The following is a 55,573-nucleotide window of genomic DNA, read 5'->3' as shown; positions in this document are numbered from 1 at the left end:
GGCGGCGGTGAGCCGTGCCCCCGGCCATCCGGCGAGGTCGTCGAGGCGGGCCGAGGCCCAGCCGTAGCGGCGGTACCGGGGTGACTTGTGCCCGACCATGGCGTCCAGGGTGTTGACGGCGCGGAAGCCGACGAGTCCCGGCACTCCGGCGGCGGCGCCCCACACCAGCGCGCCCACCACCGCGTCGGAGGTGTTCTCGGCGACGGACTCGACGACGGCCCGGGCGATCCCGTCGGCGTCCAGCGCCTGCGGATCGCGCCCGCACAGATGCGGCAGCCGCGCCCGGGCGCCCTCGACGTCCCCGGCTTCCAGCGCGCGCCCGATCTGCCGCGCCTCCCGGGCGAGGGAGGTGCCGCCGACGACGGCCCAGGTGGCGGCGGCGGTCAGCGCGACGGACGCGGTACGGGAGGAACGCACGGCCCGCGCCGCCAGCGCGGCCGACGACACGGCACCGCCCACGCACACGGCGGTGTGCAGGGCGCCCCGGCCGCGGTGGTCCCGCCACAGCGCGCGTTCCACGGCGCCCGCGGCCCGTCCGAACACGGCGACGGGGTGTCCGCGGCGCGGGTCGCCGAGGAGCAGGTCACCGAGGAGGCCGGCGGTGGCGCCGTACGCGAAGACGCGATCGGCACCCATCGGGTCAGCCGGTCGTGCGGTCGGTCGGTGAGCCGCTGGTGTACCTCGGTCGGCAGCCGCGCATGGCGAAATGTCCTCACTCAGGGTGTCCACGCCCTGGTTCGACGAGACCGGCGGTGAGAGTTCCTGACTCCCGGGGATGTTCATCCCCGGTCACAGTGGCGGGACCGCGCCGGATTCGCACCGGACTTCCTCTCCTGCCGCCGTACTTGGCCCCGGAAGTCCACCACGCTCCGCGAACACCCGTCAACCTGCTGTTGACCTGCGCAGGCGTACTGAGATGAGGCCCACACCACGGGGCGCACGGGACGGCGAAACCCGCCCATCCCAGGCCGTCGCGGGGACGGTCAGGGATGGGCGGGTGAAGGTGTCGGGTTCCGGGCCGGGCTAGGCCACGATCAGGTAGATGCCGTAGGCCACGGCGGCGGCGCACGCGGCGAAGCAGGCGTAGGCGCCGGTGACCGCGAGGGCCCCGCCGCCGTCGCCCTGGGCCACGGCCCGCTCGCGGCGGGAGAGTCCGGCGATGCCGAGGGTGAACAGGGCCACGAGGCCCACCGTGACGCCGAGGCTGACGCCGAAGACGGAGCCGAGGGCCGCCCAGTCGATGTTCATGCTGCTTCTCTTCCTTCTGCCGGGTCGCCGGCTCAGACGGCGGCGGTCGGCGGCGTCACGACGGGCGCGGGGTCGGCGGCAGGAGCGGAGGCCGGGGCGGGGATCGTGGCCGTGAGGCCCTCGGCCGCCGGGGAGGCCGGGGGCGGGGTGACGGCGGCGATGGCCTGGGTGATCACGCCGGCCGGCTCCTCGGAGCCGTTGACGTTGGTGTGGTCGACGACCTCGCGGCGGGAGATCTTCCAGATCGCGGCGCTGGAGGCCACCAGGAACGCGGCGACGAGCCAGGTGCCCCAGTCGCCGAGACGCGTCACGGCCTCCGCGCCGGCCGCGACCAGGGCCGCGGCGGGCAGCGTGAGGGCCCAGGCGACGGCCATGCGGGTCGCGGTGGACCAGCGGACAACGCCGCCCTTGCGGCCCAGACCCGCGCCCATCACCGAACCGGAGACGACGTGCGTGGTGGACAGGGAGAAGCCGAGGTGGGAGGAGGCCAGGATGGCGGCGGCCGCGCTGGTCTGGGCGGCGAAGCCCTGCTGCGGCTGAAGGTCGGTCAGGCCCTTGCCCATGGTGCGGATGATGCGCCAGCCGCCGATGTAGGTGCCGAGCGCGATGGCGAGGCCCGCGGAGAGGATGACCCAGGTGGGAGGGTTGGAGCCGGGGGCGAGGGCGCCGCCGGCGACCAGGGCGAGGGTGATGACGCCCATCGTCTTCTGCGCGTCGTTGGTGCCGTGGGCCAGTGAGACCAGGCCGGCGGAGGCGATCTGTCCGGCGCGGTGGCCCTTCTCGGCCGCCTTTCCGTCGGACTTCCTGCCGATGCCGTAGGACAGCCGGGTCGAGACCAGCGCGGCCAGACCGGCGACGACCGGGGCGGCGACCGCGGGGATCAGGACCTTGGTGACCAGGGCGCCGCCGTGCACGGCGCCGAAGCCGGCCGAGGCGACGGTGGCGCCGATCAGACCGCCCATGAGGGCGTGGGAGGAGCTGGAGGGGAGCCCGACCAGCCAGGTCAGCAGATTCCAGAGGATCGCGCCCACCAGGGCGGCGAAGATGACTTCGGGACGGATGCCGTTCTCGTCGACGAGACCCTTGGAGATCGTGTTGGCGACCTCCACGGACAGGAAGGCGCCCACCAGGTTCAGCGCGGCGGACATGGCCACCGCGACCTTGGGCTTGAGTGCACCGGTCGAGATGGTCGTGGCCATCGCGTTCGCGGTGTCGTGGAAACCGTTCGTGAAATCGAACGCGAGTGCGGTGATCACCACCATCGCGAGGATCAGCGAGAAGCTTTCCATTTACCCAGGCAATCGTTCGAGCGTCATTGGCGCGTTGAACGTAGGTAACCTGAGTGAACAGAAGATGAACTGAGTCGGTCATCGCGGTGTCCGTTCCTGTGGTGCCGTGGGAAGGAACGGTCGCTCGCGGCAGGCGTCCTGGCAGGATCGGCACATGACCGAACCCGGGGAGACGGAACGCGCCTGGCGGGCGCTGATCGCGGCGGCCCGCCGCACGGTGGCGGACGGACTGGTCGTCGGCACCTCCGGCAACGTGTCCGTGCGCGTGGGCGACACCATCCTGGTCACCCCCTCGGGCGTCCCCTACGACCGGCTCACGGACGACGACGTCACCGGCGTCGGCCTGGACGGCCGGCAGGTGGTCGGCACCCTGGTGCCGACCAGCGAGCTGCCCATGCACCTCGCGGTCTACCGCGGCACCGACGCGGGCGCCGTCGTCCACACCCACGCCGTGCACGCGACGGCCGTCTCGACCCTCGTCACCGAACTCCCGCCGATCCACTACATGGCCGGCGCGCTCGGCGGTCCCGTCCGCGTGGCCCCGTACGCCACGTACGGCACCGAGGAGCTGGCCGGGAACATGCTCCGCGCACTCGCCGGCCGCACCGGCTGCCTGCTGCGCAACCACGGCACCGTCACCTACGGCGCCACCCTCGACCAGGCCTACGACCGCACGGCCCAGTTGGAGTGGATGTGCCGGGTGTGGCTGGCGGCCTCCGGCGTCCCCGGCCTGACACCGGCTCTGCTGACGCCTGAGCAACTGGCGGAGGCGGGGGAGCGGCTGCGGGGGTACGGACAGCAGGGGCAGGGGCAGGGGCAGGGGCAGGGGCAGGGGCAGGCGTAGGGCGCGTGCGGGCGGTGCGGGCCGGGTGCGCCGTGCGGGAATGAACGCCGCTGTTCATGGAACCCGCGCGGACATGTCACCCCGACCCTCCGTCCCACTGGCCGGTGACCGGGTGCGCCAGGACACTGGAGCCGTGCCCACAGTCAAAGCGACGGCCGCGGCCGTCACCGCTGCCCTGGCGGCCGGCGCGGCGAGCGTCGCCGCGGGCCGGCTGGCCAGCGACGCCGCGCTCAAGGCGCCCCCGGGCCGGCCCCTGCCCACCGAACCCCGGCTCACCGTGCACGCCACGGCCGCCGGGCAGATCACCCTCACCCGTGACCTGGCCTCCCTGCGCCCGGGCACCTACGGCCTGGCAGGCAACGGCTCCCACGCGGTCGTCGGCCCCGTCCTGCCCACCGCCCCGCACCGGCCCGACACCGTCGTACGCCGGCTGGAGCGCGTCACCCACGGCACCCTGCACCGCGGCGACAAGGTGTGGCTCACCCCGAACCTGCATGTCGGCAACCCGCGCACCGCCCTCGGCATCGAGCACGCCGACATCGACGTACCGGGCGAACTCGGCCCCCTGCCCGCGTGGTTCGTGCCCGGGGTGCGCGAGACCTGGGTGATCGCGGCGCACGGCCTGGGCAGCACCCGCGAACTCCCCATGAACATCCTGGGGTTCCTGCACCGACGGCACTTCCCGGTGCTGGCCCTCGCCTACCGCGGCGACCTCGGTGCGCCCCGTCCGCCGGACGGCCTGAACCACCTCGGCGAGACCGAGTGGCGGGACCTGGACGCGGCGATCCGCTACGCCGTGCGGTACGGGGCCGAGCGGATCGTTCTGCACGGCTGGTCCACCGGCGCGACGATGGCGCTGCGCGCCGCCACCCGCTCGGCGTTGCGCGACCGGATCACCGGGCTGGTCCTCGACTCCCCGGTGCTCGACTGGGAGGTGACACTGCGGGCGCTGGCCCGGGCCCGGCACACCCCGGGCCCGCTGCTGCCGCTGGCGGTGCGCGCCGCGCAGGGGCGCACCGGTCTGTACGGCGACCGCCTGGCCGGGGCGACGGACCCGGCGGCGCTCACGATGCCGACGCTGATCTTCCACGGCCCGGGCGACCACGTGGCCCCCTGGCAGCTCTCCCGCCGCCTCGCCGACCGCCGCCCCAACCTGGTCGCGCTGCACACGGTGCCGAGCGCTCCGCACGGCGCGATGTGGAACGCCGATCCGGAGGGCTACGAGGAGGCGCTGCGGCGCTTCCTCACGCCGCTGATGTGAGGCGTCGGCACGGTTCCGTTTCGCCCCGTGTCACCCGCTACGGGACCGGTGTACGCCCAGGTCCCGGGAACCCTTGCGGGACCGGCCGGAAGGTGCCCCCCGGCCGTCCTCGCGGCCCTCCCTTGGCCTTCTCCATCGCCCGCCGTGACATTCCGTTTGGGTTTTCGGACCGTCAACCGGAAGACTGCACCCGTGACGTCCCGTATCCCGCGCGACTCCAGGCTTCGCATCGTCCGCCCACGACCCCTGGCCGCCGCACCCAGAGCCGTGAACCAGCGGCAACCGCGCCGCCCCGCTCCGCGCCCCCCGGAGGGCACTCCGGCACCCGCGGAGCTGGCCAGAACGGCGCGCTCCCTCCTGGCCGGGGCGGCCCGCGTCGCCCGCTGGGCGGACGCCGCCCTCGGGCCCGGACGCGGGGGGCCGACCGCCGGCGACAAGGCCACCCTCTCCGACGCGACCACCGAAAGGGCGGCCGCCGATCTGGGCCTGACCGCCGCTCAGGTCCGCGCCGACTGGGACACCGCCCGGCTCTCCGGCCTCATCGAGGTGCACGGCGACAACGCCCGCCCCGGCTGGCGGCTGCGCGCCTGGCACCGCGACGACAGTGCCGTCCTGCGCGGCTGGGTGGCCCTCTTCGACGCCTGGTCGCTCGCCTGCCCGGAACCGGAGGACCACGAGGCGGCCGCCGTCGCCGAGGTGGTGTCGGCCATGCCGCAGGTCCTGTCCTTCCTCCAGCTCTCCGCCGGTCCCGTCCCGGTCGACCAGCTCCTCGACCTCCTCCGCCAGCGGGTCACGGAACTGCGCACCGACCGCTGCGAGGTCTCCTACACCCCGGACCCCGGAGCCACGGCCCGGGCGCCGGGCGCCGCCCCCGACCCGCAGACCGCCCTCCGAGCGGCCCCGGCGCCGGAGGACACCCCGCTCGGGGACACCGGGCCCGCCACCGTCCCCGTCCCGGAGCCCGGCCTTCGGGTGGCCCCGGCCGCCGGGCCGAGCGTCGTCTCCGATCTCGTTGGTGCGGCCGTGTCCGAGTCCTCCGCCGCCTCGGACTCGGCCGCCGAGCCCGGCGCCGAGGCCGGCCTTCGGGTGGCCCCGGCCGCCGGGCCGAGCGTCGTCTCCGGCCTCGACGGTGCTGCGGTGTCCGAGGCCTCCGCGGGCCCGGACACGGTCGCCGAGGCCGGCCTTCGGGTGGCCCCTGCCACTGGGGCGAGCGTCGTCTCCGACCTCGGCGGTGCTGCCGCGCCCGGGATCTCCGCCGCCCCGGCCACTGCCGCCGAGTCCGCCGCCGAGGCCGTCCTGCGCGTGGCCCCCGCCACCGCGCCCGTCGCCGGGGCCGACGCCGACGGTGCGGTGGTCGCGGCCGTCGCGCCCGAGTCCGACCAGTCGGTGTCCGACGGTGATGCCCTCGCTGGATCGTCCGGGACGCAGGTCCCGGTGCCCGGCGTCGCGGGAGACCCGCTTGCGCCGCTGCTCGGGTGGGCCCTGCGGGCGCTCGCCGCGGTGGGGGCGCTGACCGTCGGGGACGGGCAGGCCACGCTCACCCCGCTCGGGAGCTGGGCGGTGTGGGTGAAGCTGGAGCAGATCTGCGTGGCCGCGCAGAGCCCCGCCGGGAACATCGAGCAGTCGGCCGAGGACATGCTCCGCGGCTGCGCCCAGCTGCGGCCCAACGCGGCCCGGGCCGAATACCGCGCCTGGCTCGCCGCCCGGCCCGTCGGCAGCGCCGTCACCGAGCTGCTCGGCGCCGCCCGCGGTGAGGACGCCCTGCTGCGCGGGCTCGCCTTCGAGGCGCTGCGGGTCGTCGGCGCGCCCGCCGAGCCCGACGTACGGGCCGTGCTCGACGAGCCGGCGCTCAGGCCGTACGCCCTGCTGTGGCTCGCCGAGCACGACGGCGTCGACGCGGAGGACGCCCACGAACTGCTCACCCGCGACGAGGCCACCTGGCTGTGGGTCGACACCGCCGCCGCGGTCACCGACCACGGCGAGGCCTCGATGCTCGTACGGCACCTGGAGGCCGCGGTGCAGCCCACCGTCCCGATGCTGCTCGACGAGGTGCGTACCGTGGGCCACCCCCGCACCGTGCAGGTGCTGGTCGCGCTCGCCGCCGCACACCCCGACCCGGCGCTCGCCAAGGCCCTGCGCCGGGCGGCCTTCCAGGTCCACACCGGGGGCAACTGAGGCCGGAGCCGCGGAGCGGTCAGCCCTCGACGCGGGGCGCGTACGTGCCGAAGCTCCAGATGTTGCCCTCGGCGTCCCGGGCCATGTAGTCGCGGGAACCGTAGTCCTGGTCGGTCGGGGGCATCAGGATCTCCGCGCCGTGGTCCGCCGCGTGCCGGTGGTGGGCGTCCACGTCGTCCACCACGACGTACACCCCCGCGGGCCCCGCGCCGCGCATCGCCTCGTCGAAGCGGCCGCCGCGGCCCTTCGAGCCCAGCATCACCGCGCCGTTGCCCTGCACCAGCTCGGCGTGGTGCACGAGGCCGTCCTCGCCCTCGTACACCGCCAGTTCCGTGAAGCCGAAAGCCTCCGTGAGCTGCTTGACGGCCGCCCTGGCGTCCGCGTACAGCAGCGTCGGGTAGATGCTCGGGCGCTCTCCGGCCGTGTCCGCCATGCCGATCACTTCCCTGTGAGTCGCTTCGCACCGAGGAGTCCGGCGCGCCGCCCAGTCTGGCACCGGCCACTGACAGCGCCCCGGCGCGAACACACCCCGGAAAAGCGCTTGCCCACCCCCGTTAGAATGTCCCCCATGGCCATTCTCCTCGTGCATTAGACCGCGGGTACGTCCTCAGCCGCCCACCCGCCTCCGTCCCCCGAGCTCCGCGAGCAGGGGGCACCCCAGCCCTGGAGTCTGTCCGTGATCTCCGCCTCCGGCATCGAGCTGCGCGCCGGCGCCCGCGTCCTCATCGAGTCCGCCACCTTCCGCGTCGCCAAGGGCGACCGCATCGGCCTGGTCGGCCGCAACGGCGCCGGCAAGACCACCCTCACCAAGGTCCTGGCCGGCGACGGCATCCCCGCCGCCGGCACCGTCACCCGCTCCGGTGAGGTCGGCTACCTCCCGCAGGACCCCCGCACCGGCGACCTCGACGTGCTCGCCCGCGACCGCGTCCTCTCCGCCCGCGGCCTGGACACGCTGATCCGCAAGATGCGCGACAACGAGCAGCGCATCGCCACCGGCAAGGGCTCCACCCGCGAGAAGGCGCTGAAGCAGTACGAGCGCCAGGAGACCGAGTTCCTCACCAAGGGCGGGTACGCCGCCGAGGCCGAGGCCGCCACCATCGCCGCCGCGCTCAACCTGCCCGACCGGGTGCTCGGCCAGCCCCTGCACACCCTCTCCGGCGGTCAGCGCCGCCGGATCGAGCTGGCCCGGATCCTGTTCTCCGACGCCGACACCCTGCTCCTCGACGAGCCCACCAACCACCTCGACGCCGACTCGATCGTCTGGCTGCGCGACTACCTGAAGACCTACCGCGGCGGCTTCATCGTCATCTCCCACGACGTCGACCTGGTCGAGACGGTCGTCAACAAGGTGTTCTACCTGGACGCCAACCGCGCCCAGATCGACGTCTACAACATGGGCTGGAAGCTCTACCAGCAGCAGCGCGAGGCCGACGAGAAGCGCCGCAAGCGCGAGCGCGCCAACGCCGAGAAGAAGGCCGCCGCGCTGCACTCGCAGGCCGACAAGATGCGCGCCAAGGCCACCAAGACGGTCGCCGCGCAGAACATGGCCCGCCGCGCGGACAAGCTGCTCAGCGGCCTGGAGGCGGTCCGCCAGTCCGACAAGGTGGCCAAGCTCCGCTTCCCGGAGCCGGCGCCCTGCGGCAGGACGCCGCTGACCGCCGAGGGCCTGTCGAAGTCGTACGGCTCCCTGGAGATCTTCACCGACGTCGACCTGGCCATCGACAAGGGGTCGAGGGTGGTCATCCTCGGACTCAACGGCGCGGGCAAGACCACTCTGCTGCGGCTGCTCGGCGGCGTCGAGCAGCCCGACACCGGCGAGGTGCTCGAGGGCCACGGCCTCAAGCTCGGCTACTACGCCCAGGAGCACGAGACCCTGGACCCGGACCGCACGGTGCTGGAGAACATGCGCTCGGCCGCTCCCGACATGGACCTCGTGGAGGTCCGCAAGGTGCTGGGCTCGTTCCTGTTCTCCGGCGACGACGTCGACAAGCCGGCCGGGGTCCTCTCCGGCGGCGAGAAGACCCGCCTGGCACTGGCGACCCTGGTCGTCTCCTCCGCCAACGTCCTGCTGCTGGACGAGCCCACCAACAACCTCGACCCGGCCAGCCGCGAGGAGATCCTCGGCGCGCTGCGCACCTACAAGGGCGCCGTCGTCCTCGTCACGCACGACGAGGGCGCGGTCGAGGCGCTGCAACCGGAGCGGATCATCCTGCTGCCGGACGGCGTCGAGGACCTGTGGGGCGCGGACTACGCGGACCTCGTCGCCCTCGCCTGACGAACAGGCGATCAACGGCGTATGGATCATTCGGCCCATTGGTGATCCATCATCTGTGTGAGATCTCCTCGTATCGAGGTGTGTCCTCCATCGATTTCCCGGCCGAGCCCTTATGTGCCAAGGGCTCGGCCGTCGCGCGTCCCTGACCAGGTACTTCACGGAAGAACCCGATCGGCGGTACGGACGCCGAGGCGCGGAATGAGCGATTCCGCTTGTGGGGATGTGCTCCTGTCGTCACGGGTGGGTCTCACGGACCTTGCCGAATGGGTGGCCATCGGGCCCCGGAGGGGTGATCATGAGGGGACCAGAGCGCACTTCCCATGAGGAGGCACGGGTGGCCGAGACTCTGAAGAAGGGCAGCCGGGTGACCGGCGCCGCGCGCGACAAGCTCGCGGCAGACCTGAAGAAGAAGTACGACGCCGGTGCGAGCATTCGGGCGTTGGCCGAGGAGACCGGCCGCTCGTATGGCTTCGTCCACCGGATGCTCAGCGAGTCGGGTGTCACGCTCCGTGGGCGTGGCGGGGCGACGCGGGGCAAAAAGGCCCCGTCGGCCTGAAACCGCGGGCGGCCCATCGACTTTCGATGGTGACCACCCGGTCGGTTCACCGATCGGCCGGGTGGTTACTGTGCAGTCACTTACGTTGCCCGCGAGGGCATCCACGATGACCGCACCCGTCGGAGGCGCACCATGGTTCCGCCCGAGCACGACCTCGACCCGGTTCTCGACAAGGACGGCGTACGGCTCACCGTCGACAACTCGATCGCCACGGTGACGCTGACCAACCCGGCCAAGCGCAACGCGCAGAGCCCCGCTCTGTGGCGGGCGCTGACCGAGGCCGGTCGGCTGCTGCCGGGCTCCGTCCGCGTCGTGCTGCTGCGCGGTGAGGGCAAGTCCTTCTCCGCGGGGCTCGACCGGCAGGCGTTCACGCCCGAGGGGTTCGACGGCGAGCCGTCGTTCCTCGATCTCGCGCGTGCTTCCGACACCGAGCTGGACGCGACCATCGCCGAGTACCAGGAGGCGTTCACCTGGTGGCGGCGCAACGACATCGTGTCCGTCGCCGCGGTCCAGGGGCACGCCATCGGGGCGGGCTTCCAGCTCGCGCTGGCCTGTGATCTGCGCGTCGTCGCGGACGACGTGCAGTTCGCCATGCGCGAGACCAGTCTCGGGCTGGTCCCGGACCTCACCGGCACGCATCCGCTGGTGGGCCTGGTCGGCCAGGCCCGCGCGCTGGAGATCTGCCTCACCGGCCGGTACGTGGGCGCCGACGAGGCGGTGAACACCGGGCTCGCGAACCTCGCCGTGCCCGCGGACCAGCTCGACGCGACCGTACGGGACCTGGCCGCCGCGCTCCTCGCGGCGCCCCGCGACGCCGTGGTCGAGACCAAGGCGCTGCTGTGCGGTGCCCGGGACCGGTCCTACGACGAGCAGCGCGCCGCCGAACGCGAGGCGCAGGCCCGGCGGCTGCGGGACCTCGCCGGCGCCGGCGACTGACGGCGCCGCACCGGGCGCGCGATCGTGTCCGTCCGCCTACCGTGGTCCGGGACGGCGACCGAGAGGACGTACGGCGATGGCCATGGAACAGGACCGGACGAGGACTCCCGAGGGCGAGCGGGAGGTACCGGAGAGCACCGCGATCCGCAGGGCACAGGCGACCCGGCGCGGCCTGGGAGATCCCGCGACCCGGGGACGGACCACCATCGCCGACGGGGTCGTGGAGAAGATCGCCGGGATGGCCGCGCGCGACGTGGTCGGGGTGAGCGCCATGGGCAGCGGGTTCGCGCGGACCTTCGGGGCCGTGCGCGACCGTGTCCCGGGCGGCGCCAAGTCCGTGACCCGCGGTGTGAAGGCCGAGGTCGGCGAGGTGCAGACCGCGCTCGACCTGGAGATCGTCGTCGACTACGGCGTGTCGATCATCGACGTGGCGCGGGCGGTCCGGGAGAACGTGATCGCGTCGGTGGAGCGGATGACCGGTCTCGAGGTCGTCGAGGTCAACATCGCCGTCAGCGATGTGCAGCTGCCGGAGGAAGTGGAGGAGGAGATCGAGCCGCGCATCCAGTGACCCACCGGTCACCACGGCGGCGAAGGACCGATGACGAGGGGCGACCGGACGACGGCCCGGCGACGGCCGAGGAGTTGAGGAGCGCGCGATGAGCATGGCCGTGGCCGGCATGATCGCCGGTATGGCGCTGGGCTTCGCCGGGTATTTCGGCGGCTTCGGCGCCTTCCTGCTGGTGGCGGCCCTGGGCGCCGTCGGCTTCGTCGTCGGCAGGTTCCTGGAGGGGGACCTGGAACTCGGCGACTTCTTCCGCCCCCGTGACCGCCGGAGGTGATCCGCGGTGAACGGTGGGAACGGCGAGCCGGACTCCGGCCCGGCCGAGCTGCCGCCCGGCGAGCGCGGCGCGACGACGATCGCCGACCGGGTCGTCGCCAAGATCGCCGCCCGTGCGGCCCGTGAGGCGCTCGGTGCGCTGCCCCCGGACGTCGCGCCCCCGGACGCGACGGTGGTGGTGCGCCACGACGGCGCCCGCGTCCGGATCGTCCTCGACCTCCCCTACCCGAGCGACATCGGCGCGTGCTGCGCTGCGGTGCGTCGCCGGGTGGCCGAGCGGGTAGGCGCGTTGGTGGGAATGCGGGTGCCGGAGGTCACGGTCCGGGTGGAGCGGCTGCACCTGGCACCCGCGTACGGCACGGCACAGGGGAGGACGCGATGAGCGAGCCCCAGGGCTCCGAGGGCACCACGCAACGCCTGCCGGTCATCGAGAAGGACGACACCCTCGGGTGGCCGGCCGACCCGGACACCGACGGCCCCCCGCCCGTCCAGGACGGCGGGGACGGCCGCGGCGGCCGGTTCTGGTCGGTGCGGCGGGTCCCCGCGGGCATCGTGGCCCTGCTGCTCCTGATCGCGGCGGGCGCCTTCCTCTACGACATCGCGGCCGTCCGCGCCGGCCGGCCAGGACTGTACTGGCGCCGGGAGCTGGCCCGGCAACTGGCCGCGCGGCCGCTGGACGACACCTGGGTGCTCGTCGGCGCGGGCGTCACCGCGGTCCTCGGCCTGTGGCTGCTGGTGCTGGCGGCCACTCCGGGGCTGCGTCATCTGCTGCCCATGCGGCGCGCCCATCCCGACGTGCGGGCCGGGCTGCACCGGGACGCCGCCGCGCTGGTGCTGCGTGACCGGGCCATGGAGATCGCCGGTGTGCGGGCGGCGCGCGTACGGCTGCGCCGCCGCAGGGCCGACGTACGCGTGGTCTCGCACTTCCGGACACCGGAGGACGTACGCGCCGACCTGGACACCGTGCTCACCGAGGCGGTCAGGGGACTGGGCCTGACCCGGCCGCACGCCCTGACGGTGCGCGTCACGCGGCTCGGCCGGAAGGGGTGAGGGCGTGGCCAGGATCGTCCACAGGGTACTGACCGGGCTCGTCGGACTTGTGCTGCTGGTGGTGGGCGGATCGGTGTTCGTCATGGGGATGGGCGTACGGCCGCCCGCGTGGTGGATCCACCGCGGTCGGCACGACGTCCTGCTGAGCGCCGCCGAGCGGACGCGGTGGCGGGAGGCCGGCTGGTTCTGGCCCGCCGTTCTCGGCGCCCTGGCCGTCCTGGTGCTGCTGGCCCTGTGGTGGCTGGCCGCGACGGTGCGCAGGCGGCGGCTCCACGAGGTGATCGTCGACACCGGGGACGGCGGGACGGCCCTGTTGCGGGGCCGGGCCCTGGAGGACGTCCTGGCCGCGGACGCCGAGCAGCCCGACGGCGTCGCCCGCGCCCAGGTCCGCCTGACCGGCCGCCGCGGCGCGCCCAGGGCCCATGTGCGGCTCCTCCTGGAACCTCATGTGGACCCCGGGGCGGTCCTCGGCCACCTCACCGGCCGGGCCCTCGCCCACGCCCGGGACTCCGCCCGTCTCGCGGCGCTTCCGGTGGAGGTGCGGTTGACGGCGGTGGGGCATCGTGCGGAAAGGGTGAGCTGACCCGGCCCCGGCGTGCCGCCGTCCTCAGAACCCGTGCCGGGCCCCGCCGTCCACCGGCACCATCACACCGGTGACGTAGGAGGCGGCGGGCGACAGCAGGAACGCGGCCGTACGGCCGAACTCCTCCGGCGTGCCGTACCGGCGCAGCGGCACCCGGGACTCGGCGGCCGTCCGGGTCGCCTGCGGGTCCGCGGACAGCGCGTCCAGCTCGCGCACGCGGTCCGTGTCGATGCGGCCCGGCAGCACCCCCACGACCCGGATGCCCCGCGGCCCCAGCTCGTCGGCGAGCGACTTGGCGAACCCGGCCAGGCCGGGCCGGAGCCCGTTGGAGATGGTCAGCCCCCCGATCGGCTCGTACACGGACCCGGAGAGCACGAACCCGACGACCCCGCCCGGTTCCAGCTCGGCCGCCGCCGCACGGGCGAGCCGCACCGCGCCGAGGAACACCGACTCGAACGCGGCCTGCCACTGCTCGTCGGTGTTGTCGGCGACGAACCCGGCCGGCGGTCCGCCGACGCTCACGAGCATGCCGTGGAAGCCGCCGAAGTGCTCCCGCGCCGCCGCGATCAGCCGCGCCGGCGCGTCGGCGTCCGCGTTGTCCACGGCCACCCCGACGGCGTTCGGCCCCAGCTCGGCCGCCGCCGCGGCGACCCGCTCGCCGTCCCGCCCGGTGATGACCACCTTCGCGCCGTCGGCGACGAGCTCGCGCGCGGTGGCGTTGCCCAGGCCGCGCGTGGAGCCGGTGACGACGTACACCCGGTCCTTCAGTCCAAGATCCATGGCCCCTATCCTGCCCGGTCGCTCCGACAGGGGGCGAGGCCGACGGGGACGTCCCTCCACTACACGGCGGCGGGTTCCGCCTCCGGCGCCGCTTCCTTCGCCGCCTGCGCGCGCTCACGTGCCTCGCGGCGCAGCAGCACCACCCAGCCGACCGGGACGCCCGCCGTGAACAGCCACCACTGGATGGCGTACGCCAGGTGCGGGCCGATGTCGCCGTGCTCCGGGTCGGGCAGGAGCTGCGGGCTGCCGCCCTGCGGCGCGGGCGAGGTCAGCTGGACGTAGCCGCCGAGGACCTGCTTCCCGAGCCGCTCGGCCTGCTGCGCACTGCTGATCAGCATCACCTGGCGGTCGGGCAGGCCCTTGACGTCCTTGATGCCGCTCGCCGCGGTCGTCTCGTCGGGCATCAGCCGGCCGGTGACGGTGATCTCTCCGCGCGGGGGCGCCGGGATCTTCGGGAACTCCGTCTGCGAGGCGTCCGTGGGGACCCAGCCCCGGTTGACCAGGAGGACCCGGCCGTCGTCCAGGACGAAGGGGGTCAGCACGTGGTAGCCGATGTCGCCGTTGTCGTTGGTGCGGCGGCGCACGACCTCCTCGTCCGCGGTGTCGAAGTGCCCCTCGGCGGTGACCCTGTGGTACAGGTCGGCGTGCTTCACCGTGGCGCCGGGCGAGGTCAGCGACTCGGCCGGCACCGGCCGCGCGGCCAGCGACTCGGCGATCACCTTGTTCAGCGCGACCTTGTGCTCATGGCGGTGCAACTGCCAGAAACCCAGCCGGATCATCGTCGGGATCAGCGCGATCGCGATGACGGTGAGGATCACCCACTGGCGGGTCAACAGGAACCGGTACACCCCACGACGGTACATCCGCGGCCGTGGGGTGTTTTCGGCAGGGGTGTCCTCAAACGCGGTCGACGATTCCGACCCTCCCCTCGGCGCGGGCGCAGTGCGCGCCGCAGTACCAGTGCCCCTCGACCTCGACGCCCTGACCGATGATCTGGACACGACAGTGCTCGCAGATCGGTGCCATGCGGTGGATCGCGCAGGCGAAGCAGTCGAAGACGTGCACCGATCCCTGGGCGTGCACCTCGAAGGTCATTCCATAGTCATTGCCGCATACTTCACATCTCGCCATGCGCCACAGGGTGGGCCGTGCCCGCGGCGCGGGCGAGCGGACCGTGGGCGAGTCGCCCGGCAATCACCCGTACGCCCGTCAGCGGCTCTCCGCCGGTTCCACGTCCCTGAGCAGCTGACCGAACGCCGCTTCGTCCACCACCGGAGTGCCGTACTGGCGTGCCTTGACCACTTTCGACGTGCCCGAGTCCGGGTCGTTCGTCACCAGCAGGCTGGTCAGCCGGGACAGGCTGGTGGCCACGTGCAGCCCGGCCTCGGTGGCCCGGTCCTCCAGCAGTTCGCGGTCGGTGGAGGTGTCCCCGGAGAAGGCCACCCGCATGCCCTGCTTGAGGCGCTTGCCGTCCTCGTAGCGACCCGGGTTGGGGTACGGGCACGCGGGCCGCTTGCGCGGGGCGCGCCAACTGGCCGCGCGGTAGCCGCCGTAGCCGCCCGACTGCTGCCGGGGCACCGGCCGGTCCGACCACTCCGTCAGCGGCCGGCACTCCAGCAGCGGCAGCCGCACCCCGCCCGCCGCCGCGGCCCGCAGGCTCGGCCGGAACGCCTCGGCCAGCACGCGCGCGTCGTCCAGCGCGTGGTGTGCCCGCTGCTGCACGACGCCGAAGTGCGCCGCCAGCGTCTCCAGCTTGTGGTTGGGCAGGGGCAGGGCCAGCTCCTTGGCGAGCGCGATGGTGCACAGCCGCTGCCGCACCGGAGCCTCGCGCTCCGCGCGCGCGTACTCCCGCGCGATCATCTGCCAGTCGAACACCGCGTTGTGCGCGACGAGCACCCGGTCCGCCAGCCGCGCGGCGAACTCCTCGGCGATCTCCGCGAACAGCGGAGCGCCCTCCAGGGCCTCGCTCGTCAGCCCGTGGATCCACACCGGGCCCGGGTCCCGCTCGGGGTTGACCGTCGTGTACCAGTGGTCCTCGACCTCGCCGCGGGCGTCCAGCCGGTAGACCGCCGCGGAGATGATGCGGTCGTCGCGGGCCAGGCCGGTGGTCTCCACGTCAACGACCGCGTATCCCTTCGGATACGCGGCCGGCCACGGTGTGGGGGGCAACCCTGCGAGCGTGCGGTCTTCGAGCATGGTCACTGAGGATACGGGCCGCGACTGACAGCCTCGCCCACCGGGCGCCCGGCGGAGCCGGCGAACGGCCTCCCGGAGGACCGGGGGTGTGCCTTACGGGACATCAGGAACCGTGCGGGGACACGACGGACGAACCGTGCGATCCTCCGTCCTGTGACGGAACCAACGCATGACGAGCCGCACGGCGGCGCGCTCGGCGCGCGGCTCAACTGGCTGCGGGCTGCCGTGCTCGGCGCCAACGACGGCATCGTGTCCACCGCGGGACTCGTCGTCGGAGTGGCCGGTGCGACGGACTCCCGTCCGGCCCTGCTCACCGCGGGGCTCGCCGGTCTGCTCGCCGGATCCATGTCGATGGCGGCGGGGGAGTACGTGTCGGTGTCGACCCAGCGGGACTCGGAGATGGCCGCGCTGGCCCTGGAGCGACGGGAGCTGCGCGAGCAGCCCGAGGCGGAGCTGCGGGAGCTGACCGACCTGCTCCAGGCGCGGGGACTCTCGCGTGAGGTGGCCAGGGAGGCGGCGGAGCAGCTCACCGAACGGGACGCGCTGCGGGCACACGCGAGCGTGGAGCTCGGCATCAACCCCGACGAGCTGACCAACCCGTGGCACGCGGCCGGGGCGAGCTTCCTGGCGTTCACGGTCGGCGCGCTGCTCCCCCTGCTGGCGATCGTGCTGCCCCCGGCGGCCTGGCGGTTGGGCGTCACCGTGGTGTCCGTGCTGGCCGCCCTCGTCCTCACCGGCTGGAGCAGCGCCCGCTTGGGAGCGGCCGTGCCCGGCCGTGCGGTGCTGCGGAACGTGGCCGGCGGGGCGCTGGCCATGGCGGTGACCTATGTGGCCGGAACCCTGCTGGGCGCGGTGGGCGCCTGACGCCCCTTCGTCCGACGGGCCGGACCCGCTCACCAGCGGATCGGCAGCGGCAGCGCCGTCAGCAGCCCCGACACCGCGACGACCGCGCCGAGGACGGTGACTTCGGCGCGCGCGGGGGCGTACGCGGTCAGCGGGTCGGGTGCCCGCCGCAGCCGGATCCGGGCCCACAGGGCGAGCAGGGCGACACCGGCCACGAGGACCACCTTGGCGAGCAGGGTGCGGCCGTAGGCCGTCGCCGTCAGCTGGTGCAGCACCGTGTCCGCCGGCATCCGGCGCAGTGTGCTGCACACACCCGTCGCGGTCACCCCGGCGAGCGCGGCCGCCGCCACGCGCGCGTAGCGGCCCAGCAGGGCGGCACCCGCCGAGGCCCCGCGCCACAGCCGCAGGGTGCGCAGCGCGTGCAGCAGGCCGCCCACCCACAGGGCGCCGCAGACCAGGTGCACGACGGTCAGCGAGGAGCCGAGGAGCGGGGTGCTCTCGGTCCCGGGATGCGCGCGCAGCGCCTCGGCCACGACCACCGCGGCGAGCGGCCACAACTGCGTCGCCGGACGCCGGGAGAGCGCGCACAGACCGGTGACGAGGAACGCGTTGACCTCCAGCAGGGCCAGTGCCCCGTCGCGGGTCCGGTGCAGGCCGCCCACGTCGATCTGGGCGGGGCTGTGCGGGACCAGGTTGCCGGTGGCCACCACGGAGGCGAGGCCCAGGGCGGCGAGGAAACCGGCGGCGGCGGCACAGAGGGCCCAACTGCGCGGGCGTTCCATCGGGGATCCGGGTACGCGGCCGGCCAGCCGGTTCACGAGCGACTCGCCCACGGGGACGCAGAGGGCCGCGAACAGCACCGTCCGCAGCACCGCTATGCCGGCGACTCCGGGTGCCGCCGCCTCCCCGGTGCCGTGCAGGGCGGCTGACGGACCGAGCAGGGGTATGAGGGCGGCGAGCGCCACCAGGACGAGGACGGCTGCGGCCCGGACCGTCGCTCCGCGCCGCCCGGTCTCTCGCGCGTCCTCCGTCCCGGCGGCCGGTCGTATGAGCGTCACCCAAGGATCTTCACCAACCACCCCGAAAGGGGCAAGCGCGCACGACCAAGTGGGGGAGCCCGGTTCCGCCCCTACCGCCGTGGCGCGCTCCGCTCCGGGCGGCTCCCGGGGCATGTGCCGTCACATGCCCCGAGCCCGTGAGCCGCCCGCTCCGGTCAGGTCCAGACGGGTGCGTCCGTGCCCCAGGGCCCCGGTGGGCGGGGCCAGTTCGCCGGGGCGCCGGTGAAGGCGACGGGTGGACGGGCGTGGCGCAGGTGGCCGAGCCGGCTGGTCGTTTCGTCCAGCCAGGGGTCGGGGCTGTCGTAGGCCGGGCCCCGCACGGTGTACGTCGCGGAGGCCGGCCCGGTGGCGGGCCGCGTCAGCCAGGATGCCGTGCGGGCCAGGGCCAGTCGTACGACCCTGGTGCCGCCCTCCCGTGTCCGCTCGGTCAGGGCGCGCAGCACCGCCGCCGCCAGCAGATAGCCCGTGCCGTGGTCCAGGGCCTGCGCGGGCAGGGCGCCGGGCCGCTCCGGCGAACCCTCGACCGCGGCGATGCCGGTGGCGGCCTGCACGAGGCTGTCGAAGCCCCGGCGTTCGCCCCAGGGCCCGTAACGGCCCCACGCCGACAACTGCGCCACGACCAGTCCGGGCCGCCGTTCGGCCAGCGCCTCGGGGGAGAGGCCGAACCGGTCCAGGGCGCCGGGCCGGTATCCGGTGACCACGACGTCCGCCTCGGCGAGAAGTTTCTCGAAGACGGCCCGGTCGACCGCGAGGTCCAGCGCCGCCGACCGCTTCCCGAAGCCGGTGTCCGCGTGCAGGCCGGCCTCTTCGGGACGGTCCGGCGCGTCCAGGCGCAGCACGTCCGCGCCCAGCAGGGCGAGCGTGCGGGTGGCGACGGGACCCGCGAGCACCCGGGTCAGGTCCAGGACGCGCAGCCCGGCGGCCGGCAGCAGGGGAGCAGCCGCGACGGGCCGCGGTACGCGCGTGTGTGTCTCGTCCAGCCGCTCCCGCTCGACCAGCGGCCGGGCGGCGACGACGGCTCCCTGTTCGTGCGCGGCCCACTCCTCGGGGGTGCGCAGTGCGACGGCGAGGCCGCCGGCCGCGTACACGTCCTCCTCGACCTCGTGCGCGGCCCGCTCGGCGAGTACGGACGCGACCCGTTCCACGTCGTCCGGCACGTCCAGCGCGCGGAGCAACGCCTCCCGGTGTTGAGGGTAGTTGGCGTGGGTGCGCACCCAGCCGTCCGCGGTCCGCCAGAACCGCGACAGCGGTGCGAAGGAGACGGGCGCCTTCCCGTCCACCCGCAGACGCCGTTCACTGAGGAACGCCGTGGCCACGGCGCCGTCGTCCACCGAGACCGCCGGCACCGCGGCGAGCCCCGCCCGCCGCGCGCCGAGTTCGGCGGCGGCCAGGGCGCACGCACACACGCATGTGCGTGCCAGTTCCCGTACGGGAAGGCGCGCGGGGAGCGCGCCTTCCCGCTGCACGGTGGTGACCCGCGACAGGAGGGCGGGATCGCCGCCCAGTGCGGACCACGCGGAGGTGATGTCAGTCATGACCGCACTATGCGGTACCGGCCGACATCCGCCGTATCTACTTGGTCACGGCGTTGAGGGCGTTGACGAGACCCTCGCCGTAGAAGGCGTTGTTGCCCTTGCCGCCCTTGCACACGGCGTCGATCTTGCCGTCGCCGTTGATGTCGTAGGGGGTCGTGCACTCCTTCTTGTCGGCACCCTGGACCAGCAGCGCCTTCACCTGGTTCGGCTTGGCGTTCGGGTGGGTCGACTTGATGAGCGCGGCGACGGCGGCGGCGTGCGGCGACGCCATCGAGGTGCCGGCCATGTAGCCGTACTGGCCGCCCGGCAGGGTGCCGAGGATCAGGCCGCTGGTGGCGGGGGCGTCGGGCCGCTGGTAGGAGGTCGAGTCACCGCCCGGCGCGGTGACGTCGATCATGCCCTGGCCGTAGTTGGAGAACGACGACTTGATGCCCTTGGCGCCGACGGAGGAGACCGTGACGGTGCCCGGCAGCATCGCGGGGATGTCCAGGCACTTCTTCGGGTCGATCACCCGGTCGCCGGGGGTGGAGTCGTTCGGGCTGCCCGGGTCGAGGATGGTCTTCCCGGCCAGGTCCCAGTTGTCGTTGCCGGCGGCGGCGACGTTGAGCGTGCCCTTGCCCTCGGCGTACTTCGTGGCCCGCGACACGGCCTCGACCAGAGCCTTCTGGTCGGGGTCGTTGGTGCAGTTGAAGTTCCACGGGTCGGTGTAGTAGCTGTTGTTGGTGATGTCCACGCCGTGCTCGGCGGCCCAGACGAAGCCGCACACCACGGCCTCGGTGTAGAACCAGCCCTCCGGCGTCGACACCTTGATGCCGGACACCTTCACGCCCGGGGCGACGCCGACCATGCCGACGCCGTTCTTCGCGGCGGCGATCTCACCGGCGACGTGCGTGCCGTGCGCGCTCTCGCCCTTGTTCGGCCGCCAGGCGCCGTCCGCCGTGTTCGGCTTGCCCGACACGCAGTTCACGGACGCGGCCCGGTTGAAGTTGGGGGCGAGGTCCGGGTGGGTGTCGTCCACGCCGGTGTCGATCACGCCGACCGTGACCTTGGAGCTGCCCAGGGTGACCTCGTGGGCCTTGTCCGCCTTGATCATCGGCAGGTCCCACTGGAGGCCCTGGAGCGGCTCCTGGGCGTCGGTGGACGCCTCGGTCGCCGCGGCCAGTTCCGCGCCGGTGAGCACCTGCGGCGCCCACATCTCGGTGGTCGACTGCGGGGACAGCGGAGCGGTCCGGGTTGCGCCGGCCGACTCGACCCCCTTGTCCTTGCGTATCTCCTTGGCGAAGCCGGCGTTCGACGAGTGGACGACTATGACACCGATCTGGTCGTACGCGACGACGACCGAGCCGCCGGCCTTGCCGATCGCCTTCTGAACGGCCGCGGAGCTGTGGCCGGGACGGACGTTGACGACGTAGCTCAGCGCGTCGCCGTCGGCGGCGGCGGAGATGCTCGCGGCGGCCGCCTGCGGACCGGCCTCGGTGGCGGAGGCCACGTTCGGCAGGAAGGCGAGAGCGGAGGCGACGGCCATCCCGAGCGGGATGGTGACGGTACGCCGGTTGAGGCGAACGCTCATGTGAACTCCAGTGTTTCGGACCATTGCGGTGCGGCATGCCCGAGGCATGCGAGGCGTGGGGGGCGCTTGTGGAAGTGACGGGCCGTGCCGGTCACTTGATCGCGCGGAGCGCGTTGACGAGGCCGAAGCCGTAGAACCCGTTGCGGTTCTTGTTGCCCTCGCAGAACGAGTCGACGACGCCGTTGCCGTCCGGGTCGTAGGGCTCGACCGGGCACCCCGGGTTGTCCGCCTGGGCCTTGAGAAGGGCCAGCAACTGGGCGGGCTTGGCGTTCGGGTGGGCCGACTTCAGCAGCGCGGCGACACCGGCGACGTGCGGAGCGGCCATCGACGTGCCCTGGAGGTAGCCGTACCGGCCCTCCGGCATGGTCGACAGGATGCGGCCGTTGCCCGACGGGGTGTCCGGGATCTGGTACTTGTCGCCGCCCGGTCCCGCGACGTCGATGACGCCGTCGCCGTAGTTGGAGTAGTACGACTTGAGGGTCCGCACGCCGGTGGCGGCGACCGTCACCACACCCGGCAGCTGCGCCGGCACGTCGAGGCACTTCCTGGGGTCGATCGTGCGGTCGACCGGGGTCGTGTCGTTCGGGCTGGATGTGTCGAGGATCGACCTGGCGGCCAGGTCGTGGTTGGAGTTGCCCGCGGAGGCCACGCTCAGGGTGCCCTTGCGCTGCGCGTACAGCTGGGCCCGGCCGACCGCGTCCAGGACGGCCTTCTGGTCGGCGTCGTCCTTGCAGTTGTACAGCCACGGGTCCACGTAGTAGCTGTTGTTGGTTATCTGCACGCCGTGGTCGGCGGCGAACACGAAGGCGCAGACCACGCTCTCCGGGTAGAACGTCTCGGTGTCCGGCTCGGCCACCCGTATCCCGGAGACCTTCACACCCGGCGCGACGCCCGCGACGCCCGTCCCGTTGCGGGCGGCGGCTATCTCACCCGCGACATGCGTGCCGTGGTAGTGGCCGGGGCTCGCGGGCCGCCAGGCGCCCGGCGAGGTGTCCGCCTTGCCGCCGACACAACTGGCCGACTGCTTCGCGGAGAAGTTCGGCGCCAGGTTCGGGTGGGTGTCGTCGACACCGGTGTCGATCACGGCGACGGTGACCTTCGGGCTGCCCGGGTCGATCGCGGCGGCCTTGTCGGCGCCGATGGCCCGCAGGTCCCACTGCTCGGCCTCGAGGGGCTCCTGGGCAAGCGAACCCTTCGGGGACTTCGACGACTTGGCGGCCTTCTTCAGCCGGGTGGCCTCGGCCGCGGAGAGGTACTCCACCGCCCCCTCGTCCGTGGTCCCCGACGCGCGGAGAGGCGCGGTGCGGGTGGCGCCCGCGGAGTCGACCCCGTGGGCCCCGCGGATGGTCCTGCCGAAGTCCGGGTTCGCGGAACGGACCACGATGACGCCGATCCTGTCGTACGTCGTCACGATGGTGCCGCCGGCCGCGATGACGGACCGCTCCACCTGCGCGATCGTGCGGCGGTCCGTCCCGGTGTTGACGACGTAGGCCATGACCGGCGCGTCCTTCGCCTGCGCCGCCGAGGCCGCGCGGGGTGCCGCCGACGCCGCCGAGGGCAGGAGGCCGAGCGACGCGGTCAGCGACAGCGCGACCGGCACGGCAAGGGCGAGGCGGCGTCTGGAACGCAGATGAGCCATGGGGTCCCCACATCATCCGGGTACAGACCGGCAAGGGCCGCAGGTGGCAGCCCAGCAGGTACATGACGGGTGGTGCAGGGTGAAGCTATCTTGCCGCCTCCCCCACCAGCAATGACTTAGCAATGACTTGTTCAGACCGGTTGCGAAACAACCAACAGGACTTGAACCGGTCACCGCGTGGCGCCGTGGACCTTGGGCGGGGAACCGAAGCACGATCGGGCCCCCGTCCCAACCGCATCCGACACGCGAGGAGACCGACGTGGCCACCGAGACACCGCCACCCTCGAAGACCCAGGCCCCACTCCCGACCACCGAGGAGTTCGTCGCGGTGCGGGACAGCGCGGAGTTCGACGAACTGCGCCGCTCCTACCGATCCTTCGCCTTCCCGCTGACCGTCGCCTTCATCGCCTGGTACCTGCTGTACGTGCTGCTCTCCAACTACGCCGGCGGCTTCATGGGCACCCAGCTGTTCGGGAACATCAACGTCGCCCTCGCCCTGGGCCTCGCCCAGTTCCTCACCACGTTCCTCATCGCCTGGTGGTACGCGCGGCACGCCGCCGCCAAGCTCGACCCCAAGGCCGAAGCCATCAAGTCCCGGATGGAGGGCACCGAATGAGCCCCGCGACCGCACCCGTGCTGACCCTCGCGGCCGGTGAGGCGAGCCAGCACCGGCCGCTGATCATCACCCTGTTCTCGGTGTTCGTCGTCGCGACCCTCGTCATCACCGTCTGGGCCGGCCGGCAGACCAAGGACGCCGCCGACTTCTACGCCGGCGGACGGCAGTTCACCGGCTTCCAGAACGGCCTCGCCGTCTCCGGCGACTACATGTCCGCCGCGTCCTTCCTCGGCATCGCAGGCGCCATCGCGCTGTTCGGCTACGACGGCTTCCTGTACTCCATCGGCTTCCTCGTCGCCTGGCTGGTCGCCCTGCTCCTGGTCGCCGAACCGCTGCGCAACTCCGGCCGGTACACCATGGGCGACGTACTGGCCTACCGGATGCGCCAGCGCCCGGTCCGCACCGCCGCCGGCACCTCCACCATCGTCGTGTCGATCTTCTACCTGCTGGCCCAGATGGCCGGAGCCGGCGTCCTGGTCTCCCTGCTGCTCGGCATCACCAGCGACGGAGGCAAGATCGGCATCGTCGCGCTGGTCGGCGTGCTGATGATCGTCTACGTCACCATCGGCGGCATGAAGGGCACCACCTGGGTGCAGATGGTCAAGGCCGTCCTGCTCATCGCCGGCGCCCTGCTGCTCACCTTCCTGGTCATGCTGAAGTTCAACTTCAACATCTCCGACCTGCTCGGCAAGGCCGCCGCCAACAGCGGCAAGGGCACCGCCTTCCTGGAGCCCGGACTGAAGTACGGCGCCACGGGCACCACCAAGCTCGACTTCCTCTCGCTCGGCATCGCCCTGGTCCTCGGCACCGCCGGCCTGCCGCACATCCTGATCCGCTTCTACACCGTCCCCACGGCCAAGGCCGCCCGGAAGTCGGTGATCTGGGCGATCGGCCTGATCGGCGCCTTCTACCTGATGACCCTCGCGCTCGGCTTCGGCGCCGCCGCGCTCATCAAGCCCGACGAGATCATCGCCTCCAACAAGGCGGGCAACACCGCGGCGCCCCTGCTCGCCCTGCACCTCGGCGGCGTCGACTCCAACTGGGGCGCCATCCTGCTGGCCTCCATCTCCGCCGTCGCCTTCGCCACGATCCTCGCCGTCGTCGCGGGCCTGACCCTGGCCTCGTCCTCGTCCTTCGCCCACGACATCTACGCCAACGTCATCAAGAAGGGCACCGCCTCCGAGAAGCAGGAGCTCACCGCGGCCCGCTGGGCGACCGTCGGCATCGGCGCGGTCTCGATCGTCCTGGGCGCCCTCGCCCGCGACCTGAACGTCGCCGGACTGGTCGCGCTCGCCTTCGCCGTCGCCGCCTCCGCCAACCTGCCCACGATCCTCTACAGCCTGTTCTGGAAGCGGTTCACCACCTCCGGCGCCCTGTGGTCGATCTACGGCGGCCTGGTCAGCGCGGTCGGCCTGGTGCTGTTCTCGCCGGTGGTGTCGGGCAAGCCGACGTCGATGTTCCCCGACGTCGACTTCCACTGGTTCCCGCTGGAGAACCCGGGCCTCATCTCGATCCCGGTCGGCTTCCTGCTCGGCGTCGTGGGCACCCTCCTGTCCAAGGAGACCCCGGACGACGCCAAGTACGCCGAACTGGAGGTGCGCTCCATGACGGGCACCGGCGCGCACTGAGCGCCCACCCGTCCGAGGCGGCCGCGTCGTAGGTCCCTACGACGCGGCCGCGCCGTATCTCGTGACTTCCGGCGCTGTCGTTGTCAGCGGTGTCACGTAGGCTCGCAGATGACGGAACTCCGCGTGGCACGCCACATGGACCGAGACGAGGGAGGGGGTTACATGCTCATCGACACCTACGGCAGGGTGGCCACCGACCTGAGAGTCTCGCTGACCGACCGGTGCAACCTGCGCTGCACGTACTGCATGCCGGAAGAGGGCCTGCAGTGGCTGGCCAAGCCGACCCTGCTCACCGACGACGAGATCGTCCGCCTGATCGACATCGCCGTCACCTCCCTCGGCATCACGGAGGTCCGCTTCACCGGCGGCGAGCCCCTGCTGCGCCCCGGACTGGCCGGCATCGTCGAGCGGGTCGCGGCCCTCGATCCCCGTCCCCGGATGTCCCTCACCACCAACGGCATCGGGCTGAGGCGCACCGCTGCCGCCCTGAGGGACGCGGGCCTGGACCGGGTCAACGTCTCCCTTGACACCCTGCGCCCGGACGTCTTCAAGGCGCTCACCCGCCGGGACCGCCACCACGACGTCATCGAGGGCCTCGAAGCCGCCCACGCGGCCGGCCTGACCCCGGTGAAGGTCAACACCGTCCTGATGCGCGACCTGAACGCGGACGAGGCCCCGGACCTCCTGGCCTGGGCGGTGGAGCACGGCTACGAGCTCCGCTTCATCGAGCAGATGCCCCTGGACGCCCAGCACGGCTGGAAGCGCGAGGGCATGGTGACCGCGGCCGAGATCCTGACCTCGCTGGGCACCCGCTTCGAACTGACCCCCGAGAGCGCCGGGGAGCGCGGCTCGGCCCCGGCCGAACGCTGGATCGTGGACGGCGGCCCGCACCGCGTCGGCGTGATCGCCTCCGTCACCCGCCCGTTCTGCGCGGCCTGCGACCGCACCCGGCTCACGGCCGACGGCCAGGTCCGCACCTGCCTGTTCGCCACCGAGGAGACGGATCTGCGCGCCGCACTGCGCTCCGGCGCCCGCGACGAGGAGATCGCCGACATCTGGCGGGTGGCGATGTGGGGCAAGAAGGCGGGAGCGGGTCTCGACGACCCGTCGTTCGTCCAGCCGGAGCGGCCGATGTCGGCGATCGGCGGCTAGGCGCCGCCGCCGTCCACGCCCTCGCCCTCGCCCTCGCTCCGGGCCTCCCACTCGCCGAAGGGGACCACGTCCTTCAGGAAGCCGCGCACACCGAGGAACTGCGAGAGGTGCTCCCGGTGCTCCTCGCACGCCAGCCACGTCTTACGGCGATCCGGCGTGTGGATCTTCGGGTTGTTCCAGGCCAGCACCCACACGGCGGCCACGCGGCAGCCCTTGGCGGAGCAGATCGGGGTTTCGTCGGTCACGGGTTCATCTCACAGCCACGGCACACAAGGCGACGCCGAGCAGCCACGGGGGGAGCTGCCCGGCGTCGGTCTGTCGCTCCGACGGGGGATGCGGAGCGCGTAGGAAGTATGTCACGGGTAACCCACGGCCCGGCACCGGAACAACATGATTGATCTGAGCTTTTCCTGAGCTTCCCGAGGTGCTGCCGTCCGGCTGCAGGGACGGGCCAGGTCAAGCGCCGTCACGCGGCTCGCGCGCGGCCCCGGCGGCGGTGTCGCCCGCCGTGTCCTCCGTGGCGGACCGAGCGAAACCGTCGTCGGAACGCGGCGGCGTGATCATCGGCTTCGACGGCATGGTGACGAACGTCGACGGCAGTTTGGGCGCGCCCTCGCGGCCCGCGTTCGCGATGACCACGGCGATGTAGGGCAGCACGGCCCCGAGCACCAGCGCCACGATCGCCACGTACCGCTCGACGTTCCACAACGCCACCGCGAGGATCACCGACGCCGTACGGATCGACATCGAGATGACGTACCGGCGCTGCCGGCCGCGCACGTCCTCCTGAAGACCCGTCCGGGCTCCCGTGATCCGGAACACCTGGGCATTGCCCGCGCCGTGCTCTTTCCGCATCACCCGTCCACCATTCGCCCGTATCGGACAACTCCCCGGCCCGCGTCCGGTCCGTGACCGGTCGGGACAACGGCCCGCACGCACTCCACGTTACGCCGCGTTCCCGGCGCCCACGAGGGCGGGGGCCGCCCTTCTGCCTGCGTCAACGGCCCTCGGTCCGCGTCCCCGGCTCCTCCGGCGGCCGCGCCCGAGGTGCGACGCGGCGAAGCCGCCCCGACACTGGGCGTAATGCTCAGGTCGAGCAGGGCGAGGAGGCAGCCATGGGCTGGTTGTGGGCGATCATCGTGGGACTCGTGCTGGGGCTGATCGCGAAGGCGGTCATCCCGGGCAAGCAGCACAGCCCGCTCTGGCTCACCACGATCTTCGGCATGCTCGGCGCGACCGTCGGCAACGCGGTCGCCCGCGCGCTCGGCGTCGCCTCGACCCGCGGCATCGACTGGAGCAGGCACTTCTTCCAGCTCGTGGCCGCGATCATCATCGTCTTCGTCGGCGACATGGCGTACATGGCGCTGTGGGGCAACAGAAAGCGGCAGGACGCCCAACAGGCGTAGCCCGGACGCAGCGGCAGGTGCGAAGGTCCGAAGGGCGGACGAAGGGGCGGTCCACCCGGAAGAATCCGGGTGGACCGCCCCTTCACACCTGACCGTGTCCGGGCTCAGCCGCTCGTGACCTCGACCGCCGCCAGGTTCTTCTTGCCCCGGCGCAGCACCAGCCAGCGGCCGTGCAGCAGGTCGTCCTTGGCGGGGACCGCGTCCTCGGCGGTGACCTTGACGTTGTTCACGTAGGCGCCGCCCTCCTTCACCGTGCGGCGCGCGGCCGACTTGCTGGGCACCAGGCCGACCTCCGCGAGCAGGTCGACCACCGGGCCGAGCTCGGCGACCGCGACGCGCGGCACCTCCGACAGCGCCGCCGCCAGGGTGCGCTCGTCCAGCCCGGTCAGCTCGCCCTGCCCGAACAGCGCCTTGGACGCGGCGATCACGGCGGCCGTCTGCCCGGCGCCGTGCACCAGCGTCGTCAGCTCCTCGGCCAGCGCGCGCTGCGCGGCCCGGGCCTGCGGGCGCTCCTCGGTCTGCCGCTCCAGCTCCTCCAGCTCCTCACGGGACTTGAAGGACAGGATGCGCATGTAGCGGGAGATGTCACGGTCGTCCACGTTCAGCCAGAACTGATAGAACGCGTACGGCGTCGTCATCTCCGCGTCGAGCCAGACCGCGCCGCCCTCGGTCTTGCCGAACTTGGTGCCGTCCGCCTTGGTCATCAGCGGCGTCGCGAGCGCGTGCACCGCCGCGTCCGGCTCGAGGCGGTGGATCAGGTCGAGGCCCGCCGTGAGGTTGCCCCACTGGTCGCTGCCGCCCTGCTGGAGCGTGCAGCCGTACCTCCGGTAGAGCTGGAGGAAGTCCATGCCCTGGAGGATCTGGTAGCTGAACTCGGTGTAGCTGATGCCCTGGTCGGACTCCAGACGGCGGGCGACGGAGTCCTTCGTCAGCATCTTGTTGACCCGGAAGTGCTTGCCGATGTCCCGCAGGAACTCGATCGCGGACAGGCCCTGCGTCCAGTCGAGGTTGTTCACCATCACGGCGGCGTTCTCGCCCTCGAAGGACAGGAACGGCTCGATCTGGCCGCGCAGCCGGTCCACCCAGCCGGCCACCGTATCCGGGTCGTTCAGCGTGCGCTCGGCGGTCGGGCGGGGGTCGCCGATCAGGCCCGTGGCGCCGCCGACCAGCGCCAGCGGCCGGTGCCCGGCCTGCTGGAGCCGGCGCACGGTGAGCACCTGCACCAGGTGCCCCACGTGCAGTGACGGCGCCGTCGGGTCGAAGCCGCAATAGAACGTGACGGGACCGTCCGCGAGCGCCTTGCGCAAGGCGTCCTCGTCGGTGGACAGGGCGAACAGCCCACGCCACTTCAGCTCGTCGACGATGTCCGTCACGTCTCTCGTGTCTCCTAGATGAAGCTCGGTGCGAGCTCGGTGCTCTTCGGGCAGTCGGGTGACAGCCGACTACGAGGTTATACGCCCTGGCTGACAGAGCTCATGTTGAATTCCGGGACACGCAGCGCCGGCATCGCGGCCCGGGTGAAGTAGTCGCTCCACTCCCTGGGCAGCGTCTTCTCGGTCCGCCCGACCTCCGTCGCCCGGCCCAGCAGGTCCACCGGCGACTCGTTGAACCGGAAGTTGTTGACCTCGCCGGTCACCTCGCCGTTCTCCACGAGGTACACGCCGTCCCGGGTCAGGCCCGTGAGCAGCAGCGTCGCGGGGTCCACCTCGCGGATGTACCACAGACAGGTGAGCAGCAGCCCCAGCTCGGTGTCCGCGACCATCTCCGCCAGCGAGCGGTCCGCGCCGCCGTCCAGGATCAGGTTCCCGGCCGCAGGCGCGAGCGGCAGCCCGGTCAGCGCCGCGCTGTGCCGGGTGGTCAGCAGATGCCTCAGCTCGCCGCCGGCGATCCACTCCGTCGGCGCGACGGGCAGCCCGTTGTCGAACACCGACTGGTCCCCGCCCGAGGAGTGCGCGACCACGAAGGGGGCGCACTCGAGTCCGGGCTCGTTCGGGTCGCTGCGCAGGGTCAGCGGCAGGCCGGTCAGCTTCGCCCCGATCCGGGTGCCGCCGCCCGGCTTGGAGAACACCGTGCGCCCCTCCGTCGCGTCCCGGCCCGAGGACGACCACATCTGGTAGATCAGCAGGTCCGCCACCGCGGTCGGCGGCAGCAGCGTCTCGTACCGCCCGGCCGGCAGCTCCACGCGCCGCTCGGCCCAGCCCAGCCGGACGGCCAGCTCCGCGTCCAGCGCCGCCGGGTCGACGTCCTTGAAGTCCCGCGTGGACCGCCCGGCCCACGCGGAGCGCGTACGGTCCGGGGACTTGGCGTTCAGCTCCAGCGTCCCGGCCGGCTGGTCGTGGCGCAGCCGCAGGCCCGTCGACGTGCCCAGGTAGGTGGACACCATCTCGTGGTTGGCGAAGCCGTACAGTTCGCGGCCACCGGCACGCGCGCGTGCGAACGACTCGCCGAGCGCCGGAGCGAAGTCCGCGAACACCGCGGAGGAGGTCTCGGCGGGCGCGTCGGTGAAGCCGGGGGACTGCGGTACGTCCGTGACCAGCGGCTGGGCGTCCTCGGCGGGGCCGGCCCCACGAGCGGCGGCCTCCGCGGCCCGCACCAGCGGCTCCAGCTCGTCCTCGGTCACGGCGGCCCGCGACACCACGCCCGAGGCGGTGCCTTCCCGGCCGCCGACGGTCGCGATCACGGTGAGGACGCGGCCGCGCGTGACACCGTTCGTCGTCAGCGCGTTGCCCGCCCAGCGCAGATTGGCGGTGGACTGCTCGTCGGCGATCACGACGCACCCGTCGGCCCGGGACAGAGCGAGGGCACGCTCGACGACCTCGTGCGGCTTGCTGGTACGCGGGCTCATCGACCGGCCTCCTGCGTGGTGTTGAGACTGTGTTTTCCCGGGGGGTAACCCCCGGACCCCCAGCCGGCTCCGGGACTGACGCTCATCGACCGGCCTCCTGCGTGGTGTTGAGGATGTTGACACCCTTGAAGAGGGCCGACGGGCAGCCGTGGGAGACCGCCGCGATCTGGCCCGGCTGTGCCTTGCCGCAGTTGAAGGCGCCGCCCAGCACGTACGTCTGCGGGCCGCCCACGGCTGCCATGGAGCCCCAGAACTGGGGGGTGATGCCCTGGTAGGCGAAGTCCCGCACCTGTCCGTCGAGGCGGCCGTCGCGGATCCGGTACGCCCGCTGGCCCGTGAACTGGAAGTTGTAGCGCTGCATGTCGATCGACCAGGACCGGTCCCCGACGACGTAGATCCCGCGGTCGACGCTTCCGATGAGGTCCTCGGTCGACAGTCCCGCCGGGTCCGGCTGGAGCGACACGTTCGCCATGCGCTGCACGGGCACATGGCCGGGGGAGTCGGCGAAGGCGCAGCCGTTGGACCGCTCGAACCCGGTCAGCCGCGCGATCCTGCGGTCGAGCTGGTAGCCGACCAGCGTGCCGTCCTTGACCAGGTCCCAGGACTGCGCCTCGACGCCCTCGTCGTCGTAGCCGACGGTGGCGAGTCCGTGCTCGGCGGTGCGGTCGCCGGTGACGTTCATCAGCTCGGAGCCGTAGGGCAGCTTGCCGAGCTGGTCGAAGGTGGCGAAGGAGGTGCCCGCGTAGGCGGCCTCGTAGCCGAGGGCCCGGTCCAGCTCGGTGGCGTGACCGATGGACTCGTGGATGGTCAGCCACAGGTTGGAGGGATCGACGACGAGGTCGTAGACGCCCGGGTCGACGCTCGGCGCGCGCATCTTCTCGGCGAGCAGTCCGGGAATCCGCTCCAGCTCGTCATCCCAGTCCCAGCCGGTGCCGGTCAGGTACTCCCAGCCGCGTCCGACGGGCGGGGCGAGGGTGCGCATCGAGTCGAACTCGCCGCTGGAGTCGTCCACCGACACCGCGGTGAGCTGCGGATGCAGCCGCACCCGCTGCTGCGTGGTCACGGTCCCGGCGGTGTCGGCGTAGAACTTGTTCTCGTGCACGGTCAGCAGCGAGGCGTCGACATGGTCGACGCCGTCGGCGGCGAGCAGCCGCGCGCTCCACTCGGCGAGCAGCCCGGACTTCTCCTCGTCCGGCACGGAGAACGGGTCGATCCCGTACGAGGACACCCAGGTCTTCTCGGCGTGCACCGGCTCGTCCGCCAGCTCCACTCGCTCCTCTGCCCCCGCGGCCCTGATGACCTGCGCCGACAGCTTGGCCATCGCGACCGCCTGCGAGGCGACCTTGGCGGCGGCGTCCGGCGTCAGGTCGACCCCGGAGGCGAACCCCCAGGTCCCGCCGTGCACGACCCGCACCGCGTACCCGAGGTCGGTGGTGTCCGACGAACCGGCGGGCTTGGCGTCCCGGAACCGCCAGGACGCGCTGCGCACCCGCTCGAACCGGAAGTCCGCGTGCTCGGCCCCCAGCGATCGCGCGCGGGCCAGCGCGGCGTCGGCGAGGGGGCGCAGCGGCAGGGCGAGAAACGACTGATCGACTTCATGAGGCACGGGCGGGCTTCCCTTCGAGGCGCTCTCCTGTGATGGCCGTCGCGGGCAGTGAATCACGTCCCGTGCGCCGTGTTCCTCCGCGTGGGCGCCGCGGGGAGGGGCGGACCTTTCGGCGCACGTCCCGGCACCGTGGACCGACCAGGGCGTTCCGACTGTAGGAACCCGACAGGAGCCGGGGAGAGCCACTGTCGGTGCCCGATTGCCCGGTGGCGTGGCCGGACCGATAGGTTTTCGGTGAAGCCGCCTGTCATCGAGGTGTTCGGGCGGGTTGTCGGAATGCTTCAGACCGCTATCGAAAGGGTGATCCGTTGAGCCGCTCGGTTCTCGTCACCGGAGGCAACCGGGGCATCGGCCTCGCCATCGCCCGCGCGTTCGCCGAGGCGGGCGACAAGGTCGCCATCACCTACCGTTCGGGGGAGCCGCCGGCCGCCCTCAAGGAGCTGGGCTGCCTCGCCGTCAGGTGCGACATCACCGACCCCGAGCAGGTGGAGCAGGCCTACAAGGAGGTCGAGGCCGAGCACGGCCCCGTCGAGGTCCTCGTCGCCAACGCCGGCGTCACCCGGGACCAGCTCCTGATGCGCATGTCCGAGGAGGACTTCAGCACGGTCCTCGACACCAACCTCACCGGCACCTTCCGTGTCGTGAAGCGGGCCAACCGCGGCATGCTGCGCGCCAAGAAGGGCCGTGTCGTCCTGATCTCCTCGGTGGTCGGTCTGCTGGGCTCGGCGGGACAGGCCAACTACGCCGCCTCCAAGGCCGGCCTGGTCGGCTTCGCGCGGTCCCTCGCCCGTGAGCTGGGCTCGCGCAACATCACCTTCAACGTCGTCGCCCCCGGTTTCGTCGACACCGACATGACCCGGGCGCTCTCGGACGAGCAGCGCGAGAACATCATGGGCCAGGTGCCGCTCGGCCGGTACGCGCAGCCCGAGGAGATCGCCGCGGCGGTGCGGTTCCTCGCCTCCGACGACGCCTCGTACATCACTGGAGCCGTCATCCCCGTTGACGGCGGACTGGGAATGGGTCACTGATCACCATGAGCGGAATTCTCGAGGGCAAGCGCGTCCTGATCACCGGTGTGCTGACGGAGGCCTCCATCGCCTTCCACGCGGCCAAGCTGGCCCAGGAGCAGGGCGCCGAGGTCATCCTCACCGCCTTCCCGCGGCCCACGCTGACCGAGCGCATCGCCAAGAAGCTGCCGAAGCCCGCCAAGGTCATCGAGCTCGACGTCACCAACGACGAGCACCTGGGCCGCCTGGCCGACATCGTCGGCGAGGAGCTCGGCGGCCTCGACGGCGTCGTCCACTCCATCGGCTTCGCGCCGCAGGACGCGCTCGGCGGCAACTTCCTCAACACGCCGTTCGAGTCGGTCTCCACCGCCATGCACGTCTCGGCGTTCTCCCTGAAGTCGCTGACCATGGCCTGCCTGCCGCTGATGCAGAACGGCGGCTCGGTCGTCGGCCTCACCTTCGACGCCCAGTACGCCTGGCCGCAGTACGACTGGATGGGCCCCGCCAAGGCCGCCCTGGAGGCCACCAGCCGCTACATGGCGCGCGACCTCGGCAAGCAGAACATCCGCTGCAACCTCGTCTCGGCCGGCCCGCTCGGCTCCATGGCCGCCAAGTCCATCCCGGGCTTCAGCGAGCTGGCCTCGGTGTGGGACACCCGCGCCCCGCTGGAGTGGGACCTGAAGGACCCGGAGCCGGCCGGCCGCGGCATCGTGGCGCTGCTGAGCGACTGGTTCCCGAAGACCACCGGCGAGATCGTCCACGTCGACGGCGGTCTGCACGCCATCGGCGCCTGACGCCGCCGCTGAGCCTCAGCGACGTGTGAGGGCCCGCACCCCATGGGGGTGCGGGCCCTCCGCCGTTGCCGGGCTGCCCCCGGCGGCCCGTGTCACCCGGTCGGCGCACTCGGCCGGGCAGGCGGCGCGCCGGGTGTGCACGCTGGGAGTCCGCCCTCACCTCGCGTTCTCCTTCGCAGGACGGCCGAGGAGGTTCCGCCTGTGCGTCTGCTCCGCGGCGCGGCCCCACTGATCGTGGCCGTCGCCCTCGCGCTGTCGCTGCCGCCGTACGGGTCGACGCCGGACACACGCGCGCGCGCCGGTCCGCCGGCGGCGCCGGAGCCGTTCGGCGCCGGCTGCCGCACCACCGTCTCCGGCTCCGAGGTGACCGCGTACTGCCACAATGCCTATCCCGGGACCGACCGCGTCAGCCTGCACATCGAGTGCGCCCACTGGTGGGACATCGACAGCGACGGCTCCCCGCTGGCCGCGGGGCCCGCGCAGACCGTGCGGATGACCGGCCGCTGCTGGAAGGAGGTGCGCTCGGCCTGGGTCACTCACCAGCGGGCTGGGTGAACCGGCCCGGACGGCACAGCATCGGATAGCTCGCGGCCTCGGCGGCGGCCGCCTCGGCGTCGCCCTCGCGGATCGCGTCGAGCAGCCGGGTGTGGTCCATGTACGTGTCCGGGGTCAGCGCCGCGCCGACGTCCGCGCGCAGCCAGTCCCGCAGCACCTCGCCCAGATCCGCGTACATCGCCGTCATCACGTCGTTGTGGGAGGCCGCCACCACCGCCAGATGGAACGTGGCGTCCGCCGACACGAACGCCTCCGTGTCCCCGGACTCCCAGGCCTCCTCGCGGCGCAGGAACTGCGCGTGGAGCTGCTTGAGGTCCTTCTCGGTGCGCCGCTGGGCGGCCAGCCCGGCCGCGGCCGACTCCAGCGCGGAGCGCAGCTCGGCGATGTGCCCCGGATCGGCCTCGGCGAACCTGCGCTGCATCACACCCGCCAGCTCGCTGGTCGCCACGACATACGTGCCCGAACCCTGGCGGATGTCCAGCAGACCGTTGTGGGCCAGCGCACGGACCGCCTCGCGGACCGTGTTGCGGGCCACACCGAGCTGCTCCACCAGCTCCGGCTCCGTCGGGATGCGGGAGCCGACCGGCCACTCGCCCGTGGTGATCTGGCTGCGCAGTGCGGCGATGACCTGTTCGGACAGCGCCGACCGACGCGGATGGCTCAGTGGCATGGCTCACCTTCGCACGGAGGACCCGGGGGCGGGGTCCCCATCTGTCGACAACCAATCATCCCATGATTCTATGATGGTGCTCATGCCACGCGAGGAAACGACCCGTACGACGACACCGACGACCGAGAGCACCCCCGCGCCGAACGCCGGTTTCCGGCCCGTCCCGGAACCGGAACCGCGCGGATCGCGGGTGTCCGGCGCCACCACGCGCGCGTGGACCACGCGCGCGTGGACCACGCGCCTGCTCGTCGTCGGCCTCGTGCTGACCGCGCTGAACCTCCGCCCCGCCATCACCAGCCTCGGCGCGCTCCTGGAGGAGGTCCGCCAGAGGCTCGGCATGAGCGGCAGCGTGGCCGGGCTGCTCACCTCCGTGCCCCCGCTCTGCTTCGCCGTCTTCGGCGTCATGGCCCCCCGGCTGGCCCGCCGCTTCGGGCCGGCCGCCGTGGTGTGCTCGGGCATGGCCGCCATCGCCGCCGGACTGGCGATACGGCCCTACGCGGGCAGCACGGCCGCGTTCCTCGCCGCCAGCGCGCTGGCCCTCATGGGCATCGCCGTCAGCAACGTCCTGATGCCGGTCATCGTCAAGCGCTGGTTCCCCGACCGGGTCGGCACCATGACCGGCCTGTACTCGATGGCCCTCGCCCTCGGCACCTCGGCCGCCGCCGCGGTGACCGTGCCGCTGACCGGGGCGCTCGGCGGTGACTGGCGGTCCGGCCTGTCGGTGTGGGCCCTGCTCGCCGCCGTCGCGGTACTGCCGTGGCTGCCGCTGGTAGGGGACAGGGGCGCCCGGTCCGCCGCGCAGCCGCCGGACCGCACCGAACCGGCATCCGGTCAACCGTCCCGCGCGCCTCAGGCGCAGGCCCCGACGCTGCGCATCGCCCGGAGCCGTACCGCCTGGGCCCTGGCCGTCTTCTTCGGACTCCAGGCCACCGCCGCCTACATCACCATGGGCTGGATGGCGCAGATCTTCCGCGACGCGGGCGTGCCCGCGGGCAAGGCCGGGCTGCTCCTCGCCGTCACCATGGTGATGGGCGTGCCGCTGGCCTTCGTCATCCCGCGCCTGGCCACCCGGCTGCCCCACCAGGGCCCGATCGTGCTGGTGCTCGGCGTCTGCGGACTGGTCGGCTACGCCGGTCTCTACCTCGCGCCCGCCGCCGGCTCCTGGGCCTGGGCCCTGCTCCTCGGCGTCGCCAACTGCGCCTTCCCGCTCGCACTCACGATGGTCGGCATGCGGGCCAGGACCGGCCCCGGCGTCGCCCAGCTGTCCGCGTTCGCCCAGAGCACCGGCTACCTGATCTCCATCCCCGGTCCGCTGCTGGTGGGCGTGCTGTACCAGAGCAGTGGCGGCTGGGGGCTGCCCATCGCGCTCATGGCCGGCCTGATGGTGCCGCAGATGGTGGTCGGTTACGTGGCGGGCCGCGACCGCACGGTGGAGGACGAGGCGGCGCGCTGAGGCGGCCCCCGGGGACCGTGTTCCGGACGAAGGGTGCGAGACTGGGGCGCATGCAGCCTGTGCTCGACCCGAACCCCAAGAACGGCCAGAGGAAGATGCTGCTCGTCCTCGGCGCGTTCTTCGCCATCTTCGTGATCATCGCCGTCGTCGCGAGCCTCGCGGCGCCGTGACCCACCCGCCGCCGCGCGGCCCCGAGCCGCGTGTGCGTCCTGTGACGCCCGGACGCCGGTGGGCCCGTTCTCAGGGTCGATGGTGGGGTTAACCCCCCATCCCCTAGGGGGTGAGGGTCAGGGGCAAGTGGGTGGATCACCGGATGGGCCGTGGAGCACGGATTCCGTAGCTTCGAGATGTGACCGCGCGAGGCGGTCCGCGGACCTCGGAGACCAGCGGAGGCGATCATGTCGGCCCGTACGCACACCCGGCCCCACCCGGCGACCACGGGCGCCGGCGTCGACTCCCGGCTGCCCTGGTGGGCCCTGGCCCTGCCCGTGCTGGCCTTCGTCGCGCTGCTCCTCCTGATAAGCAACCCGGCGGACGCCCAGGCGGCGGGCGGCGCCCCCGCGATCGCTCAGCTCCTGCGGCACGCCCGGGAACTGCTCGCCCTCTGACTCCCCGCGGCGGCGTCCGGGCACCGCCCCCGCGCACGTCCTCGTTCCGCCCGCCCCGCCCGGGAAGCCGCATGTCAACTCCCTGCGCCCCCCAACCTGTTTCATGCGAAGCTGGGACCCATGAGCGTCGCAGAACCCCGCAGGATTGTCCTCTTCCGGCATGCGAAAGCCGACTGGCCGCAGGTGACCGACCACGAACGACCACTCGGCGAGAGGGGCCGCACGGACGCCGCGGTCGCCGGCCGCAAGCTGGCCGACACCGGTGTCTCCTTCGATCTGGCCCTCTGCTCGACCGCGACCCGGACCCGCGAGACCTGGAAGCTCGCCGTCCACGAGTTGCCGCATCGACCGAAGACCGTCTACGAGGAGCGGGTCTACGACGCCTCGCCCGGCGAGCTGATCACCGTGCTCAACGAGACGCCGGACGACGCGCGGAATGTGATCCTCATCGGCCACAACCCCGGCATCCAGGGCCTCGCCGAGGTGCTGTCCGGCTCGGCCGAGGGCGACGCCCGCGAGCGGATGAGCCGCCGCGGGTTCCCGGCCGCCGCGTTCGCCGTGGTCTCCTTCGAGGGATCCTGGAAGGCCCTGGAGCCGGGCGTGGCCACCCTGCTCGACTACTGGGCTCCGTCGGAGTAGCCCGGCGGCGGTGCGGGAGACTGTGCGGGAGGCGGCCGGCGGGACCGCTCAGCCTTCCTCGTGGGCGTCCGCGGCCTCGACCTCTTCGCGGGTGACCCCGAGCAGGTACAGGACGGTGTCGAGGAACGGCACGTTCACCGCCGTGTGCGCCGCCTCCCGCACCACCGGCTTGGCGTTGAAGGCGACTCCGAGGCCGGCCGCGTTCAGCATGTCCAGGTCGTTGGCGCCGTCACCGATCGCGACCGTCTGCGACAGCGGGACACCCGCCTCGGCGGCGAACCTGCGCAGCAGCCGCGCCTTGCCCGCCCGGTCGACGATCTCGCCGGTGACCCGGCCGGTCAGCCTGCCGTCGACGATCTCCAGCGTGTTGGCCTGCGCGAAGTCCAGTCCGAGCCGCTCCTTCAGATCGTCCGTGACCTGGGTGAAGCCACCCGAGACGACACCGACCTGGTAACCGAGCCGCTTGAGCGTACGGATCAGGGTGCGCGCGCCCGGCGTCAGACGCACCTCGCTGCGCACCTTGTCCACCACGGAGGCGTCCAGCCCCTCCAGCAGCGCCACGCGCGCGTGCAGGGACTGCTCGAAGTCCAGCTCGCCGCGCATCGCCGCCGCCGTCACCTCGGCGACCTTGTCCTCGCAGCCGGCGTGCCCGGCGAACAGTTCGATCACCTCGTCCTGGATGAGCGTGGAGTCCACGTCCATGACGACCAGGCGCTGGGCCCGCCGGTGCAGGCCGGCCCCGACGACCGCGACATCGACACCGAGTGCCGCGGCCTCCGTCGCCAGGGCGGTGCGCAGCGGCTCCGTCTCCACGCCGGACACCGCGAACTCCACCGCCGTCACCGGGTACTTGGCCAGCCGGAAGATACGGTCGATGTTGCCGCCGGCCCGGGTGATCCGGGCGGCGATCCGGGCGGTCGCCTCCGCGGTGAGCGGGTGGCCGAGAACCGTGACCAGGGAGCGCCCGAGGCCGCGCGGACGGTTGTCGCCGTGACCGGAGATGATCTCCGCCTGCATCTTCATCGACTCGGCCCAGCTGTGCACTGTGGCCCGCAGGTCACCCTCCAGCCCGGGGGGCGGCTGGCTGACGAGCGCGCACAGCACGATCCGGCCGCGGGTGACGACCTGCTCGATGTCGACGACGTCGACGGAGTAGGCGGCGAGGGTGTCGAAGAGACCGGCCGTGATGCCCGGCCTGTCCTTCCCGAAGATCTTGACGAGAAGGGTGGGATCGGCAGAGGTCTGCGAAGCGCTCATGGTGCTTCCACCGTATCCGGCACCCAGTGCCCCCTGCCCCTCAGGTCCGCCTGCCGGACAGCGAACAACAGATGTCCACGGGACGACGCCCCGGCTGCCACCCGCCACCAGCTGTCCGGCGGTCAGTCCTTCTTGGGAGGCCGGGGAGGCCTCGGAGGCAAGGGCGGCGGTCCGCCGTCCGGCGCCCCCGGTGCTCCCGGCGACCGCGCGGGCCGCGGAGGCCGCCCGGGCGGTCGCGGGGGAGGAGGGGGCTGGGGCTGCAGTGGACCGGCCACCGTCGGCGCCCCGTACATGTCGCGCCCCGAGGCGGCCGGCCGGGCCCGCCCACCGCTGCCCGGCGCGGTCGGGGGCTCGGTGTGGTCGGCCGGCCCCCGGTCGTCGGGCGGGTGGGTGCCCCGCGGGGCCCGCAGTTCGTCCGGCAGGCGCAAGTACGGGTTGGTGGACGGGTTCGGTGGGCGGTAGGGCGCGGCCGGGGAGTAGGGGGTGCCCCCGGCGGGCCCGGGCCGCACCTCGTGGCCCGGGTTCTCCACGGCTGTGGCCACTCCCGCCTCACCCCGTGCCAACGGTGCCGCGCGACTGCCGGCGGCTCCCGCCCCCGTCGCCAGCAGCGCGCCCACGGCGCCCGCGCCGGCTCCCCACACGGCGCCGAGCAGCAGGGCCGTTCCCGGGTGGCCGCGCAGTTCCACCCCGGCGCCGAACACGTCGAGTCCGAGGACGGACAAGGACGCGTCCACGGACACCTCCGTCAGCCACGCGAGCAACGGCAGCGTCAGCGCGGTGGCGATGCCCAGCCGCAGCGCGCACCGACCCGCGAAGCCGAGAGTGCCGTGGCGGCCCTGAGCCGCCCCCGTCGGTGTCCGTACCGCCGTCAGTACTCCCGCCAGCAGCATCGCCAGCGCCGCCGCGACGCCCAGCAGCCACACCCGGCCGTCCAGTCCGGCCAGCCGGGAGAGCGTGACCGGCTGGTCGGAGTGCGCGGTCAGCAGCCTGCCCAGGGGGTCCGGCAGGACCCCGGCCAGTCCGCCCGTCGCCGTGCCGTCCCAGGGGACGAAGAGACCGATCGGGAGGCCGAGCCAGACCCCGTTGGGGGTGCCGAGCAGAGCCGCGCCCGCGACGCGCCGCGGATGGTCGTCGCCGACCGCCGCGTACGCGGCCGCCGCGAGTCCCGCCGCCGCGGCGGCCATCAGCACCGTGACGAGCGCCGACACGGCCGGCCGCACCACCCGGTGCACGGCCTCCCAGCCGGGCGGCAGCGGCGTGCGGCGCGAGGCGAGCAGCGCGATCAGCAGGACCCCGGCCGACCAGCCGAGCCCGCCCAGCAGGGTCGGCGCCGTGTCGACGGTGAAGCCGACCGCCGCCTTGGCGCCGATGAGCCCGCCGACGCGGTCGGGCAGGTGCCCGCCGATGTCCCCCAGGTCACCGAGCCCGGGAATGCTCAGGCCACCGGATCCCGCGCCGCCCGCCGCCCCGCCGAGCCCGAGCGCACCCGCGTCGACGTCGACGACGTCGTGCCCCGCCCAGGCGAGCCCACCCAGCACCGCCACGAACAGCGTCACCACCGCGCCCGCCCGGGCCAGGAGTTCGGCCGGCGTGATCACAACTCCCGCTGCGCGCAAGGACCGCAGGAAGAACCACGACAGCAGCAGCGCACCGACCAGGCTCACCCCGAGTGGCGTGATCTGGAGGGCGGTGTGCGCCTCGGCGCCTTTCAGGCCGAACGCGGACACTTCGCCGGACGGCGTGACCGAACCACCCGCCCCAAGTGCCACCACGGCGACGGTCATCGGCCCCAGCGAGCCCGCCGCGTCGGCCCGCAGCAGATGCAGACCGAGCGCGGCCGTGCCCGCCATGCCGGTCAACGCCCAGCTCACGGAGGCGATCGCGGACAGCAGCACGTCGAGCCACGGCAGGCGCGCACCGTGCCTCATGGTTCCGGCGTCCGTGACAGCGCTCATGGCAGACCCCCCGATCCGCGGCGCGGCCCGGCCGCCGCGCATGTCCCCCCTCGCGTGAAATACCACTCTGCGGCCGGGTTTCAACCCCGGCGGCGAAAAGGCGGCCGAAGCGGACGTAGACACTCTTCACAAGGCCCGGCTTTCGGTCAGTGGGCTGAGCCTGAAATAGTTCCCCCCGATGTTCGACATCCCTAGACTCCCCGCGACGGGGGTAACTCGGGGGACAACTCAGTGGGGCTTGGAGTGCCGGAACTCGTACTGGAAACCAATGGACGGACCTGGACGCTCGACCCGTCCAGGTCCTACGCCCTGGGACGCGATCCACAGGGGGACATCGTGTTCGACGACGCCAGGGTCTCCTGGCGTCACGCCACGGTCAGCTACAACGGCCGCAGTTGGGTCATCGAGGACCACGGCAGCACCAACGGCACGTTCGCGCAGGGCCGTCGGGTCAACCAGCTGGAGCTCGGACCCGGTTCGGCCGTGCATCTCGGGAACGCGACCGACGGTCCCGTCCTGAGCCTCGTCGGCGCCGCGGCCCCGGCTGCGAGCCCGCAGGCCCAGCCGCAGCAGCAGCCGTACGCGGCCCAGGGCGCGAACCCCGGCTGGGCGCAACAGCAGGAACCGCAGCCGCAGCCACCGCGGGCCGACTGGCAGCAGCCGCAGCAGGGCCCGCAGACGCCGTCGATCCCGCAGCAGCAGGGCGGCCCCGGCAGTGGCGCGGGGGCGCCGCCGGCTTACGGCGACCGCAGCCCGACGACCTTCTACCAGTTCTCGCTCGGCCGTGTGATGCGCATCGGCCGTGCCCTGGAGAACGACCTGGTCGTCTCCGACCTCCAGGTCTCCCGCAACCACGCGGAGTTCCACGCCACACCCGACGGCCGCTTCGAGATCCGCGACCTCGGCTCGCACAACGGCACGTACGTCAACGGCCACCCGGTGCCCAAGGGCGGCACGGTGCAGCTCGGCCCGACGGACATCGTCGGCGTCGGTCACTCGGCGTTCCGGATCGTCGGCGACCGGCTCGAGGAGTTCGTCGACACCGGTGAGGTGTCCTTCTCCGCCCGCCACCTGACCGTGACGGTCGACGGCGGCAAGCAGATCCTGCGGGACGTCTCCTTCGGCCTCCCGGAGAAGTCGCTGGTCGGAGTGATCGGCCCGTCCGGTTCCGGCAAGTCGACCCTGCTGAAGGCGCTCACCGGCTACCGGCCCGCCGACCAGGGCGAGGTCCTCTACGACCACCGCAACCTCTACAAGCAGTTCGCCGAGCTGCGCCAGCGCATCGGCCTGGTTCCGCAGGACGACATCCTGCACAAGGAACTGGCCGTGAAGAAGGCCCTGAAGTACGCGGCCAAGCTGCGCTTCCCGGCCGACACCACGGCGGCCGAGCGCGAGGCCCGCATAGACGAGGTGCTGCGCGAGCTGAAGCTGGACGTCCACAAGGACAAGAAGGTCACCTCCCTGTCCGGCGGCCAGCGCAAGCGCGTCTCGGTGGCGCTGGAGCTGCTCACCAAGCCGTCGCTGATCTTCCTGGACGAGCCGACCTCCGGTCTCGACCCGGGCATGGACCGCGACGTCATGCAGCTGTTGCGAGGCCTGGCGGACGACGGCCGCACGGTCCTCGTCGTCACCCACTCGGTGGCCGAGCTGGCCCTGTGCGACAAGCTGCTGGTGATGGCGCCGGGCGGCGCCGTGGCCTACTTCGGCCCGCCGGAGGAGGCGCTGAACTTCTTCGGCTACGACACCTGGGCCGATGTGTTCTCCGCCTTCGAGAACTACCGCGACTACGACTGGGCCGGCCGCTGGAAGGGCTCGCAGCACTACCAGATGTACGCCGCGGACATCGACGCCGTCGAGCCGCAGGCCGTACAGATGCCCCCGCCGGCCATCAAGCCGCCCAAGCCGCAGGGCTGGGGCTCGCAGCTGATGACCCTGATCCGGCGGTACGCGTCGGTGATCGCCTCCGACAAGGGCTTCCTGGCGCTGTCGGTGATCCTGCCGGCGGTGCTCGGCGCGGTCAGCCTGCTCATCGACCACAACCGCGGGCTGCTGGTCAACGAGCAGATCAACCGGACGACGGGGCTGCACGTCCCGAACGGCACGGCGACCACGGTGCTGCTGATCCTCGCGGTCGGCGCCTGTTTCGCGGGCGCCGCGAACTCCGTCCGCGAGCTGATCAAGGAACGGGTCATCTACGAGCGGGAACGCGCCACCGGCCTGTCCCGCTCGGCGTACCTGATGTCGAAGGTGATCGTGCTCGGCGTGGTCACCGTGATCCAGGGACTGATGGTCGGACTGATCGGCTTCTCCAGCCGCGAGATCCCCGAAAAGGGCCTGATCCTGGGCAGCGCCACGCTGTTCGAGCTGTGCCTGCCGATCATGGCGCTCGGCTTCACCGCGATGATGTTCGGCCTGGTCATCTCCTCGCTGGTGAAGACCGCCGAGAAGACCATGCCGCTGCTGGTGATGTTCGCCATCGTCCAGGTCGTGTTCACCGGCTGCCTGTTCACGCTGAACGGCACCGTCGGCGTCAACGAGTTCTCGTACCTGATGCCGTCGCGCTGGGCGGTGGCCGCCGCCGGTACCACGCTGGACTTCAACAACATCGCCCCGAACACCGACGACCCGACCAGCACCGACCCGCTGTGGAACCACACCGCCTCCGCCTGGAGCCTCGACATGGTCATGCTGATCGTGCTCGGCGTCGTGTGCGGCTTCCTGGTGGCGCGCTTCCTGCGCCGCCACGAGCCGGAGGTCATGCGCAAGTAACCGCGCCGCGGCACGGCACGAAGGGCGGCACCCCGCAACGGGGTGCCGCCCTTCCGCGTCTCGTCAGAGGTCCGCGCCGGCCTCAGTACGCGCTGTTGACGTTGTCCATCGAGCCGTACCGGTGCGCCGCGTAGTTGGCGGCGGCGGTGATGTTGGCGACCGGGTCGTAGATGTTCCACGACGTGCCGGGGACGTGGTACGCGCGGAAGGTCGGGTCGATGACCTGCAGCAGGCCCTTGGAGGGGATGCCGTTGCGGGCGTTGATGTCCCAGTTGTTGATGGCGTTCGGGTTGCCCGAGGACTCCCGCATGATGTTGCGGTGCAGGCCGCTGTAGGAGCCGGGGATGTTGTGCTGCTTCATGACGGCGAGCGCCTGACGGATCCAGCCGTCCAGGTTGTTGCCGTAGTGGGTGGAGTAGGCGACCGTCTGCATCTGCGGGCGCTGGGCGGACCGGCTCGCGGCCTGCTTGGCCTGGTGCGCGGCCTTGACCTTCTGGGCGGCCGCGGTCTTGTGCAGGGCGGCGGTCCGAACCTGCTGCGTCACGGCGGCCTGCTTCTTGGCCGCTATGGCCTGGACCTTCACGCTCTCGCCCGCGAGCTGGTCGGTGACGCTGGCCTTCACGCCCTGGATCGGCTGGGTGCCGAGCTGCACCACCGGGGCGGCGGCGACGCTGCTCGTCGTCTCGGCGTGGCCGGGCGCGGCCGAGAAGGCGACGGCGGCCGCTCCGAGGACGGCGACGCCGGCGACGGCGATCTTGCGGGGCTGGGCCAGGGCACGACTGGGAAGACGGAAGTTTGCGGGCATGGCGAAATAGACCTCTTCGAGTAGCGCGGAGGTCGCTCTCCGGACTGCGGGAGGGGGTCCGTCCCACACAAACGCCGCGAGCGGAAACCCGCGGCGTTGAGCGACGAGAGCAATTCTTAGCTGCCGCAAAATCCGGTGGCAAAGGTGTGACGTACGAAGCCGGATAGTGGAGCGGAACGGACAAAACGGGACAGAGTAGAGCGTCTGTGCCGTTCGTGACGGGACCCTCTGTCTCCTATGTCCGTTCGTACGTGACCTGCGTCCTATGGGTGCCCTCACATCGGGGCAGAGGTTTTCTCACCCCTCGTTGCCGATGCAACGCGCTCGGTGAGCGGATTCCCGGCGACCCGACAGGGTGCGCGCCCGCGTCCGGGGACCGTCCCGAACCGGTCGCCGGACCTAGGTCCAGCGGCCCGGGTACGGCCGTCGCGGGGCCGATCCGGACCGCCACCCCCCGCCGGTACCGTGAGGACATGAGTCAAGGCCCCAGGTCAGGCCTCGCCGCGGTGAGTTCCGCGCTGCTGGCCATGAGCAGGCACCTCGAGGTGCGCGACGTCCTGAAGACGATCGTCGCCTCGGCCCGCGAACTGCTCGACGCGCGGTACGCCGCCCTCGGCGTACCCGACGACCACGGCGGCTTCGCCCAGTTCGTGGTCGACGGGATCAGCGAGGACCAGTGGCGCGCCATCGGCCCGCTCCCGCGCCAGCACGGCATCCTCGCCGCGATGCTGAGCGAGGCCCGGGTGGAACGCCTCGCGGACCTGCGCGAGGACCCGCGCTTCGAGGGCTGGCCCGCCGCCCATCCCGAGATGACCGACTTCCTGGGCCTGCCGATCCGCGACGGCGACGAGGTCATCGGCGCCCTGTTCCTGGCGAACAAGAACCGCGTGAGGCACGAGGGCGGCTGCGGCTTCACCGAGGAGGACGAGGAACTGCTCTCGATCCTCGCCCAGCACGCCGCGATCGCCCTCACCAACGCCCGGCTCTACGAACGCAGCCGCGAACTGACCATCGCCGAGGAGCGCTCCCGCCTCGCCCACGAACTGCACGACGCGGTCAGCCAGAAACTCTTCTCCCTGCGCCTGACCGCCCAGGCCGCCACCGCCCTCGTCGACCGCGACCCGGCACGCGCCAAGGGCGAACTGCAGCAGGTGGCCGCGCTCGCCGCCGAGGCCGTCGACGAACTGCGCGCCGCCGTCGTGGAGCTGCGCCCCGCCGCCCTCGACGAGGATGGCCTGGTCGCCACCCTCCGCACCCAGATCCAGGTCCTCGACCGCGCCCACAGCGCGCGCGTCACCTTCACCGCCCGCGGTATCCGCGCCCTGCCGGCCGCGCAGGAGGAGGCCGTGCTCCGCGTCGCCCAGGAAGCCCTGCACAACGCCCTGCGCCACGCGCGGGCGGACCATGTCGACGTCACCCTGGACCGCCGCGGCGGCGGCGCCGTCCTGCGGATCACCGACGACGGCACCGGCTTCGACCCGAAGGCGGTGCGCCGCGCGGGCCGTCACCTCGGCCTGGTCTCCATGCGGGACAGGGCGAGCGGCGCCGGCGGACGGCTGACGGTGGAATCGGTGCCCGGCAAGGGCACCGCGATCGAGATGGAGGTCCCCGGTGGCTGACCCGATCAAGGTGCTCCTCGTCGACGACCACCAGGTGGTCCGCCGGGGCCTGCGCACCTTCCTGGAAGTACAGGACGACATCGAGGTCGTGGGCGAGGCGGCGGACGGCGCCGAGGGAGTCGCCCGCGCCGAGGAGCTGAGGCCCGACGTCGTCCTCATGGACGTCAAGATGCCCGTCATGGACGGGGTCGAGGCGCTGCGCCGGCTCCGCGAGCTCGGCAACCCCGCGCGCGTGCTGATCGTCACCAGCTTCACCGAGCAGCGCACGGTGGTCCCGGCACTGCGCGCGGGCGCCGCCGGGTACGTCTACAAGGACGTCGACCCCGACGCGCTCGCCGGCGCCATCCGCTCGGTGCACGCCGGGCACATCCTCCTCCAACCGGAGGTCGCGGGCGCCCTGTTGTCCCAGGAGGAGGGCAACTCCGGCCAGAGCCGGGGGACATCGCTGACCGAGCGGGAGCGGGAGGTGCTCGGCCTGATAGCCGACGGCCGCTCGAACCGCGAGATCGCCCGGGCCCTGGTGCTCTCCGAGAAGACCGTCAAGACCCATGTGTCGAACATCCTGATGAAGCTCGACCTGGCGGACCGCACCCAGGCCGCGCTGTGGGCCGTACGCCACGGCCTGAGCGGGTGATCCCGCCCGCACGCGGCAATCCGGAGTGTCCCGCTCCGGACTGAGATTCATACCGTCGTGGGAATGTCCCCCGGATGGCGCAACCTCCGCGCGGCCCGGCCGTTCTCCAGTGCGTACCGCGGCGCCTGCCGCGGCGATCACCAGGAGGGGTCAGAAAGTGAAGAACCTGAAGAAGGCAGCGGCCGTGACGATGGTGGCCGGGGGGCTCGTGGCCGCCGGTGCGTCGATGGCCTCCGCCACCGACGGCGCCTGGGCCGGCGGCGCCGCCAAGGGCTCCCCGGGCGTCGTCTCGGGCAACGTCGTCCAGGCCCCGGTCCACATCCCGGTCAACGCCGTCGGCAACAGCGTGAACGTCATCGGCCTGCTGAACCCCGCCTTCGGCGACCTCGGCCTCAACCGCTGAGCCCGCTGCGCCCGGTGAGGCCCTGAGCCCACCACGACCGACGGCCTCCCGGCTCCCCCCGGGAGGCCGTTTCGCGGTCCACGGGCAGCCTGGACGCCGGTCGCGGCCGTTCGTCAGCGCGCCCTTTTCTCCCGCTCCTCGATCACCGAGTTGTACGCCGCCACCTGCGCCCGCCGAGCCGTCCGCTCCACCGGCCGCAGCGCGTCCCACCGCGCCGCCATCTCGGATGCGCTCACCGCGCCCCCGTGCCCGTTCCCGTGCGCCAGCGAGACCAGCAGCGCCACCCGCCGCGCCAGCTCCAGCACCCGCACCGCCCGCGGCGGATACCCCGGTGCCAGAACCTCCTGCCCCCGTTCGGCCCGCGCCCGGTACGCGTCGATCGCCGCCTCCGCCACCGGGCCCGATCCGGCCACGTCCAGCCGCGACAGCACCGACGTCGCCTCCCGCAGCGCCTCCGCCAGCTCCCGCTCGGCCTCGCCCAGCGACGGCACGTCGGCCGGCGGTGCCTCCCGCGCCGGCAGCACGTGCCACAGCACCTCGGCGTGCACATCGCCCTCCGGCCCGGCCTCGCGCACCTCGGGCACCAGCCCGAAGGCGGCCCCGTGGCAGAGCACCGCCTCCCCGGCCTCCAGCGCCCGCGCGTTGAACTCCGGCGGCCCGCTCAGCCCCAGCGGATGCCCCGGCGCGGGCAGCGCCACCCGCAGCGCGCCCACCCCGAGCCCGCGCAGCCGCCCCAGCGCCAGCGTGAGCCGGACCGGGCCCGCCTCCCCGGGCAGCCCCTCCACCCGGTGGACGGCGTCGTCCCCGACGATCGCGAGCACGGCGTCGTCCGGAGAGACATATCCGGACAAGAGGGAGTTTCCCCAAGCGGCAAGGCGTCCAGAGCGCGGTTCCGAGAGCATGCCTCCACCCTAAGGACCGGACCGATGGAACGGCTTGCCCGGCTCGTGGCGTAGATTCGGTGAGGGCTGCGTGCGCCCACCGGCGCGGCGGACCCAGCCACAGGCGTACGCGATGCCGAGACCGGCGGCACACTGCAAGGGGAGACAACGCGCTCATGAGCGATGTTCTGGAGCTTCAGGACGTATCCGTGGTCCGTGAGGGCCGGGCTCTCGTGGACCAGGTCTCCTGGTCGGTCAAGGAGGGTGAACGCTGGGTCATCCTCGGCCCCAACGGCGCCGGCAAGACCACCCTGCTCAACGTCGCCTCCACCTACCTCTTCCCCAGCAGCGGCACCGCCACCGTCCTCGGCGAGACCCTCGGGAGGCCCGGGACCGACGTCTTCGAGCTGCGCCCCCGCGTCGGCGTCGCCGGCATCGCCCTCGCCGAGAAGCTCCCCAAGGGCCAGACCGTCCTCCAGACCGTCCTGACCGCCGCGTACGGCATGACGGCCGGCTGGCAGGAGGAGTACGAGGACATCGACGAGCAGCGCGCCCGCGCCTTCCTCGACCGCCTCGGCATGAGTGACTACCTGGACCGCAGGTTCGGCACCCTCTCCGAGGGCGAGCGCAAGCGCACCCTGATCGCCCGCGCCCTGATGACCGACCCCGAGCTGCTCCTGCTCGACGAGCCCGCCGCCGGTCTCGACCTCGGCGGCCGCGAGGACCTGGTCCGCCGTCTCGGCCGGCTCGCCCGCGACCCGATCGCCCCTTCGATGATCATGGTCACCCACCATGTCGAGGAGATCGCCCCCGGCTTCACCCACGTCCTGATGATCCGCCAGGGCAAGGTCCTCGCCGCCGGACCGCTGGAACTCGAACTCACCTCCCGCAACCTGTCCCTGTGCTTCGGCCTCCCGCTCGTCGTCGAACAGGCCGGTGACCGCTGGACCGCCAAGGGACTTCCGCTGTCCTGAACACCGCTCCGCACCCTGTCCGCCGTCGGCGCCCCGGCCTAACATGACCATGTGGACAACATCGACGCATGGGTGTGGTGGCTGGTCGGCGCGGCGGCGCTCGGAATCCCGCTCGTGGTCACCGCGATGCCGGAGTTCGGCATGTTCGCGGTGGGCGCGGTCGTGGCCGCGGTCGTCGCGGGCTTCGGCTTCGGCGTCGTCGTCCAGGTGCTCACCTTCGTCGTCGTCTCGGTCGCGCTGATCGCCGTGGTCCGGCCCATCGCCGCCAGGCACCGCCAACAGCGGCCCGAACTGGCCACGGGGGTGGACGCGTTGAAGGGCAAGCAGGCCGTCGTCCTGGAACGCGTCGACGGCTCCGGCGGCCGTATCAAGCTCGCCGGGGAGATCTGGTCGGCACGCGCGCTGGACACCGACCACGCCTACGAGGTCGGCGAACAGGTCGACGTCGTGGACATCGAGGGCGCCACCGCCGTCGTCATGTGACCCCGCACCGAAGGCGACAACGCAAGTGGACCGAACAGGCCACGAGTTGGGCCACGGTCTGTCAGACTCGACCAGCAAGATCTTCAACAGCCGCAAGATCTTCCGAAAGAGCCGAGGCGGAGAAGGGTACGGGCAGCAACGATGGCACCGGTCATCATCGTCCTGATCATCCTGGTGGTGTTGGTCTTCATCGCCCTGATCAAGACGATCCAGGTCATCCCACAGGCGAGCGCCGCCATCGTCGAGCGCTTCGGCCGTTACACACGGACACTGAACGCGGGCCTCAACATCGTCGTCCCGTTCATCGACACCATCCGCAACCGCATCGACCTGCGTGAACAGGTCGTCCCGTTCCCGCCGCAGCCGGTGATCACCCAGGACAACCTGGTCGTGAACATCGACACCGTCATCTACTACCAGGTGACCGACGCCCGGGCCGCCACCTACGAGGTCGCCAGCTACATCCAGGCCATCGAGCAGCTCACCGTCACCACCCTGCGCAACATCATCGGCGGCATGGACCTGGAGCGCACCCTGACCTCCCGCGAGGAGATCAACGCGGCCCTGCGCGGCGTCCTCGACGAGGCCACAGGCAAGTGGGGCATCCGCGTCAACCGCGTCGAGCTCAAGGCCATCGAACCGCCCACCTCCATCCAGGATTCGATGGAGAAGCAGATGCGCGCCGACCGCGACAAGCGCGCCGCGATCCTCCAGGCCGAAGGTGTCCGGCAGTCGGAGATCCTGCGCGCCGAGGGTGAGAAGCAGTCCGCGATCCTGCGCGCCGAGGGTGAGGCCAAGGCCGCCGCCCTGCGCGCCGAGGGCGAGGCCCAGGCCATCCGTACGGTCTTCGAGTCCATCCACGCCGGAGACCCCGACCAGAAGCTGCTCTCCTACCAGTACCTCCAGATGCTGCCGAAGATCGCCGAAGGCGACGCCAACAAGCTCTGGATCGTGCCCAGCGAGATCGGCGACGCCCTCAAGGGCCTGTCCGGAGCCATCGGCGGCTTCGGCTCCCTGGGCGGCGCTCCGGGCGGCGGCAACGCGCCCGCGGCCACCGAGCGCCGCGAAAAGCCGTCCATCGACTGACCCGCCCGGTCCGGCACGGCAGTTCCGACACGGCAGTGGGGCCCGCCCTCGTGAGAAACCACGAGGGCGGGCCCCACTGCCGTCCGGCTAGGCCGCCGACCGGGCCAGCCAGGAGGGAAGCGCCTCGAACTCCTCCTGCCCCAGGGCCAGAAGCATCGCGTCCGCGGGGGTCGGCTCGAACGGCTCCCGCAGCAACGGCATACCCGCCTGCTCCGGAGTCCGGTCCGCCTTGCGGTGGTTGTCCTCGGCGCACGAGGCCACCGTGTTCAGCCAGGTGTCCTGCCCGCCCCGCGAGCGCGGCACCACGTGGTCCACGGTCGTCGCCCGCCGCCCGCAGTACGCGCACCGGTGCCGGTCACGTATCAGCACGCCCCGTCTCGACCACGGAGCCTGTCTTCGGAACGGCACCCGCACATACCGGCACAGCCGGATCACCCGGGGCGCGGGGATGTCGACCTGCGCGCCGCGCAGCCGCAGCTCCGGATGGGCCTGCTCGACTACGGCCTTCGACTGGAGCACCAGCACGACAGCCCGGTTCAGCGTCACCGTCGACAGTGGCTCGAAGCTCGCGTTCAGCACCAGCGTGTCCCGCATCCCAGCCCACCTCCCAAGAGCGCCGGCCCACCCCCTGGCGGGCTGGATCAACTCTGGCCGGGCGCGCCGGGATGGACAACGCAATAAAAATGCCCGCTCCCGGCCACGTTCAGACCGGAAGCGGGCAAACGTTCAGTGAACGCCGGCCTGCGCGCCGCGCGGCTCAGCCCTCGGCGGGGTTCTCGTACTCACCGATGAGCTGGGCGCGCGCCAGCGTGTGGAAGCGCAGATTGAAGCCCACCACCGCGGGCGAGGCGTCCGAGTCCGGACCGAGCTTGTCCTGGTCCACCGCGTACACCGTGAACACGTACCGGTGCGGTCCGTCCCCGGGCGGCGGCGCGGCACCGCCGAAGTCCTTCGTGCCGTAGTCGTTGCGCGCGTGCGTCGCGCCCTCGGGCAGCCCCTCGAACGTGCCGCCGCCCGCACCGGCCGGCAGCTCCGTCACCGAGGCCGGGATGTCGAACAGCACCCAGTGCCAGAACCCGCTGCCCGTCGGGGCGTCCGGGTCGTAGCAGGTCACGGCGAAACTCTTCGTCTCCGGAGGGAAACCCGCCCAGCGCAGCTGCGGGGAGGTGTTCCCGCCCGCGTGGACCTGAGCGTCCCCGAGCGTCGCGCCCTCCCGGACGTCGTCGCTCGTGACCGTGAAGGACGGCACGGGCGGATGGAAGTCGTGGGGGAGCGGCCGCCGCTTGTGCTCGGTCACCTCGGTACCTCCTGATCGGTTCCTGGATGATTCCCGATCAATGATCCCACCTGCCTCGACTACGCTCGTGAGCCGTGATCGCGCCCACGGACCGCACTCCGCTGCCCAGAAAGTTCTTCGACCGCCCCGTAGTGGAGGTCGCCCCCGACCTCCTGGGCCGCGTCCTGGTGCGCACGACCCCCGACGGTCCGATCGCCCTGCGCCTGACGGAGGTCGAGGCCTACGACGGCCCGAACGACCCGGGCTCCCACGCCTACCGCGGCCGCACGGCCCGCAACGCCGTGATGTTCGGTCCCCCCGGCCATGTCTACGTCTACTTCACCTATGGCATGTGGAACTGCATGAACCTGGTGTGCGGACCCGAGGGCAGGGCTAGCGGAGTCCTGCTCCGCGCAGGCGAGATCGTCGAGGGCGCAGAGCTGGCCCGCGCCCGCCGCCTCTCGGCCCGCAACGACAAGGAACTGGCCAAGGGCCCGGCCCGGCTGGCCACGGCCCTGGGCGTGGACCGGACCCTCGACGGCACCGACGCCTGTGCCACCGGCGACACCCCCATACGGATGCTGACCGGTACGCCCGTCCCCTCCGACCAGGTACGCAACGGCCCCCGCACCGGAGTGGCCGGCGAGGGCGGCAACGGCGACGTCCACCCGTGGCGCTTCTGGGTCGCGGACGACCCGACGGTGAGCCCGTACCGGGCCCACGCGCCCAGGCGCCGTCGAAGCTGACGACGGAAGTTGACTCGTCCGCGCAAGGTGCGTAACGTAGCCCAAGCCGCTGAACCGGGTACGGCGATCGCCTGCAGCCGGAGCGGCCAACCCACTACCTACCGAGAACCCCTTCAACGGGGTCGTCTTCGGTGCGCCCGCGTACCCGAATTCGAACTCGCGGGACTCGATTATGAGTCACCAGGGAAATCGGCTAGCGTAGTGAATGTCGAAAGGCCGACGGGCAGAAGCCCGAAAACCCAAGACGAACCCCGCTGACTGGGGGTCAGGCCGAGAAAAGGATCTGATAGAGTCGGAAACACCGAAGGGAAGCGCCCGGAGGAAAGCCCGAGAGGGTGAGTACAAAGGAAGCGTCCGTTCCTTGAGAACTCAACAGCGTGCCAAAAATCAACGCCAGATATGTTGATACCCCGTCTCCAGCATCAGCTGGGACGAGGTTCCTTTGAAAAAACACAGCGAGGACGCTGTGAACCGAGGGGACTATTCCTCCCCTCTGGTTCCGCTCTCGTGATGTGTGCACCGGCAGTATTAATTTACTGGCCGAGTAAACATTCACGGAGAGTTTGATCCTGGCTCAGGACGAACGCTGGCGGCGTGCTTAACACATGCAAGTCGAACGATGAACCACTTCGGTGGGGATTAGTGGCGAACGGGTGAGTAACACGTGGGCAATCTGCCCTTCACTCTGGGACAAGCCCTGGAAACGGGGTCTAATACCGGATATCACTCCTGCAGGCATCTGCGGGAGTCGAAAGCTCCGGCGGTGAAGGATGAGCCCGCGGCCTATCAGCTTGTTGGTGAGGTAATGGCTCACCAAGGCGACGACGGGTAGCCGGCCTGAGAGGGCGACCGGCCACACTGGGACTGAGACACGGCCCAGACTCCTACGGGAGGCAGCAGTGGGGAATATTGCACAATGGGCGAAAGCCTGATGCAGCGACGCCGCGTGAGGGATGACGGCCTTCGGGTTGTAAACCTCTTTCAGCAGGGAAGAAGCGAAAGTGACGGTACCTGCAGAAGAAGCGCCGGCTAACTACGTGCCAGCAGCCGCGGTAATACGTAGGGCGCAAGCGTTGTCCGGAATTATTGGGCGTAAAGAGCTCGTAGGCGGCTTGTCACGTCGGGTGTGAAAGCCCGGGGCTTAACCCCGGGTCTGCATTCGATACGGGCTAGCTAGAGTGTGGTAGGGGAGATCGGAATTCCTGGTGTAGCGGTGAAATGCGCAGATATCAGGAGGAACACCGGTGGCGAAGGCGGATCTCTGGGCCATTACTGACGCTGAGGAGCGAAAGCGTGGGGAGCGAACAGGATTAGATACCCTGGTAGTCCACGCCGTAAACGGTGGGAACTAGGTGTTGGCGACATTCCACGTCGTCGGTGCCGCAGCTAACGCATTAAGTTCCCCGCCTGGGGAGTACGGCCGCAAGGCTAAAACTCAAAGGAATTGACGGGGGCCCGCACAAGCAGCGGAGCATGTGGCTTAATTCGACGCAACGCGAAGAACCTTACCAAGGCTTGACATACACCGGAAAGCATTAGAGATAGTGCCCCCCTTGTGGTCGGTGTACAGGTGGTGCATGGCTGTCGTCAGCTCGTGTCGTGAGATGTTGGGTTAAGTCCCGCAACGAGCGCAACCCTTGTTCTGTGTTGCCAGCATGCCCTTCGGGGTGATGGGGACTCACAGGAGACCGCCGGGGTCAACTCGGAGGAAGGTGGGGACGACGTCAAGTCATCATGCCCCTTATGTCTTGGGCTGCACACGTGCTACAATGGCCGGTACAATGAGCTGCGATACCGTGAGGTGGAGCGAATCTCAAAAAGCCGGTCTCAGTTCGGATTGGGGTCTGCAACTCGACCCCATGAAGTCGGAGTTGCTAGTAATCGCAGATCAGCATTGCTGCGGTGAATACGTTCCCGGGCCTTGTACACACCGCCCGTCACGTCACGAAAGTCGGTAACACCCGAAGCCGGTGGCCCAACCCCTTGTGGGAGGGAGCTGTCGAAGGTGGGACTGGCGATTGGGACGAAGTCGTAACAAGGTAGCCGTACCGGAAGGTGCGGCTGGATCACCTCCTTTCTAAGGAGCACTTCTAGGCCGCTACGCGGTCCAGGGGCCAGTACATCAGCGAATGTCTGATGCTGGTTGCTCATGGGTGGAACGTTGATTATTCGGCACACTTGACTGTCTTCTCCTTCCAGTACTGCTCTTCGGGGCGTGGAACGAATGAGGGAAGCGGCGAGGGTGTCGGGCACGCTGTTGGGTGTCTGAGGGTATGGGCGAGAGCCTGTTCCTTCGTTGCCGGCCCCGGTAAAGATTCGTTTCGGCGGGTTGTGACGGGTGGTTGGTCGTTGTTTGAGAACTGCACAGTGGACGCGAGCATCTGTGGCCAAGTTTTTAAGGGCGCACGGTGGATGCCTTGGCACCAGGAACCGATGAAGGACGTGGGAGGCCACGATAGTCCCCGGGGAGTCGTCAACCAGGCTTTGATCCGGGGGTTTCCGAATGGGGAAACCCGGCAGTCGTCATGGGCTGTCACCCTTGCCTGAACACATAGGGCAAGTGGAGGGAACGCGGGGAAGTGAAACATCTCAGTACCCGCAGGAAGAGAAAACAACCGTGATTCCGGGAGTAGTGGCGAGCGAAACTGGATGAGGCTAAACCTACGACGTGTGAGACCCGGCAGGGGTTGCGTCGTGGGGGTTGTGGGATCTCTCTTCCACGGTCTGCCGGCCGTGGGACGAGTCAGAAACCGTTGATGTAGACGAAGGACATGCGAAAGGTCCGGCGTAGAGGGTAAGACCCCCGTAGTCGAAACGTCAGCGGCTCGTTTGAGAGACACCCAAGTAGCACGGGGCCCGAGAAATCCCGTGTGAATCTGGCGGGACCACCCGCTAAGCCTAAATATTCCCTGGTGACCGATAGCGGATAGTACCGTGAGGGAATGGTGAAAAGTACCCCGGGAGGGGAGTGAAATAGTACCTGAAACCGTGTGCCTACAAGCCGTGGGAGCGTCGGATGCAGCTTGCTGC

General features: G+C 71.6%; 54 protein-coding genes, 2 rRNA genes, 2 pseudogenes and 1 riboswitch (1 of these 59 cut by a window edge). Of the genes and pseudogenes, 34 read left to right on the top strand and 24 right to left on the bottom strand.

Annotated features, from left to right (window positions below; genetic code table 11):
- The 3 genes from ACIP4X_RS00290 to ACIP4X_RS00280 all read right to left on the bottom strand — a co-directional run.
- Positions 1-636: the 5' portion of a cobalamin biosynthesis protein gene (locus ACIP4X_RS00290; RefSeq protein ID WP_358732507.1), read on the bottom strand. 306 nt of this gene lie to the left of the window's left edge; the window shows 636 of its 942 coding nt (coding positions 1-636); the start codon lies at positions 634-636; its stop codon lies off the left edge, out of view.
- A 99-nt stretch (positions 637-735) separates the two neighbouring features.
- A riboswitch (cobalamin riboswitch) is annotated at positions 736-880 on the bottom strand.
- A gap of 143 nt (positions 881-1,023) precedes the next feature.
- Positions 1,024-1,248, bottom strand: coding sequence for a hypothetical protein (locus tag ACIP4X_RS00285; protein WP_326801919.1), 225 nt, complete (start codon positions 1,246-1,248; stop codon positions 1,024-1,026).
- Positions 1,249-1,280: 32 nt separating this feature from the next.
- On the bottom strand, positions 1,281-2,537 hold the full coding sequence (locus tag ACIP4X_RS00280; RefSeq protein ID WP_401345887.1) for an anion permease: 1,257 nt from the start codon (positions 2,535-2,537) through the stop codon (positions 1,281-1,283).
- A 154-nt stretch (positions 2,538-2,691) separates the two neighbouring features.
- On the opposite strand from ACIP4X_RS00280, the gene ACIP4X_RS00275 reads away from it, so the two are divergent.
- From ACIP4X_RS00275 to ACIP4X_RS00260, 4 genes and pseudogenes are all read left to right on the top strand, one after another.
- Complete coding sequence (locus tag ACIP4X_RS00275; RefSeq protein ID WP_358732503.1) at positions 2,692-3,381, top strand: class II aldolase/adducin family protein; 690 nt, start codon at positions 2,692-2,694, stop codon at positions 3,379-3,381.
- A 133-nt stretch (positions 3,382-3,514) separates the two neighbouring features.
- Positions 3,515-4,642, top strand: a complete 1,128-nt coding sequence (locus tag ACIP4X_RS00270; protein ID WP_358732501.1) for an alpha/beta fold hydrolase — start codon at positions 3,515-3,517, stop codon at positions 4,640-4,642.
- A gap of 192 nt (positions 4,643-4,834) precedes the next feature.
- Positions 4,835-5,521 (top strand): annotated as a pseudogene (locus ACIP4X_RS00265) (hypothetical protein); the annotation flags it as partial.
- Between the two features lie 354 nt (positions 5,522-5,875).
- Positions 5,876-6,817: pseudogene (locus tag ACIP4X_RS00260) on the top strand (hypothetical protein); the annotation flags it as partial.
- Between the two features lie 19 nt (positions 6,818-6,836).
- On the opposite strand, the gene ACIP4X_RS00255 reads toward ACIP4X_RS00260, so the two are convergent.
- The gene (locus ACIP4X_RS00255) at positions 6,837-7,250 is read right to left on the bottom strand and encodes a VOC family protein (RefSeq protein WP_358737623.1); all 414 of its coding nucleotides are present in this window, start codon (positions 7,248-7,250) and stop codon (positions 6,837-6,839) included.
- 243 nt (positions 7,251-7,493) lie between these two features.
- On the opposite strand from ACIP4X_RS00255, the gene ACIP4X_RS00250 reads away from it, so the two are divergent.
- From ACIP4X_RS00250 to amaP, 8 genes are all read left to right on the top strand, one after another.
- Positions 7,494-9,092 (top strand): ABC-F family ATP-binding cassette domain-containing protein, encoded by a 1,599-nt coding sequence (locus ACIP4X_RS00250; protein ID WP_358737621.1) that lies wholly within the window; start codon positions 7,494-7,496, stop codon positions 9,090-9,092.
- A gap of 334 nt (positions 9,093-9,426) precedes the next feature.
- Entirely contained in the window at positions 9,427-9,648 is a 222-nt protein-coding gene (locus tag ACIP4X_RS00245; RefSeq protein WP_029385158.1) for a helix-turn-helix domain-containing protein, read from the top strand.
- A 132-nt stretch (positions 9,649-9,780) separates the two neighbouring features.
- The gene (locus tag ACIP4X_RS00240; RefSeq protein WP_401345883.1) at positions 9,781-10,584 is read left to right on the top strand and encodes an enoyl-CoA hydratase/isomerase family protein; all 804 of its coding nucleotides are present in this window, start codon (positions 9,781-9,783) and stop codon (positions 10,582-10,584) included.
- Positions 10,585-10,660: 76 nt separating this feature from the next.
- On the top strand, positions 10,661-11,152 hold the full coding sequence (locus ACIP4X_RS00235; RefSeq protein ID WP_391453761.1) for an Asp23/Gls24 family envelope stress response protein: 492 nt from the start codon (positions 10,661-10,663) through the stop codon (positions 11,150-11,152).
- Between the two features lie 88 nt (positions 11,153-11,240).
- Positions 11,241-11,423 (top strand): hypothetical protein, encoded by a 183-nt coding sequence (locus ACIP4X_RS00230; protein WP_100572655.1) that lies wholly within the window; start codon positions 11,241-11,243, stop codon positions 11,421-11,423.
- 6 nt (positions 11,424-11,429) lie between these two features.
- On the top strand, positions 11,430-11,804 hold the full coding sequence (locus ACIP4X_RS00225) for a hypothetical protein (RefSeq protein ID WP_358737616.1): 375 nt from the start codon (positions 11,430-11,432) through the stop codon (positions 11,802-11,804).
- A complete protein-coding gene (locus ACIP4X_RS00220) occupies positions 11,801-12,472 on the top strand; it encodes a DUF6286 domain-containing protein (RefSeq protein ID WP_358737615.1) in 672 nt (223 codons plus the stop codon). The genes ACIP4X_RS00225 and ACIP4X_RS00220 overlap by 4 nt, the downstream gene beginning before the upstream one ends.
- A 4-nt stretch (positions 12,473-12,476) precedes the next feature.
- Positions 12,477-13,055 (top strand): alkaline shock response membrane anchor protein AmaP, encoded by a 579-nt coding sequence (gene amaP, locus ACIP4X_RS00215; protein ID WP_401345879.1) that lies wholly within the window; start codon positions 12,477-12,479, stop codon positions 13,053-13,055.
- A gap of 24 nt (positions 13,056-13,079) precedes the next feature.
- Here amaP and ACIP4X_RS00210 read toward each other — a convergent pair whose 3' ends face one another.
- The 4 genes from ACIP4X_RS00210 to ACIP4X_RS00195 all read right to left on the bottom strand — a co-directional run bounded on the left by ACIP4X_RS00210 (position 13,080) and on the right by ACIP4X_RS00195 (position 16,031).
- The gene (locus tag ACIP4X_RS00210) at positions 13,080-13,835 is read right to left on the bottom strand and encodes an SDR family oxidoreductase (protein ID WP_358737612.1); all 756 of its coding nucleotides are present in this window, start codon (positions 13,833-13,835) and stop codon (positions 13,080-13,082) included.
- A gap of 59 nt (positions 13,836-13,894) precedes the next feature.
- Positions 13,895-14,683: an SURF1 family cytochrome oxidase biogenesis protein gene (locus ACIP4X_RS00205; RefSeq protein ID WP_391453768.1), complete on the bottom strand. Its 789-nt coding sequence runs from the start codon at positions 14,681-14,683 to the stop codon at positions 13,895-13,897.
- 49 nt (positions 14,684-14,732) lie between these two features.
- Positions 14,733-14,966 carry a hypothetical protein gene (locus ACIP4X_RS00200; protein WP_141362214.1) on the bottom strand — a complete coding sequence of 78 codons (234 nt, stop codon included), beginning with the start codon at positions 14,964-14,966 and terminating at the stop codon, positions 14,733-14,735.
- Between the two features lie 78 nt (positions 14,967-15,044).
- A complete protein-coding gene (locus ACIP4X_RS00195) occupies positions 15,045-16,031 on the bottom strand; it encodes a DEDDh family exonuclease (protein ID WP_358737608.1) in 987 nt (328 codons plus the stop codon).
- Positions 16,032-16,184: 153 nt separating this feature from the next.
- Between ACIP4X_RS00195 and ACIP4X_RS00190 the strand changes: the two genes are divergently transcribed.
- Positions 16,185-16,895 (top strand): VIT family protein, encoded by a 711-nt coding sequence (locus tag ACIP4X_RS00190; protein ID WP_358737606.1) that lies wholly within the window; start codon positions 16,185-16,187, stop codon positions 16,893-16,895.
- A 29-nt stretch (positions 16,896-16,924) separates the two neighbouring features.
- Here ACIP4X_RS00190 and ACIP4X_RS00185 read toward each other — a convergent pair whose 3' ends face one another.
- The 4 genes from ACIP4X_RS00185 to ACIP4X_RS00170 form a co-directional block, all read right to left on the bottom strand.
- Entirely contained in the window at positions 16,925-17,932 is a 1,008-nt protein-coding gene (locus ACIP4X_RS00185) for a CopD family protein (RefSeq protein ID WP_401345873.1), read from the bottom strand.
- A gap of 155 nt (positions 17,933-18,087) precedes the next feature.
- Entirely contained in the window at positions 18,088-19,467 is a 1,380-nt protein-coding gene (locus ACIP4X_RS00180; RefSeq protein ID WP_401345870.1) for a CoA transferase, read from the bottom strand.
- A gap of 37 nt (positions 19,468-19,504) precedes the next feature.
- The gene (locus ACIP4X_RS00175; protein ID WP_358737603.1) at positions 19,505-21,037 is read right to left on the bottom strand and encodes a S8 family serine peptidase; all 1,533 of its coding nucleotides are present in this window, start codon (positions 21,035-21,037) and stop codon (positions 19,505-19,507) included.
- Positions 21,038-21,128: 91 nt separating this feature from the next.
- Positions 21,129-22,676, bottom strand: a complete 1,548-nt coding sequence (locus tag ACIP4X_RS00170; RefSeq protein ID WP_401345867.1) for a S8 family peptidase — start codon at positions 22,674-22,676, stop codon at positions 21,129-21,131.
- Between the two features lie 259 nt (positions 22,677-22,935).
- Between ACIP4X_RS00170 and ACIP4X_RS00165 the strand changes: the two genes are divergently transcribed.
- The 3 genes from ACIP4X_RS00165 to moaA all read left to right on the top strand — a co-directional run bounded on the left by ACIP4X_RS00165 (position 22,936) and on the right by moaA (position 26,072).
- Entirely contained in the window at positions 22,936-23,292 is a 357-nt protein-coding gene (locus ACIP4X_RS00165) for a DUF485 domain-containing protein (RefSeq protein WP_383727356.1), read from the top strand.
- Entirely contained in the window at positions 23,289-24,920 is a 1,632-nt protein-coding gene (locus ACIP4X_RS00160) for a cation acetate symporter (protein WP_358737597.1), read from the top strand. The genes ACIP4X_RS00165 and ACIP4X_RS00160 overlap by 4 nt, the downstream gene beginning before the upstream one ends.
- A 162-nt stretch (positions 24,921-25,082) precedes the next feature.
- Positions 25,083-26,072, top strand: coding sequence for a GTP 3',8-cyclase MoaA (gene moaA / locus ACIP4X_RS00155; RefSeq protein WP_401345863.1), 990 nt, complete (start codon positions 25,083-25,085; stop codon positions 26,070-26,072).
- Here the strand turns inward: moaA and ACIP4X_RS00150 are convergent.
- Positions 26,069-26,317 (bottom strand): hypothetical protein, encoded by a 249-nt coding sequence (locus ACIP4X_RS00150; RefSeq protein ID WP_401345860.1) that lies wholly within the window; start codon positions 26,315-26,317, stop codon positions 26,069-26,071. The two genes, moaA and ACIP4X_RS00150, sit on opposite strands and share 4 nt — an antisense overlap.
- A gap of 211 nt (positions 26,318-26,528) precedes the next feature.
- Positions 26,529-26,927 (bottom strand): DUF3099 domain-containing protein, encoded by a 399-nt coding sequence (locus ACIP4X_RS00145; RefSeq protein WP_358737592.1) that lies wholly within the window; start codon positions 26,925-26,927, stop codon positions 26,529-26,531.
- 260 nt (positions 26,928-27,187) lie between these two features.
- On the opposite strand from ACIP4X_RS00145, the gene ACIP4X_RS00140 reads away from it, so the two are divergent.
- A complete protein-coding gene (locus ACIP4X_RS00140; RefSeq protein WP_358737590.1) occupies positions 27,188-27,478 on the top strand; it encodes a GlsB/YeaQ/YmgE family stress response membrane protein in 291 nt (96 codons plus the stop codon).
- 104 nt (positions 27,479-27,582) lie between these two features.
- Here ACIP4X_RS00140 and tyrS read toward each other — a convergent pair whose 3' ends face one another.
- From tyrS to ACIP4X_RS00125, 3 genes are all read right to left on the bottom strand, one after another.
- Positions 27,583-28,851 carry a tyrosine--tRNA ligase gene (gene tyrS / locus ACIP4X_RS00135; protein ID WP_401345857.1) on the bottom strand — a complete coding sequence of 423 codons (1,269 nt, stop codon included), beginning with the start codon at positions 28,849-28,851 and terminating at the stop codon, positions 27,583-27,585.
- A 77-nt stretch (positions 28,852-28,928) separates the two neighbouring features.
- Positions 28,929-30,323, bottom strand: coding sequence for a metallopeptidase TldD-related protein (locus ACIP4X_RS00130; protein WP_401345854.1), 1,395 nt, complete (start codon positions 30,321-30,323; stop codon positions 28,929-28,931).
- Between the two features lie 82 nt (positions 30,324-30,405).
- Entirely contained in the window at positions 30,406-31,929 is a 1,524-nt protein-coding gene (locus ACIP4X_RS00125; protein WP_358737584.1) for a TldD/PmbA family protein, read from the bottom strand.
- Positions 31,930-32,237: 308 nt separating this feature from the next.
- On the opposite strand from ACIP4X_RS00125, the gene fabG reads away from it, so the two are divergent.
- From fabG to ACIP4X_RS00110, 3 genes are all read left to right on the top strand, one after another.
- Positions 32,238-32,957 carry a 3-oxoacyl-[acyl-carrier-protein] reductase gene (fabG, locus tag ACIP4X_RS00120; RefSeq protein ID WP_358737582.1) on the top strand — a complete coding sequence of 240 codons (720 nt, stop codon included), beginning with the start codon at positions 32,238-32,240 and terminating at the stop codon, positions 32,955-32,957.
- A gap of 5 nt (positions 32,958-32,962) precedes the next feature.
- Positions 32,963-33,730, top strand: a complete 768-nt coding sequence (fabI, locus tag ACIP4X_RS00115) for an enoyl-ACP reductase FabI (RefSeq protein ID WP_358737580.1) — start codon at positions 32,963-32,965, stop codon at positions 33,728-33,730.
- Between the two features lie 201 nt (positions 33,731-33,931).
- Positions 33,932-34,285: a hypothetical protein gene (locus tag ACIP4X_RS00110; protein WP_358737578.1), complete on the top strand. Its 354-nt coding sequence runs from the start codon at positions 33,932-33,934 to the stop codon at positions 34,283-34,285.
- Here ACIP4X_RS00110 and ACIP4X_RS00105 read toward each other — a convergent pair.
- Positions 34,263-34,955, bottom strand: coding sequence for a FadR/GntR family transcriptional regulator (locus ACIP4X_RS00105; RefSeq protein ID WP_358737576.1), 693 nt, complete (start codon positions 34,953-34,955; stop codon positions 34,263-34,265). The genes ACIP4X_RS00110 and ACIP4X_RS00105 overlap by 23 nt on opposite strands.
- Before the next feature lie 82 nt (positions 34,956-35,037).
- Here ACIP4X_RS00105 and ACIP4X_RS00100 point away from each other — a divergent pair, with 82 nt between their 5' ends.
- The 4 genes from ACIP4X_RS00100 to ACIP4X_RS00085 all read left to right on the top strand — a co-directional run bounded on the left by ACIP4X_RS00100 (position 35,038) and on the right by ACIP4X_RS00085 (position 37,655).
- Positions 35,038-36,408 carry a CynX/NimT family MFS transporter gene (locus ACIP4X_RS00100; RefSeq protein ID WP_401345849.1) on the top strand — a complete coding sequence of 457 codons (1,371 nt, stop codon included), beginning with the start codon at positions 35,038-35,040 and terminating at the stop codon, positions 36,406-36,408.
- A 50-nt stretch (positions 36,409-36,458) separates the two neighbouring features.
- Positions 36,459-36,578 carry an SGM_5486 family transporter-associated protein gene (locus tag ACIP4X_RS00095; RefSeq protein ID WP_358737572.1) on the top strand — a complete coding sequence of 40 codons (120 nt, stop codon included), beginning with the start codon at positions 36,459-36,461 and terminating at the stop codon, positions 36,576-36,578.
- A gap of 228 nt (positions 36,579-36,806) precedes the next feature.
- Positions 36,807-37,016, top strand: coding sequence for a hypothetical protein (locus tag ACIP4X_RS00090; RefSeq protein WP_358737570.1), 210 nt, complete (start codon positions 36,807-36,809; stop codon positions 37,014-37,016).
- Between the two features lie 120 nt (positions 37,017-37,136).
- Complete coding sequence (locus tag ACIP4X_RS00085) at positions 37,137-37,655, top strand: histidine phosphatase family protein (RefSeq protein ID WP_358737568.1); 519 nt, start codon at positions 37,137-37,139, stop codon at positions 37,653-37,655.
- A 48-nt stretch (positions 37,656-37,703) separates the two neighbouring features.
- Here the strand turns inward: ACIP4X_RS00085 and serB are convergent, their stop codons facing one another.
- Both serB and ACIP4X_RS00075 read right to left on the bottom strand, forming a co-directional pair.
- A complete protein-coding gene (gene serB / locus ACIP4X_RS00080; protein ID WP_358737566.1) occupies positions 37,704-38,912 on the bottom strand; it encodes a phosphoserine phosphatase SerB in 1,209 nt (402 codons plus the stop codon).
- A gap of 122 nt (positions 38,913-39,034) precedes the next feature.
- Positions 39,035-40,867 carry a streptophobe family protein gene (locus tag ACIP4X_RS00075; RefSeq protein WP_401345845.1) on the bottom strand — a complete coding sequence of 611 codons (1,833 nt, stop codon included), beginning with the start codon at positions 40,865-40,867 and terminating at the stop codon, positions 39,035-39,037.
- Between the two features lie 243 nt (positions 40,868-41,110).
- On the opposite strand from ACIP4X_RS00075, the gene ACIP4X_RS00070 reads away from it, so the two are divergent.
- A complete protein-coding gene (locus ACIP4X_RS00070; RefSeq protein ID WP_391453788.1) occupies positions 41,111-43,636 on the top strand; it encodes an FHA domain-containing protein in 2,526 nt (841 codons plus the stop codon).
- An 82-nt stretch (positions 43,637-43,718) separates the two neighbouring features.
- On the opposite strand, the gene ACIP4X_RS00065 is transcribed toward ACIP4X_RS00070, so the two are convergent.
- Complete coding sequence (locus tag ACIP4X_RS00065; protein ID WP_358737563.1) at positions 43,719-44,441, bottom strand: transglycosylase SLT domain-containing protein; 723 nt, start codon at positions 44,439-44,441, stop codon at positions 43,719-43,721.
- A 473-nt stretch (positions 44,442-44,914) separates the two neighbouring features.
- Between ACIP4X_RS00065 and ACIP4X_RS00060 the strand changes: the two genes are divergently transcribed.
- The 3 genes from ACIP4X_RS00060 (at position 44,915) to ACIP4X_RS00050 (ending at position 47,097) form a co-directional block, all read left to right on the top strand.
- The gene (locus tag ACIP4X_RS00060) at positions 44,915-46,060 is read left to right on the top strand and encodes a GAF domain-containing sensor histidine kinase (RefSeq protein WP_358737561.1); all 1,146 of its coding nucleotides are present in this window, start codon (positions 44,915-44,917) and stop codon (positions 46,058-46,060) included.
- A complete protein-coding gene (locus tag ACIP4X_RS00055; RefSeq protein WP_358737559.1) occupies positions 46,053-46,694 on the top strand; it encodes a response regulator transcription factor in 642 nt (213 codons plus the stop codon). The genes ACIP4X_RS00060 and ACIP4X_RS00055 overlap by 8 nt, the downstream gene beginning before the upstream one ends.
- Before the next feature lie 157 nt (positions 46,695-46,851).
- Complete coding sequence (locus ACIP4X_RS00050; protein ID WP_401345840.1) at positions 46,852-47,097, top strand: chaplin; 246 nt, start codon at positions 46,852-46,854, stop codon at positions 47,095-47,097.
- Between the two features lie 113 nt (positions 47,098-47,210).
- Here the strand turns inward: ACIP4X_RS00050 and ACIP4X_RS00045 are convergent, their stop codons facing one another.
- On the bottom strand, positions 47,211-47,999 hold the full coding sequence (locus ACIP4X_RS00045; protein WP_358737555.1) for a hypothetical protein: 789 nt from the start codon (positions 47,997-47,999) through the stop codon (positions 47,211-47,213).
- 155 nt (positions 48,000-48,154) lie between these two features.
- Between ACIP4X_RS00045 and ACIP4X_RS00040 the strand changes: the two genes are divergently transcribed.
- From ACIP4X_RS00040 to ACIP4X_RS00030, 3 genes are all read left to right on the top strand, one after another.
- Positions 48,155-48,952: an ABC transporter ATP-binding protein gene (locus ACIP4X_RS00040; RefSeq protein WP_358737554.1), complete on the top strand. Its 798-nt coding sequence runs from the start codon at positions 48,155-48,157 to the stop codon at positions 48,950-48,952.
- 51 nt (positions 48,953-49,003) lie between these two features.
- A complete protein-coding gene (locus ACIP4X_RS00035; RefSeq protein ID WP_358737552.1) occupies positions 49,004-49,435 on the top strand; it encodes an NfeD family protein in 432 nt (143 codons plus the stop codon).
- A gap of 141 nt (positions 49,436-49,576) precedes the next feature.
- Positions 49,577-50,521 (top strand): SPFH domain-containing protein, encoded by a 945-nt coding sequence (locus tag ACIP4X_RS00030; RefSeq protein WP_358737551.1) that lies wholly within the window; start codon positions 49,577-49,579, stop codon positions 50,519-50,521.
- A gap of 87 nt (positions 50,522-50,608) precedes the next feature.
- Here the strand turns inward: ACIP4X_RS00030 and ACIP4X_RS00025 are convergent, their stop codons facing one another.
- Together ACIP4X_RS00025 and ACIP4X_RS00020 are read right to left on the bottom strand one after the other, a co-directional pair.
- Positions 50,609-51,115: an HNH endonuclease gene (locus ACIP4X_RS00025; RefSeq protein WP_358737549.1), complete on the bottom strand. Its 507-nt coding sequence runs from the start codon at positions 51,113-51,115 to the stop codon at positions 50,609-50,611.
- A gap of 163 nt (positions 51,116-51,278) precedes the next feature.
- Complete coding sequence (locus ACIP4X_RS00020) at positions 51,279-51,818, bottom strand: YbhB/YbcL family Raf kinase inhibitor-like protein (RefSeq protein ID WP_358737548.1); 540 nt, start codon at positions 51,816-51,818, stop codon at positions 51,279-51,281.
- Positions 51,819-51,892: 74 nt separating this feature from the next.
- Between ACIP4X_RS00020 and ACIP4X_RS00015 the strand changes: the two genes are divergently transcribed.
- The 3 genes from ACIP4X_RS00015 to ACIP4X_RS00005 form a co-directional block, all read left to right on the top strand.
- The gene (locus ACIP4X_RS00015; RefSeq protein ID WP_401345835.1) at positions 51,893-52,543 is read left to right on the top strand and encodes a DNA-3-methyladenine glycosylase; all 651 of its coding nucleotides are present in this window, start codon (positions 51,893-51,895) and stop codon (positions 52,541-52,543) included.
- Positions 52,544-53,094: 551 nt separating this feature from the next.
- Positions 53,095-54,620: ribosomal RNA gene (locus tag ACIP4X_RS00010) — 16S ribosomal RNA — on the top strand.
- Between the two features lie 308 nt (positions 54,621-54,928).
- A 23S ribosomal RNA gene (locus ACIP4X_RS00005) occupies positions 54,929-55,573 on the top strand; the annotation flags it as partial.

Origin of the sequence: Streptomyces sp. NPDC088817 (assembly GCF_044750345.1) — a bacterium.
GTDB lineage: Bacteria > Actinomycetota > Actinomycetes > Streptomycetales > Streptomycetaceae > Streptomyces.
The sequence above is the reverse complement of the archived record's forward strand: the minus strand, read 5'-3'. Positions and strand labels throughout refer to the sequence as shown.

What these genes read in the sequence shown, in the direction of transcription:
- ACIP4X_RS00045 (WP_358737555.1), bottom strand. Translation starts at nt 47,999, where the DNA reads ATGCTCTCGGAACCGCGCTCTGGACGCCTTGCCGCTTGGGGAAACTCC.
- ACIP4X_RS00255 (WP_358737623.1), bottom strand. Translation starts at nt 7,250, where the DNA reads ATGGCGGACACGGCCGGAGAGCGCCCGAGCATCTACCCGACGCTGCTG.
- ACIP4X_RS00220 (WP_358737615.1), top strand. Translation starts at nt 11,801, where the DNA reads ATGAGCGAGCCCCAGGGCTCCGAGGGCACCACGCAACGCCTGCCGGTC.
- ACIP4X_RS00145 (WP_358737592.1), bottom strand. Translation starts at nt 26,927, where the DNA reads ATGCGGAAAGAGCACGGCGCGGGCAATGCCCAGGTGTTCCGGATCACG.
- ACIP4X_RS00230 (WP_100572655.1), top strand. Translation starts at nt 11,241, where the DNA reads ATGAGCATGGCCGTGGCCGGCATGATCGCCGGTATGGCGCTGGGCTTC.
- ACIP4X_RS00140 (WP_358737590.1), top strand. Translation starts at nt 27,188, where the DNA reads ATGGGCTGGTTGTGGGCGATCATCGTGGGACTCGTGCTGGGGCTGATC.
- ACIP4X_RS00240 (WP_401345883.1), top strand. Translation starts at nt 9,781, where the DNA reads ATGGTTCCGCCCGAGCACGACCTCGACCCGGTTCTCGACAAGGACGGC.
- ACIP4X_RS00195 (WP_358737608.1), bottom strand. Translation starts at nt 16,031, where the DNA reads ATGCTCGAAGACCGCACGCTCGCAGGGTTGCCCCCCACACCGTGGCCG.
- ACIP4X_RS00175 (WP_358737603.1), bottom strand. Translation starts at nt 21,037, where the DNA reads ATGAGCGTTCGCCTCAACCGGCGTACCGTCACCATCCCGCTCGGGATG.
- ACIP4X_RS00235 (WP_391453761.1), top strand. Translation starts at nt 10,661, where the DNA reads ATGGCCATGGAACAGGACCGGACGAGGACTCCCGAGGGCGAGCGGGAG.
- ACIP4X_RS00285 (WP_326801919.1), bottom strand. Translation starts at nt 1,248, where the DNA reads ATGAACATCGACTGGGCGGCCCTCGGCTCCGTCTTCGGCGTCAGCCTC.
- ACIP4X_RS00095 (WP_358737572.1), top strand. Translation starts at nt 36,459, where the DNA reads ATGCAGCCTGTGCTCGACCCGAACCCCAAGAACGGCCAGAGGAAGATG.
- ACIP4X_RS00130 (WP_401345854.1), bottom strand. Translation starts at nt 30,323, where the DNA reads ATGAGCCCGCGTACCAGCAAGCCGCACGAGGTCGTCGAGCGTGCCCTC.
- ACIP4X_RS00200 (WP_141362214.1), bottom strand. Translation starts at nt 14,966, where the DNA reads ATGGCGAGATGTGAAGTATGCGGCAATGACTATGGAATGACCTTCGAG.
- ACIP4X_RS00170 (WP_401345867.1), bottom strand. Translation starts at nt 22,676, where the DNA reads ATGGCTCATCTGCGTTCCAGACGCCGCCTCGCCCTTGCCGTGCCGGTC.
- serB (WP_358737566.1), bottom strand. Translation starts at nt 38,912, where the DNA reads ATGAGCGCTTCGCAGACCTCTGCCGATCCCACCCTTCTCGTCAAGATC.
- ACIP4X_RS00075 (WP_401345845.1), bottom strand. Translation starts at nt 40,867, where the DNA reads ATGAGCGCTGTCACGGACGCCGGAACCATGAGGCACGGTGCGCGCCTG.
- ACIP4X_RS00280 (WP_401345887.1), bottom strand. Translation starts at nt 2,537, where the DNA reads ATGGAAAGCTTCTCGCTGATCCTCGCGATGGTGGTGATCACCGCACTC.
- ACIP4X_RS00085 (WP_358737568.1), top strand. Translation starts at nt 37,137, where the DNA reads ATGAGCGTCGCAGAACCCCGCAGGATTGTCCTCTTCCGGCATGCGAAA.
- moaA (WP_401345863.1), top strand. Translation starts at nt 25,083, where the DNA reads ATGCTCATCGACACCTACGGCAGGGTGGCCACCGACCTGAGAGTCTCG.
- ACIP4X_RS00180 (WP_401345870.1), bottom strand. Translation starts at nt 19,467, where the DNA reads ATGACTGACATCACCTCCGCGTGGTCCGCACTGGGCGGCGATCCCGCC.
- ACIP4X_RS00065 (WP_358737563.1), bottom strand. Translation starts at nt 44,441, where the DNA reads ATGCCCGCAAACTTCCGTCTTCCCAGTCGTGCCCTGGCCCAGCCCCGC.
- ACIP4X_RS00040 (WP_358737554.1), top strand. Translation starts at nt 48,155, where the DNA reads ATGAGCGATGTTCTGGAGCTTCAGGACGTATCCGTGGTCCGTGAGGGC.
- ACIP4X_RS00090 (WP_358737570.1), top strand. Translation starts at nt 36,807, where the DNA reads ATGTCGGCCCGTACGCACACCCGGCCCCACCCGGCGACCACGGGCGCC.
- fabI (WP_358737580.1), top strand. Translation starts at nt 32,963, where the DNA reads ATGAGCGGAATTCTCGAGGGCAAGCGCGTCCTGATCACCGGTGTGCTG.
- ACIP4X_RS00025 (WP_358737549.1), bottom strand. Translation starts at nt 51,115, where the DNA reads ATGCGGGACACGCTGGTGCTGAACGCGAGCTTCGAGCCACTGTCGACG.
- ACIP4X_RS00030 (WP_358737551.1), top strand. Translation starts at nt 49,577, where the DNA reads ATGGCACCGGTCATCATCGTCCTGATCATCCTGGTGGTGTTGGTCTTC.
- ACIP4X_RS00160 (WP_358737597.1), top strand. Translation starts at nt 23,289, where the DNA reads ATGAGCCCCGCGACCGCACCCGTGCTGACCCTCGCGGCCGGTGAGGCG.
- ACIP4X_RS00105 (WP_358737576.1), bottom strand. Translation starts at nt 34,955, where the DNA reads ATGCCACTGAGCCATCCGCGTCGGTCGGCGCTGTCCGAACAGGTCATC.
- ACIP4X_RS00210 (WP_358737612.1), bottom strand. Translation starts at nt 13,835, where the DNA reads ATGGATCTTGGACTGAAGGACCGGGTGTACGTCGTCACCGGCTCCACG.
- ACIP4X_RS00275 (WP_358732503.1), top strand. Translation starts at nt 2,692, where the DNA reads ATGACCGAACCCGGGGAGACGGAACGCGCCTGGCGGGCGCTGATCGCG.
- ACIP4X_RS00060 (WP_358737561.1), top strand. Translation starts at nt 44,915, where the DNA reads ATGAGTCAAGGCCCCAGGTCAGGCCTCGCCGCGGTGAGTTCCGCGCTG.
- ACIP4X_RS00100 (WP_401345849.1), top strand. Translation starts at nt 35,038, where the DNA reads ATGCCACGCGAGGAAACGACCCGTACGACGACACCGACGACCGAGAGC.